The organism is Pseudomonas sp. NPDC089569 (assembly GCF_050280625.1).
Taxonomy (GTDB): domain Bacteria; phylum Pseudomonadota; class Gammaproteobacteria; order Pseudomonadales; family Pseudomonadaceae; genus Aquipseudomonas.
In genome coordinates this window covers 1-40417 of the sequence record NZ_JBNNVQ010000050.1, presented here as the reverse complement: position 1 = coordinate 40417, position 40417 = coordinate 1, and the positions used below count along the sequence as shown (strand labels likewise).

The 40417-nt window shown below is 59.9% G+C and carries 39 protein-coding genes, 1 tRNA gene and 2 pseudogenes; 24 read left to right on the top strand and 18 right to left on the bottom strand.

Going from position 1 to position 40417, the window contains the following annotated elements; all coding sequences use genetic code 11:
• Nucleotides 1-60 precede the first annotated feature (60 nt).
• The 5 genes from ACQKP2_RS19255 (at nucleotide 61) to ACQKP2_RS19235 (ending at nucleotide 3973) form a co-directional block, all read left to right on the top strand.
• Nucleotides 61-810 carry an ABC transporter substrate-binding protein gene (locus ACQKP2_RS19255; protein ID WP_427578654.1) on the top strand — a complete coding sequence of 250 codons (750 nt, stop codon included), beginning with the start codon at nucleotides 61-63 and terminating at the stop codon, nucleotides 808-810.
• 78 nt (nucleotides 811-888) lie between these two features.
• A complete protein-coding gene (locus ACQKP2_RS19250) occupies nucleotides 889-1584 on the top strand; it encodes an ABC transporter permease (RefSeq protein WP_427578652.1) in 696 nt (231 codons plus the stop codon).
• Entirely contained in the window at nucleotides 1581-2270 is a 690-nt protein-coding gene (locus ACQKP2_RS19245; RefSeq protein ID WP_427578650.1) for an ABC transporter permease, read from the top strand. Before ACQKP2_RS19250 ends, ACQKP2_RS19245 begins: the two co-directional genes overlap by 4 nt.
• On the top strand, nucleotides 2251-3480 hold the full coding sequence (locus ACQKP2_RS19240) for a methyltransferase (protein WP_427578649.1): 1230 nt from the start codon (nucleotides 2251-2253) through the stop codon (nucleotides 3478-3480). Before ACQKP2_RS19245 ends, ACQKP2_RS19240 begins: the two co-directional genes overlap by 20 nt.
• Before the next feature lie 417 nt (nucleotides 3481-3897).
• Nucleotides 3898-3973 (top strand) — tRNA-Thr (locus ACQKP2_RS19235).
• Nucleotides 3974-4038: 65 nt separating this feature from the next.
• On the opposite strand, the gene ACQKP2_RS19230 is transcribed toward ACQKP2_RS19235, so the two are convergent.
• From ACQKP2_RS19230 to ACQKP2_RS19210, 5 genes are all read right to left on the bottom strand, one after another.
• On the bottom strand, nucleotides 4039-4749 hold the full coding sequence (locus ACQKP2_RS19230) for an SDR family NAD(P)-dependent oxidoreductase (protein ID WP_427578647.1): 711 nt from the start codon (nucleotides 4747-4749) through the stop codon (nucleotides 4039-4041).
• Nucleotides 4750-4791: 42 nt separating this feature from the next.
• The gene (locus ACQKP2_RS19225) at nucleotides 4792-5448 is read right to left on the bottom strand and encodes a DsbA family oxidoreductase (protein WP_427578646.1); all 657 of its coding nucleotides are present in this window, start codon (nucleotides 5446-5448) and stop codon (nucleotides 4792-4794) included.
• The gene (locus ACQKP2_RS19220) at nucleotides 5445-5663 is read right to left on the bottom strand and encodes a tautomerase family protein (RefSeq protein ID WP_175376510.1); all 219 of its coding nucleotides are present in this window, start codon (nucleotides 5661-5663) and stop codon (nucleotides 5445-5447) included. The genes ACQKP2_RS19225 and ACQKP2_RS19220 overlap by 4 nt, the downstream gene beginning before the upstream one ends.
• A gap of 206 nt (nucleotides 5664-5869) precedes the next feature.
• Nucleotides 5870-6157 (bottom strand): helix-turn-helix domain-containing protein, encoded by a 288-nt coding sequence (locus ACQKP2_RS19215; protein WP_427578645.1) that lies wholly within the window; start codon nucleotides 6155-6157, stop codon nucleotides 5870-5872.
• Complete coding sequence (locus tag ACQKP2_RS19210; RefSeq protein WP_046040827.1) at nucleotides 6147-6464, bottom strand: hypothetical protein; 318 nt, start codon at nucleotides 6462-6464, stop codon at nucleotides 6147-6149. The genes ACQKP2_RS19215 and ACQKP2_RS19210 overlap by 11 nt, the downstream gene beginning before the upstream one ends.
• A 141-nt stretch (nucleotides 6465-6605) precedes the next feature.
• On the opposite strand from ACQKP2_RS19210, the gene ACQKP2_RS19205 reads away from it, so the two are divergent.
• Nucleotides 6606-6887: a DUF3077 domain-containing protein gene (locus tag ACQKP2_RS19205; protein WP_427578644.1), complete on the top strand. Its 282-nt coding sequence runs from the start codon at nucleotides 6606-6608 to the stop codon at nucleotides 6885-6887.
• A 149-nt stretch (nucleotides 6888-7036) separates the two neighbouring features.
• Here ACQKP2_RS19205 and ACQKP2_RS19200 read toward each other — a convergent pair whose 3' ends face one another.
• Nucleotides 7037-8323, bottom strand: coding sequence for an OprD family porin (locus ACQKP2_RS19200; protein ID WP_427578643.1), 1287 nt, complete (start codon nucleotides 8321-8323; stop codon nucleotides 7037-7039).
• 196 nt (nucleotides 8324-8519) lie between these two features.
• Between ACQKP2_RS19200 and ACQKP2_RS19195 the strand changes: the two genes are divergently transcribed.
• Together ACQKP2_RS19195 and ACQKP2_RS19190 are read left to right on the top strand one after the other, a co-directional pair.
• Complete coding sequence (locus ACQKP2_RS19195; RefSeq protein WP_427578642.1) at nucleotides 8520-8732, top strand: hypothetical protein; 213 nt, start codon at nucleotides 8520-8522, stop codon at nucleotides 8730-8732.
• A gap of 68 nt (nucleotides 8733-8800) precedes the next feature.
• Entirely contained in the window at nucleotides 8801-10894 is a 2094-nt protein-coding gene (locus ACQKP2_RS19190) for a TonB-dependent receptor (protein WP_427578641.1), read from the top strand.
• Nucleotides 10895-11209: 315 nt separating this feature from the next.
• Here ACQKP2_RS19190 and ACQKP2_RS19185 read toward each other — a convergent pair whose 3' ends face one another.
• From ACQKP2_RS19185 to ACQKP2_RS19175, 3 genes are all read right to left on the bottom strand, one after another.
• Complete coding sequence (locus ACQKP2_RS19185; protein WP_427578640.1) at nucleotides 11210-11422, bottom strand: hypothetical protein; 213 nt, start codon at nucleotides 11420-11422, stop codon at nucleotides 11210-11212.
• A gap of 246 nt (nucleotides 11423-11668) precedes the next feature.
• The gene (gene aguA, locus ACQKP2_RS19180; RefSeq protein WP_427578639.1) at nucleotides 11669-12775 is read right to left on the bottom strand and encodes an agmatine deiminase; all 1107 of its coding nucleotides are present in this window, start codon (nucleotides 12773-12775) and stop codon (nucleotides 11669-11671) included.
• Nucleotides 12776-13053: 278 nt separating this feature from the next.
• Nucleotides 13054-15966 carry an aminotransferase gene (locus ACQKP2_RS19175; RefSeq protein WP_427578638.1) on the bottom strand — a complete coding sequence of 971 codons (2913 nt, stop codon included), beginning with the start codon at nucleotides 15964-15966 and terminating at the stop codon, nucleotides 13054-13056.
• A gap of 166 nt (nucleotides 15967-16132) precedes the next feature.
• On the opposite strand from ACQKP2_RS19175, the gene rfbB reads away from it, so the two are divergent.
• Genes rfbB through ACQKP2_RS19145 form a run of 6 tightly spaced genes read left to right on the top strand, consistent with a single transcriptional unit; the run spans nucleotide 16133 to nucleotide 22685 of the window.
• Nucleotides 16133-17215: a dTDP-glucose 4,6-dehydratase gene (gene rfbB / locus ACQKP2_RS19170; protein WP_427578637.1), complete on the top strand. Its 1083-nt coding sequence runs from the start codon at nucleotides 16133-16135 to the stop codon at nucleotides 17213-17215.
• Nucleotides 17212-18087: a glucose-1-phosphate thymidylyltransferase RfbA gene (rfbA, locus tag ACQKP2_RS19165; protein WP_427578635.1), complete on the top strand. Its 876-nt coding sequence runs from the start codon at nucleotides 17212-17214 to the stop codon at nucleotides 18085-18087. The genes rfbB and rfbA overlap by 4 nt, the downstream gene beginning before the upstream one ends.
• Nucleotides 18084-18965, top strand: coding sequence for a dTDP-4-dehydrorhamnose reductase (gene rfbD / locus ACQKP2_RS19160; protein ID WP_427578634.1), 882 nt, complete (start codon nucleotides 18084-18086; stop codon nucleotides 18963-18965). The genes rfbA and rfbD overlap by 4 nt, the downstream gene beginning before the upstream one ends.
• 36 nt (nucleotides 18966-19001) lie before the next feature.
• Complete coding sequence (locus tag ACQKP2_RS19155; protein ID WP_427578632.1) at nucleotides 19002-20810, top strand: sensor histidine kinase; 1809 nt, start codon at nucleotides 19002-19004, stop codon at nucleotides 20808-20810.
• On the top strand, nucleotides 20807-22189 hold the full coding sequence (locus ACQKP2_RS19150) for a sigma-54-dependent transcriptional regulator (protein ID WP_427578630.1): 1383 nt from the start codon (nucleotides 20807-20809) through the stop codon (nucleotides 22187-22189). Before ACQKP2_RS19155 ends, ACQKP2_RS19150 begins: the two co-directional genes overlap by 4 nt.
• Nucleotides 22190-22229: 40 nt before the next feature.
• Complete coding sequence (locus ACQKP2_RS19145) at nucleotides 22230-22685, top strand: YiiD C-terminal domain-containing protein (RefSeq protein WP_427578629.1); 456 nt, start codon at nucleotides 22230-22232, stop codon at nucleotides 22683-22685.
• Between the two features lie 247 nt (nucleotides 22686-22932).
• On the opposite strand, the gene cysQ is transcribed toward ACQKP2_RS19145, so the two are convergent.
• A complete protein-coding gene (cysQ, locus tag ACQKP2_RS19140) occupies nucleotides 22933-23760 on the bottom strand; it encodes a 3'(2'),5'-bisphosphate nucleotidase CysQ (RefSeq protein ID WP_427578627.1) in 828 nt (275 codons plus the stop codon).
• Entirely contained in the window at nucleotides 23757-24323 is a 567-nt protein-coding gene (gene nudE / locus ACQKP2_RS19135; protein ID WP_427578626.1) for an ADP compounds hydrolase NudE, read from the bottom strand. The genes cysQ and nudE overlap by 4 nt, the downstream gene beginning before the upstream one ends.
• A gap of 89 nt (nucleotides 24324-24412) precedes the next feature.
• Between nudE and yrfG the strand changes: the two genes are divergently transcribed.
• Entirely contained in the window at nucleotides 24413-25075 is a 663-nt protein-coding gene (gene yrfG, locus ACQKP2_RS19130; protein ID WP_427578625.1) for a GMP/IMP nucleotidase, read from the top strand.
• Between the two features lie 127 nt (nucleotides 25076-25202).
• Here the strand turns inward: yrfG and lysM are convergent, their stop codons facing one another.
• On the bottom strand, nucleotides 25203-25643 hold the full coding sequence (gene lysM / locus ACQKP2_RS19125) for a peptidoglycan-binding protein LysM (protein ID WP_427578624.1): 441 nt from the start codon (nucleotides 25641-25643) through the stop codon (nucleotides 25203-25205).
• A gap of 135 nt (nucleotides 25644-25778) precedes the next feature.
• On the opposite strand from lysM, the gene ACQKP2_RS19120 reads away from it, so the two are divergent.
• The 4 genes from ACQKP2_RS19120 (at nucleotide 25779) to ACQKP2_RS19105 (ending at nucleotide 30788) form a co-directional block, all read left to right on the top strand.
• The gene (locus tag ACQKP2_RS19120) at nucleotides 25779-26666 is read left to right on the top strand and encodes a LysR family transcriptional regulator (protein ID WP_427578622.1); all 888 of its coding nucleotides are present in this window, start codon (nucleotides 25779-25781) and stop codon (nucleotides 26664-26666) included.
• A gap of 92 nt (nucleotides 26667-26758) precedes the next feature.
• Nucleotides 26759-27598 carry a formate dehydrogenase accessory sulfurtransferase FdhD gene (fdhD, locus tag ACQKP2_RS19115; RefSeq protein WP_427578621.1) on the top strand — a complete coding sequence of 280 codons (840 nt, stop codon included), beginning with the start codon at nucleotides 26759-26761 and terminating at the stop codon, nucleotides 27596-27598.
• Nucleotides 27595-29943 carry an FdhF/YdeP family oxidoreductase gene (locus tag ACQKP2_RS19110; RefSeq protein WP_427578620.1) on the top strand — a complete coding sequence of 783 codons (2349 nt, stop codon included), beginning with the start codon at nucleotides 27595-27597 and terminating at the stop codon, nucleotides 29941-29943. The genes fdhD and ACQKP2_RS19110 overlap by 4 nt, the downstream gene beginning before the upstream one ends.
• Nucleotides 29944-30299: 356 nt before the next feature.
• Nucleotides 30300-30788, top strand: coding sequence for a glycine zipper domain-containing protein (locus tag ACQKP2_RS19105; protein ID WP_427578619.1), 489 nt, complete (start codon nucleotides 30300-30302; stop codon nucleotides 30786-30788).
• A gap of 65 nt (nucleotides 30789-30853) precedes the next feature.
• On the opposite strand, the gene ACQKP2_RS19100 is transcribed toward ACQKP2_RS19105, so the two are convergent.
• From ACQKP2_RS19100 to ACQKP2_RS19090, 3 genes are all read right to left on the bottom strand, one after another.
• Nucleotides 30854-31279 (bottom strand): acyl-CoA thioesterase, encoded by a 426-nt coding sequence (locus tag ACQKP2_RS19100; protein WP_427578617.1) that lies wholly within the window; start codon nucleotides 31277-31279, stop codon nucleotides 30854-30856.
• Nucleotides 31280-31448: 169 nt separating this feature from the next.
• Nucleotides 31449-32675, bottom strand: a complete 1227-nt coding sequence (locus ACQKP2_RS19095; protein WP_427578616.1) for a 3-hydroxyacyl-CoA dehydrogenase NAD-binding domain-containing protein — start codon at nucleotides 32673-32675, stop codon at nucleotides 31449-31451.
• Between the two features lie 162 nt (nucleotides 32676-32837).
• Entirely contained in the window at nucleotides 32838-34772 is a 1935-nt protein-coding gene (locus tag ACQKP2_RS19090) for a RecQ family ATP-dependent DNA helicase (protein WP_427578615.1), read from the bottom strand.
• A gap of 581 nt (nucleotides 34773-35353) precedes the next feature.
• Here ACQKP2_RS19090 and ACQKP2_RS19085 point away from each other — a divergent pair.
• The 3 genes from ACQKP2_RS19085 to nadS all read left to right on the top strand — a co-directional run bounded on the left by ACQKP2_RS19085 (nucleotide 35354) and on the right by nadS (nucleotide 36341).
• On the top strand, nucleotides 35354-35653 hold the full coding sequence (locus ACQKP2_RS19085) for a hypothetical protein (RefSeq protein ID WP_427578613.1): 300 nt from the start codon (nucleotides 35354-35356) through the stop codon (nucleotides 35651-35653).
• 83 nt (nucleotides 35654-35736) lie between these two features.
• Nucleotides 35737-36051, top strand: coding sequence for a type II toxin-antitoxin system RelE/ParE family toxin (locus tag ACQKP2_RS19080; RefSeq protein ID WP_427578612.1), 315 nt, complete (start codon nucleotides 35737-35739; stop codon nucleotides 36049-36051).
• A gap of 2 nt (nucleotides 36052-36053) precedes the next feature.
• Nucleotides 36054-36341, top strand: a complete 288-nt coding sequence (gene nadS / locus ACQKP2_RS19075; protein ID WP_427578610.1) for a NadS family protein — start codon at nucleotides 36054-36056, stop codon at nucleotides 36339-36341.
• Nucleotides 36342-36423: 82 nt separating this feature from the next.
• Here the strand turns inward: nadS and ACQKP2_RS19070 are convergent, their stop codons facing one another.
• The 3 genes from ACQKP2_RS19070 to ACQKP2_RS19060 form a co-directional block, all read right to left on the bottom strand.
• Nucleotides 36424-37965: a phosphoenolpyruvate carboxykinase gene (locus ACQKP2_RS19070; RefSeq protein WP_427578609.1), complete on the bottom strand. Its 1542-nt coding sequence runs from the start codon at nucleotides 37963-37965 to the stop codon at nucleotides 36424-36426.
• A 179-nt stretch (nucleotides 37966-38144) separates the two neighbouring features.
• Nucleotides 38145-39047, bottom strand: coding sequence for an Hsp33 family molecular chaperone HslO (gene hslO / locus ACQKP2_RS19065; protein ID WP_427578608.1), 903 nt, complete (start codon nucleotides 39045-39047; stop codon nucleotides 38145-38147).
• Between the two features lie 201 nt (nucleotides 39048-39248).
• Complete coding sequence (locus ACQKP2_RS19060) at nucleotides 39249-39653, bottom strand: RNA-binding S4 domain-containing protein (protein WP_427578607.1); 405 nt, start codon at nucleotides 39651-39653, stop codon at nucleotides 39249-39251.
• A 276-nt stretch (nucleotides 39654-39929) separates the two neighbouring features.
• Here ACQKP2_RS19060 and ACQKP2_RS19055 point away from each other — a divergent pair.
• Together ACQKP2_RS19055 and ACQKP2_RS19050 are read left to right on the top strand one after the other, a co-directional pair.
• Nucleotides 39930-40256: pseudogene (locus ACQKP2_RS19055) on the top strand (ATP-dependent zinc protease family protein); the annotation flags it as partial.
• A 2-nt stretch (nucleotides 40257-40258) separates the two neighbouring features.
• Nucleotides 40259-40321 (top strand): annotated as a pseudogene (locus tag ACQKP2_RS19050) (hypothetical protein); the annotation flags it as partial.
• Between the last annotated feature and the right edge of the window lie 96 nt (nucleotides 40322-40417).

The following is a 40417-nucleotide window of genomic DNA, read 5'->3' as shown; positions in this document are numbered from 1 at the left end:
ACCCGCTTTCGGCGCGCTGCAAACAATTCATGTCCAGCAACCGCTAACGGAGCTACCCGCATGCAGAACTTCAAGAAAATCTTCCTGGCGGCTGCCGTCACCGTGGCGTTCAGCGCCGGTGCCATGGCAGAAAACCTGAAGATGGGCATCGAGGCGGCCTACCCGCCCTTCAACAACAAGGATGCCAGCGGCAACGTCGTCGGCTTCGACAAGGAAATCGGCGACGCCCTGTGCGCCAAGATGAAGGTCGAGTGCACCGTGGTCACCTCCGACTGGGACGGGATCATCCCGGCACTGAACGCCAAGAAGTTCGACTTCCTGATCTCGTCGATGTCGATCACCGACGAGCGCAAGCAAGCGGTGGACTTCACCGACCCGTACTACTCCAACAAACTGCAATTCATCGCGCCGAAGAACGTCGACTTCAAGACTGACAAGGCCGCTTTGAAAGGCAAGGTGATCGGCGCCCAGCGCGCGACCCTGGCCGGCACCTTCCTGGAAGACACTTATGGTGACGACATCACCATCAAGCTGTACGACACCCAGGAAAACGCCTACCTGGACCTGACTTCGGGTCGCCTGGACGGCATTCTGGCGGACAAGTACGTCAACTATGAGTGGCTGAAAAGCGACGCCGGCCGTTCCTACGAATTCAAGGGCGATCCGGTGGAAGAAAGCGACAAGATCGGTATCGCTGTACGTAAAAACGACCCGATCCGCGAGAAGCTGAACACCGCGCTGAAAGAAATCGTGGCCGACGGCACCTACAAGAAGATCAACGACAAGTACTTCCCGTTCAGCATCTACTGATACTGACCTGCCGGACCGGCGTCGCCTTGCGATGGCGCCGGTCCCCGGCCCTGCCTGCCGCGATTTGAAAAGAAATCCATGATTATCGACCTCTACGGATTCGGCCCGGCACTTGCCGCCGGCGCGCTGATGACTGTGAAACTCGCGCTCTCGGCCCTGTGCCTGGGGCTGGTGCTCGGTCTGCTCGGTGCCTTGGCCAAGACGTCCCCGTACAAGCCGCTGCAATGGCTTGGCGGCACCTATTCGACACTGGTTCGCGGTGTCCCGGAATTGCTCTGGGTACTGTTGATCTACTTCGGCACCGTCAACCTGATGCGTGCGCTGGGAGAGTTCTTCGGCAACCCCGAACTGGAACTCAATGCCTTCGCCGCTGGTGTGATCGCCCTGGGCCTGTGCTTCGGCGCCTATGCCACGGAAGTGTTTCGCGGTGCAATCCTCGCCATTCCCAAGGGCCATCGTGAGGCCGGCGTGGCCCTGGGCCTGTCGAAATGGCGCATCTTCACCAAACTGATCCTGCCGCAAATGTGGCGCATCGCCCTGCCAGGCCTTGGCAACCTGTTCATGATCCTGATGAAGGACACCGCACTGGTGTCGGTCATCGGCCTGGAAGAAATCATGCGCCACGCCCAGATCGGCGTGACCGTGTCCAAACAACCGTTCACCTTCTACATGGTGGCCGCCTTCATGTACCTGGGCCTGACGATTCTGGCCATGACCGGCATGCACCTGCTGGAAAAACGCGCCGCTCGCGGCTTCGCGAGGAGCACCCAATGAACTGGGAAGTCATCATCAAGTGGCTGCCGAAACTGGCCCAGGGCGCAACCCTGACCCTGGAACTGGTCGCCATCGCCGTAATCGCCGGATTGCTGCTGGCGATTCCGCTGGGCATCGCCCGCTCTTCGAAGCTGTGGTACGTGCGGGCATTGCCCTACGGCTACATCTTCTTTTTCCGTGGCACGCCGTTGCTGGTGCAGCTGTTCCTGGTCTACTACGGCCTGGCGCAGTTCGACGTCATCCGTAACAGCTCGATGTGGCCGTACCTGCGCGATCCGTTCTGGTGCGCCACAGCCACCATGACCCTGCACACGGCGGCGTACATCGCCGAGATCCTGCGTGGGGCCATTCAGGCGATTCCGCCGGGCGAAATCGAAGCGGCACGCGCGCTGGGCATGTCCAAGCCCAAGGCACTGTTCTACATCATGCTGCCACGGGCCGCGCGCATCGGCCTGCCGGCCTACAGCAACGAAGTGATCCTGATGCTCAAGGCCAGCGCCCTGGCCAGCACCGTGACCCTGCTGGAACTGACCGGCATGGCCCGCACCATCATTGCCCGGACCTACCTGCCGGTGGAGATTTTCTTCGCGGCCGGCGTGTTCTACCTGGTGATGGCCTACGTGCTGGTACGCGGCTTCAAGCTGCTGGAGCGCTGGTTGCGCGTCGATGCCTGCCAAGGGCGTTGATGCCCGCGTGCTGACGGGCGAGTCCCTGCTCGCCCGTTTCACCGCGCTGGATGCTTTTCTGACAGAGCACCAGGCCCTGTGGAAGCCACGGCCGTTCACTCATCTGCAACTTCCCTGGGAAACCACCTACCCCGAGTTGGCCGACTGGCTACGCGGTCGATCGCTGGAAGCGGCGGAAAGCGCTCACACCCAACCTGCTCTTCTGGAAGCACCGGAACCCTTCGCTTCATTGGCGGCGATGTCCCTCTCATTGAGTGCCGTGGGTGAACTCCCAACCCATGCGCTGGAAGCCGCCGGACACCGATTGAATGTCGATGTGCCCGGCCGCAAGTGGCAGCAGATCGAAGCCTTCGCCAGTCGCCTGCAATTCGCCGATGCGCCGAAGCATTGGCTGGACTGGTGTTCGGGAAAGGGTCACTTGGGTAGAAGGTTGCTGCAAACCGGCCAGCAACTGACTTGCCTGGAGTTCGATCCGGCTCTGGTTGCGAGCGGCCAGGCCCTCAGCCAGCGCCATCACTTGCACGCGTTGCACGTTGAACAGGATGTGCTCGCAGCCGACACCGCCTCATTATTGAAAGATGAGCACACGCCAGTTGCGCTGCACGCCTGTGGCGACTTGCACGTGCGCCTGATCCAGCTCGCCAGCGCCGCAGGCTGCAAGCAACTCGCCATCGCGCCGTGCTGCTACAACCGGATCAGTCTGACGCAGTACTCGCCGATCTCTTCAGCCGCCCGAGGCTCTGACCTGCAACTGTCGCTGGACGATCTGGCGTTGCCGATGAGCGAGACCGTGACCGCCGGCGCCCGCGTGCGACGCCAACGTGACACCTCCATGGCCCGGCGCTTGGCCTTCGACCTGCTGCAACGGCAACTGCGCGGGGTCGACGAATACCTGCCGACCCCGTCACTTCCCAGTGCCTGGCTGGACAAACCCTTCGCCGACTTCTGCCATCATCTGGCCGCACTCAAGGAGTTATCCACAATCGGACCGCAAGACTGGTCTGCGTGGGAGGCTGCCGGCTGGCAGCGCCTGGCACAGGTGCGCAATCTTGAGTTGCTACGCGGACTTTTCCGACGCCCGCTGGAGCTTTGGCTGATCCTGGATCGAGCACTTTTCCTGCTGGAACAGGGTTATGAAGTACGCCTTGGCACTTTTTGCGAAACACCGCTCACACCACGCAATTTCCTGCTGCTGGCCGAGCGCGCGTAAAGCTTCGCAACCTGTGGATAACTCTGTTGATGAAAATATCGTGGATCCAAGATTTACAGCTGTTTCAGGGATGAAACGGGACTGTTCAGTTTTCGTACACCCAAATAAAAACCCGAAAAACAGTGATTTGCGAGCAGATGAGAACGAATCCACAAATGCAGCACGTAACCCGTGCATTACAAATTCCGTTGTGCATAAGCCTTCGATAAAAAGGGCATAACCGCCGAAATCGAGGAAGCGCAAGCCTCGGAAATCCACATCACCGACACTCGAAGCGGCAACCGAGCCAAACCCCGCTCCCCATCACGGGGCAATCACCGCCTGCGCCAGAAATCCCCGGCAGAGCCCCGCGCAAAAATAGTCAGAATTCAGGGGTTTACAGAACCTTCCCAATCGCTATAATCGTCGCCCTGACATGCCGGTATAGCTCAGATGGTAGAGCAACTGACTTGTAATCAGTAGGTCCCGGGTTCGATTCCTGGTGCCGGCACCATACAAAACAAAGCCCCTGCAGCAATGCAGGGGCTTTGTTGTTTCTATTGCCCGGAAAACCAGCGCTTAGTGACCCGCGCTCTGACCACCGTCGACGTGCAGGATCTCACCGGTGACGAACTTGGCGCCGTCCAGGTACACCACGGCCTGCGCGATGTCCTCGATTTCACCCATGTGTCCGAGCGGGTGCAATGCACCCAGGGCAGCGTGGGTTTCTTCGCCGTGCATCGGGGTCTTGATGATGCCGGGCGATACTGCGTTTACCCGAATGCCGCGCTTGGCGTATTCGATGGCCAGGGATTTGGTGGCCGCGTTCAGGCCGCCTTTGGTCAGCGAGGCCAATACCGATGGCACGCCGTCGATGGCGTGGTCCACCAGGCTGGTGGTGATGTTGACGATGTGGCCGCTGCCGTGTTTTTCCATCTCGGCGATGGCCAGTTGAGTGATGTAGAAGAACCCGTTCAGGTTGACCGACAGCACGTTGGCGTAGTCTTCAGCGGTGTAGCCGGTGAACGGTTTGGCGATGAAGATCCCGGCATTGTTGACCAGGGTGTCGATGCGGCCGAAACGGGCAACCGCTTCACGGATGACACGCTGGGCGGTTTCCGGTTCGCCGATGTCGCCGGCCACGGTGAGGATGTCCGGATCGGTCGACGGTTTGATCGAACGCGAGGTGGCGACGATCCGGTAGCCCAGTTCACGGAATGCCTTGACCATGCCGTCGCCCAGACCTTGGGATGCGCCAGTGATCACAACAACTTTTTTCGAATTGCTCATGATGTATACCTCTGAAAATAATGGGGTTTGAAATTCGATGAATCAGGCTTCGGCGGGGGCCTTGGCCATTTGTCTCAACATTTGTTCGTAGTACTCGACCGACTGCGAACCGGACACCAGGTGACGGCCGTTCAGCACAAGGGCCGGGACCGAGTTGATGCCGTGCTGCCGGTAAAACTCCTCCAGCTCCCGCACTTCGTCGGCATACTCGCCCGACGCCAACACGTCCTGCGCGCGGGCCTCGTCCAGCCCCGCCTCTCCTGCCAAGCGCACCAGCGTCTGCTGATCACTCGGGTTCTGCCCTTCGCTGAAGTAAGCGCGAAGCAGGATCTTCTTCAGTGCCACCTGACGCCCTTCATGCAAGGCCCAGAGCAGCAAACGATGGGCATCGAAGGTGTTGTAGAAGTGCGTGCGTTTCTCCAGGTCGAACTTGAAGCCGATGGCGTTGCCGCGCTCGATCTGCATCGCCTTGCCCGAGGCCACGTCCTGGGCGGTGCGGCCGTATTTGCGCATCAAGTGCTCGACGGCTTTCTCGCCTTCGGCCGGCATGTTCGGGTTCAGCTCGAAAGGCTTGTAAGTCAGCTGGACCGAAACCTCACCTGCCACTTTCTCGATTGCCTGCTCCAGCGCCGTCGCCGCCAGTGCGCACCAGGGGCACACCACATCGGAGACGAAATCGATGGTTACCGAAGTGGTCATGACTTGCCCTCTTCCGCCAGTTGCTTGCGGTACTGGGTCGTGGTGATCCCGGCGTAACCCCAGTTATCGGTGTCGACTTCCTCGATCACGATGTGGGTCAGGTCTGGGCGTTTGTTGAGGACGCGTTCCAGTGTTTCAGTGATTTCGGCGATCACCTGGGCTTTCTGCTCAGTGGTAACGCCATCGCGGGTAATGCGGACACTTACGAAAGGCATGAGGACAACTCCAGTGACCTTCCCGTCGGGATGATGGGAGAGGCGTTGGAGGAGAATTTAGGATGTTCGCGGGAGGGGATAAAGGTGGGGACGGGAACTTCATTAATTACATTGAGTAATCAATAAAAAAGACCAGATACTCACGTCCATCGAGAAACCTGACGTCATTCTTATTGCGGGGACGTAAAGAGACTTTTACCTACTGGCTATATCGCTTCTTGAAGGTCACGCAATGCCTCAGGATGCTGACTTGCTATACGCAACAGCGTTTGCGCTGCTCCCGTCGGCTGCCGCCGCCCTTGCTCCCAGTCCTGCAGCGTACGCAAACTGACCCCAATCAACTTCGCGAATGCACTTTGAGACACACCGACTTTGGCCCGTGCTTCAGCAGCCGCTGATAGCGGCACTTCTGTCACGCGCGCTGCTTTGCCGGCTTTCATTTGCCGCACAGAGTCCAGCAAGTCCTGCTGGAATTGCTCCAGTTCATTGGCCATTGCTGATTTCCTCCTTCAGTTGTTTGAGGAAGGCTGCGGGTAAATTGTCGAATTTCGCCTTGGTGTAGGCGATCAACAACCAGATAGAGCCTTCGGAAAGCGTGTTGTAGTAAATGACACGTGTACCACCTCGTTTGCCCATCCCGCTTCGGGACCAACGAACCTTGCGTAAACCGCCGCTACCGGGAACCACATCGCCGGCCAGTGGATTAGCTGCCAGCCAGGTAATGAATTCATGACGTTCGCCATCGTCCCAGATAGATTCAGCGTAGCGCTTGAAAATTTCGGTTTCGATAATCGTGAACATAAGCACGACTATACGGCCCTGCCGTATACATGGGCAATGCACGCCTGTCTGCTTGAAGCCGCCAGTGAGGAAAAATTGTAGCAATCACTCCAATACGGAATCAGCCAAAGCCACCACCTAGCGAATAGGAGGTGAAGCTAAATGACTAATCCCCAAGACCTCAAAACCATCGGCCTCACTCACTTCTCCTTCCACGCCAACGAACCGCTATTTCGCATCAACGCTGGTGTCCTGGTCATCCAGGCTCTCTACCATGCTTGCGATCTACTTCACGTCGCCAAACTGCTCGCATCAGACGCAGCCATGGTTCGCGATACCGATCGACATGCCTGGGCGTCGCACTTTTTGCAGGATATGAGCAAGGCGATCATCGATGATGTGGTGAAGGTGCTGGACTCACCGATGAACAATCGCAAAACATAAGGCCATCGCGTCAATTTGAAACACTAAGACATGTCGCCGAAATCGCATTTTGGCGACATGACAATTTCAAAGGTACAAAAAAGCCCCGAACCAGTCGGGGCTTCTTCATTTCTCAGCCTTGAATCAGGCCGCGATATCTCAACCCATCATCAGAAGATGTTGATCGGGTAATCCACGAACACACGCACTTCGTTGCCGCCGACGTTGTACTCGCTCGACTTCTGCGACACGCGCAGGATGGAGCTGCGCAGTTTCACGCTCAGGTCTTTGGCCGGGCCGCTTTGCACGACGTACTTGAACTGGTTGAAGATCTCGCGCTCGGTGCCGTCGGTGCTGGTGGAGGTGGTGATGTTGTCACCCTTGACGTAGGCGAAGTTGTAGCTCAGGCCCGGCACGCCGAAGGTGCTGAAGTCCAGGCCGTAGCCCAGCTGCCAGCTGCGTTCGTCTTCAGCGTTGAAGTCGGACCAGTAGGAGTTGGCCAGGTAGATGGTGTTGCCGCCGTCGCCGACGCGGCCCTGATCCTTCTGATAGCCGCCGTAGGGATAGCCCAGGTTGCTGTCGCCGGTGCTGCGCTGGTGCGCCAGGGTGAACGAGTGCGGGCCGGTGATGAAGGTGGCCGCCAGGCTCCAGATCTTGTTGTCGTCGCCGGTGGCGCCGGTTTCGCGAACGTAGGAGTCGTCCAGTTTGGTGCGGTAGCCGTTGAAGTCCAGGGTCAGGGACTGGTCCTTGTCGATCGGGAACACGTAGTTGGCGTTCACGTATTGCTTCTTCAGCACGTCTTCGACGTCGGACGCGTACAGCGCGGCCTTGAACTGCTCGGTGAACTGGTAGCTGCCGCCCAACACGTTGATCGACTTCAGGCCACCACTGTCACGACCCTCGGCGCTTTTACGCGATTCGGCGGTGAAGCGGCCGGCGTTCAGTTCCAGACCTTTGATTTCCTTGGAGGTGATCAAGGTGCCGGTGTAGCTTTCCGGCAGCAGGCGGCCGTTGTCATAGCTCAACACCGGCAGGGCCGGCATTTGATCGCCATAGGTCAGCGTGGTGTTGGACAGGCGGAATTTGACCGCTGCGCCGCCCTTGGACAGGTCATCGGCGGGTTGGCCGCTGTCGCCCTTCTTGAAGAAGTCGATGCCTTGGGCACCGCTACGGCTTTCGCTGCGCTCCAGGTTCAGGGCGTACAGACCGAACGCGTCCACACCCACACCGACGGTGCCTTGGGTGAAGCCGGACGAGAACGTACCGATGACGCCTTGGCCCCACTCGGACTTGTCGGCATTGCCGTCTTTGAAATCGCGGTTGATGTAGGCGTTGCGCAGCAGCACTTTGAGGCTGCTGTCTTCAACGAAACCCTTGGATTCGGCCTGGTCGTTAGCCATGGCCTGTGTAGCGCTCAAGATCCCCAGAGCGATCAGGCTGATTCGCTTGTTCAACATGTTGTTTTCCTTATTACGGGTTGAAACGCGCTGTGTCGAACGGCTGAAACGGCACTATTGCGCTCTTTTTTCATTCCGAAAACAAAAAGCCCGCCCACGATTACTCGCGGCGGGCCTTTTATTATATTTGGGTCATGGCGGTCTGCCACAGGCGTTGGCCGAATCGTAACTGCGTGCTTCAAGATGTGTCAATTTCATGAAACGTCGCAGAAAAGACGAAAACCATTCAGGAAGACGCTTTACTTGGCAGGATTATTCAATCGAAGGCCACATTGCGCCTGCAGCCATTGGCGATTCCGACAAGGTTCTTGCAGAAATCGACAGCCTGCACCCGCTCGAAAGCGGCTTTTGTAACAGTTTTGACACAATTAGAAATAATCTCGCAGGCCCAGCATTCAATAATAATTAACCGAAGCAAATGCAAAGCATTACCATTCGCGACCTTTGAAATCCCCACCCTTCCGGATGCGTCTGTTAATGCCTGCCCCCTCGCGCTTCATACCCGCCACACTCGGTTTTTCTGCACTGTTATCCGCCGGTTTTACCTGCGCCGCACCGACCACGTTACCTGCCACGTCCATCAGCGCCGAATCGGAAGCCGATGACCCGCGCGTGATGGAGACCAGCACCGCCACACGCACCAACACGCCGGTGCGCTACGTTCCACAAGCCATTGATTCGATCAAGACCGCGAACGTGGTCGATTACGGCACCAATGATCTGGGCACTGCGCTCAGCGGCATTCCCAACGTCAGCAGCGGCGCCGATACCCGCTTCGACAGCCTGCGCATTCGTGGCTTCGATGCCAGCAACGACTTTTATCTGGACGGCATCCGCGACGACAGCCAGTACGTGCGCGATTTGCACAACATCGAGCGAATCGACGTGCTGAAAGGTCCGGCCGCCGTGCTGTATGGCCGTGGCAGCCAGGGCGGGATCGTCAACCGTGTCAGCAAGTTGCCGGAATTCGGCCGCCGCTCCACCGTCGAAGCACAGGGCGGCAGCGACGACCTGCGCAGCCTCTATGCCGACCTCAGCACCGACCCTGCCGAAAACATCAGCCTGCGCCTGAACATGGGCAACATGGACCAGGACAGTTTCCGCGATGGCGTGAGCGGCAATCGCCAATTGTTCGCGCCTTCGATGAGTTGGCAACTGACGCCCGACCTGAACTGGCTGGTGCAGTACGAATACAGCCGCTACAACCGTACGCCGGACCGTGGCATTCCCGGCGTGAACGGTCGACCGGCGGATGTGGGGCGCGATACGACCTACGGCAGCGAACACGATTTCATCGACGACAAGTCGCAATCCCTGCGCTCGAAACTCACTTATGAACTCAGCGACAACTGGCAGCTGCGCCAGACATTGGGCGTGTTCAAGCTCGACAGCGATTTCGACAACACCTACCTGACCGGCTACACCCCGGCGACCAATCGGGTCACGCGCCAACACTGGCAACAGGATCTGAATACCCGAAACGTCTACAACAACGTCGAACTGGAGGGCGGTTTCGATACCTTCGGCCTGGAGCACCGCCTGTTGACCGGGATCGAGATCGGCAGCCAGCGACGCAATCCAACCCTGTACAACGCCGCCACCTCCGGGCCCGGCAGTTCGGCGGTCCCGTCATTGGACCTCGACAACCCCAACCGCGACTTGCGCCACACCGGACGCATGCAGGTATCGAGCAGTACGCACACCGAAGTCGAAAGCCGTGCGGTGTATGTGCAGGATCAACTGCGACTGAACGATCAATGGCAATTGCTCGCCGGCTTGCGCTACGACACCTTCGACATCGAGTCGACCAACAAGCTGCGGGATATCTCTGAAGACCGTGACAGTCACAGCACCAGCCCACGTGTAGGACTGGTCTGGACGCCGCTGCAGAATCATTCCTTCTATGCCTCCTGGTCGAAAACCTTCTCCCCCGTTGGCGGTGGCTTGATCGGCATCACACCGGGCGCGGCCGGCAACACCAATGACCTGAGCCCCGAGCTGACCAAACAGAAAGAAATCGGCGTGAAGAGTGACTGGCTGGATGATCGCCTGAGCACCACGCTGGCGATCTATGAACTGGAGCTGTACAACCGTCGCACCAGCGATCCGAACAACCCGACCATCACCCTGCTGACGGGCGAACAGCGTTCCCGCGGGATCGAGCTGACCGCCGCTGGCAGAATCACCGGCAACTGGTACGTGCGCGGCGGCGTGGGTGTGCAGGACGCAACGGTGGAAAAGGACAACAACGGCTTTGAAGGCAAGCGCATCAGCAACGTGGCCAAGCACAACGGCAGCCTGTTCGTGACCTGGAAACCGGAAATGGGCTGGTATGCCGAGACCGGCCTCACGCTGGTCGGTGACCGCTACGCCGACAACCTCAATACCACCGTGCTGCCTGGTTATGGCCGCTGGGATGCGCTGGCCGGTTTCCGTCAGAAGGATTGGGATTTGCGCGCGGCGTTGAACAACATTACCGACAAGACGTATTACTCCTCGGCCACCAGCGCGGCGCAGATCCAGCCGGGGGAGCCGCGGAGTGTGGTGGTCACAGGAACGTATAGCTTCTAAACACCTCACAAATAACTGTGGGCTTGCTCAGGCAGAGGCCTGCACATCCAGCATCTTCTTTGACCGACACGCCGTCATCGCGGGCGAGCCCGCTCCCACAGGTTTAGCGTCCTGCCTGAACTATGTGTTCGCTGAGGATCCTTGTGGGAGCTGACTTGCCAGCGAAGGCGGTGCCACTGACATGCTGAAGAACAGTTGCTTCCACAGAGTCTGGTGGTGATATCAGTCCATATCCCAAGCCCTGAACCATCGCGCATAAAAAAAGCGCTGCCATCCCGGCAGCGCTTTTTCTTGTTCAATCCGTTGTTTTTCTTCTTATCCTTCCATCACATCCCACAACGCATCCAGTTCCGCTTCGCTGAACAAGCCAGCGGGGTAGCGCTCGATCATTGTCCGGCGCGGATCAGTTTCACTGATCTGACGCGTTCCATTGGACTTGAACCAGTGCGCCAGGATCTGGAGCGATTCACCATTTACAGTCAGGGGATGCAGTGCCCGCTCGCCCACCATGTTCACTTCGGCGTTCATTTAAGCGCTCTCTCCCGGATTGTGAGCGGCTAAGTTATCCAAGGTTTATGACAGAACAACGAAGTTCTTTCCCCTCCCCGTTTTGCACGCTGATCAATACAAGAGCTATGCCAATGTGTCGGATCTGTCGACCGGCGGATACGAAAAAGCCCGCAGTCCTGTAGGACTGCGGGCTCTGCGCAAGGCGGCGGGTGCAAATGCTTGCTGAACTGATTTTGCAATCAACTCAAGCTGTTACAACTGCACTCACTCTTTGTGCGGCGCTGGTTGCTGTTGGGTAAGGCAGTGAATGTTACCGCCACCCAGTAACAGTTCACGCCCCGGCACCATCACCACTTCGTGCTGTGGGAACAGGCTCTGCAGAATCTCCTTGGCCGGGCCGTCCATTGGATCGTCGAAGCTCGGTGCAATGATGCCGCCGTTGACGATCAGGAAGTTCACGTAGGAACCAGCCAGACGAACCGACGGGTTACGCTCCTGGGTGCCCTCTACCGCGTCGACACCCGCGCACTCTTCCTCGGTCGCGAAAAGCGGCCCGGGAATCGGCATTTTGTGCACCGTGAACGGGCGCCCCTTGGCGTCGGTGCTGTTTTGCAGCACCTTCATCGCCGCCTGGCAGCGCGGGAAGTTCGGGTCCTGCGGGTCATCGGTCCATGCCAGCAATACTTCGCCGGGACGCACGTAGCAGCAGAAGTTATCCACATGGCCATCGGTTTCGTCGTTGAACAGACCGTCCGGCAGCCAGATGATTTTATCCACAGCCAGGTTCGCGCTCAGTACCGCTTCGATTTCGGCGCGGTTCATGTGCGGGTTGCGATTGCGGTTGAGCAGGCACTCTTCGGTGGTGATCAGCGTGCCTTCGCCATCGACGTGGATCGAGCCGCCTTCGAGCACGAAGCCCTCGGTGCGATAGCGCGGGCTGCGTTCGATCTCCAGGATCTTGCCGCCCACCTGCGAGTCACGGTTCCACGGCGAATACAGGCCACCGTCAAAACCGCCCCAGGCATTGAAATCCCAGTTCACGCCGCGCACTTCGCCGCTGTTGTTGATGACGAACGTCGGGCCAGTATCGCGGACCCAGGCGTCGTCGCTGGACATTTCCACCACGCGGATGTTCGGTACGTCCAGACGGGCGCGGGCGTTTTCATATTGGCCGGCGGAAACCGCCACGGTGACCGGCTCGAAGCGGGCAATGGCCTTGGCCACCGCTACATGCGCCGCTTGCGCCGGTTTGCCACCCAGGCGCCAGTTGTCCGGGCGCTCGGGCCAGACCATCCAGGTCTGGGTTTGGGGGGCCCACTCGGCCGGCATGTAAAAGCCATCTTCGCGAGGGGTGCTATTCAAAGTGGTCATGGCTCAGGACTCCGGAGTGGCTTTGATGCCTGACAGAAAAGAAAGCGTATTGGTACACGCCGTGGACAGTGGTGACTTTATATCCGATAAATATCGACTTTTAAAGCACCACCAATCCACTGAAACCTAAAAGCACAATAAAAAACCGATATCAATCGAACTAATGCCACCATTCCAAGTGGGAGCGAGCCTGCTCGCGATGAGGTCATATCAGTCACAGCATCACTGACTGACAGATCGCTATCGCGAGCAGGCTCGCTCCCACAGGGGTTAGGCCTTTACAGATCTTCCGAGAGCACCTTCGAAAGCATATCCACAAAGAAATCCACGCTCTGGCGCGACGTGACCATCGGCGGCTTGATCTTGAGCACGTTCAGATAGTCGCCGGTGGGCTGCATGAAGATCCCCAGGTCGCGCAGGCGATTGCACAGCGCAGTGGTTTCTTCGGTCGCCGGTTCCAGCGTTTCGCGGTTGCGGACCAATTCAACCCCCAGGTAGAAGCCGGAACCATGTACCGCCCCTACCAGCGGATGAATATCGATCAGCGCCTCCAGGCGCTCCTTGAAGTAGCCGCCGACGACCTGGGCGTTCTCCCAGAGCTTTTCTTCTTCCATCACATCCAGCACCGCCATGCCGATCTGGCAACTGACCGGACTGCCGCCGGCCGAGGAGAAGAAATAGCCCTCGGCCTCCAATGCCTCGGCGATTTCCCGGCGGGTGATGACCGCGCCCAGTGGCTGGCCGTTACCCATGCCCTTGGCCATGGTGATGATGTCCGGCACCACACCCTGATCCTCGAAGCCCCAGAAGAAATGGCCCATGCGTCCATAGCCCACCTGAACTTCGTCGGCGATGCACACCCCACCCTGTGCCCGTACCATGGCATAGACTTGTTTCAAGTAACCCGCCGGCAGCGAGATACCGCCGGCGTTGCCATAGACCGGCTCGCAGATGAAACCGGCCAGCTGACGCTTTTGTTCGGCGATTTTCGCCAGGTTGTGTTCCACGCTGCGCACGTAGTCCGGTGCGCTGTCCGGGCCACGGAACTCACCGCGGTAGGTGTTCGGTGCAACGACCGGATGCACCCAGTCCGGGCGACTGCTCAGGGCCTTGGGGTTATCGGCAATCGAAGTCGAGACCGCATCGGCCCCCACCGTCCAGCCGTGATAGGCCTCCAGCACACTGATCATGTCGCGGCCACCGCTGTAGGCCCATGCCAGACGAATGGCCAGGTCATTGGCCTCGCTGCCACTGTTGACCAGGAACACACGGTCCATGGAGTCCGGCGCCAGCTTGAGCAAGCGCTCGGAGAACTCGGCGACGGCGGCGTAGTTGAAGCGTGAGTTGGTGTTGAGCAACGACCACTGACGACCGGCCACTGCCGCCATGCGTGGATGACCGTGACCGAGCACCGCGACGTTGTTGAGCATGTCGAGGTAGGAACGGCCCTGCATGTCGATCAGGTGATTGCGCCAGCCACGTTCGATGCGCGGCGGGTCGACGTAATAGTGTTTTTGGGTGCGGGCGAAACTGGCATCGCGGCGGGCCAGCAACGTCTGGGCGTCGAGCTCTTCCTGCGCATCACAGGCCAGCCCCAGCAACGCCGCCGGTGACGGGCACAGTGCCTGCCACGCCGCTGCGCGTGAAGGCGTACAGAACAACGGTGCGCTGAGCGAAGCACCGCGGCACAACTGCACAACCAGCGGGCCGCTGACCTCGCCCAGTACCTGGCCCTTGACCAGCGCGGCCCCCGAATACAGCGATGGCGTCACACCCCAAAGCCGCAGGCTCAATTGCGGACCATCGAGCTGCAACACGCCCGCCGCAGACTGGTGCACCACCCCGGCAAACGGTGCTTCGACCGTCGTACCCTGTGGTGCGCGCAATTCGACGTGCAACGGGAAGGTGTCCGGTTCGGTGGCGCTGTCGGGCCGGGTACGGGACAAACGGTATTGCCCGTAACGGCTGGCCGCCAGCCCGTGAACGGACGAGGCTTCATCGAGCAGACGCTGATCGATGCCTTCCTGCTCCCAGTTGCCGGCGTCGAAGTGTGGGCTGAGCACGCCCAGATCGATCAAGGCAAATTCACGACCGACCAGGTTCGGCAACAGAGGGGCAAAACCCTCACTGCCAATGCCCGGCAGCGCCTGCCCGACCGCGCTCAAAATCGCAGCCTCCATCAGCGCCAGCGGGACGGAGGTCGCAACGCGGAAAATCTCCCACTCGTGGGTCAGATTGTCGCGACTGTACTGGTTGCCCGGATCGATGCTGACCTGCTGCTCGCCGCTGAGCACCAGCACTGCCGCACGAGCGACGATCAACGGCCACAGCGCCAGCAGTTCTTCTCGCTGCAACGGGTTGACGGCGTGGAACGCCTGCACCGCCGGCAAAATGCAGAAAGGATCGCCATCGGCATGATGCAGCAATGCCGCGCACGTCACCGACAGATCAGTGATGCGCCAGGTGCGGACCAGGTCGCCGAAATCGATGACGCCCTGCAACTGCCATTGACGATCCGAATCGCGCTGCCACACCACGTTATCGTCGGTGATATCCATATGGATAGCCTGCACCGGCAGCTTGTCCAGCAACGGCTGCAAATGGCGCTCGGCCTGCGCCGCCGCATCGGCGATCAATTGGCGCTGGGTGTCGTCCTGGATCACCGGCAGCAAATGCGCGATCAATGCCTGGGCATGACGCGCGTCCCACTGCAGGGTGCGCACCAGGCCCGGATGATCGAATTGCGCCAGCGCCAGGTCCATCTCGCCGCACAAACGGCCGAAACCTGCCACTACGGTGGGGTTGAAATGGTCGAGGTGCGTCAGCGACTGGCCTTCGATGTAATCGAGCAGGCGCACATGCACCGCTTGTCCGCCGACCTCCAGTGACAGCAGGTCTGCGCCGTTCTTCGCCGTGATCACCCGCGGCACGTGCACATCAGGGTGCTGCGCCAGGTGCTTGAGCCCCGCATGCTGGGCTTGCAGCTCCAGCGCTGCATAGTCGCCCCGGCAGATTTTCAGCACGAAGCGGCCCTGATCGCTGTCGACGCGGTAGTTCAGGTCCTGCTGGCTGCCAAGGGCTTTCAGCTTGCCGCTCAGTCCGTAATGTTCCTGCAACAGCTCCAGCGCTTGCTCGGCAGAGACTTGCGGGCTGGGCAAACTGGCGCGATGAATCAACGTGGCGAGCGGCATACAACGACCCCTTTAAATTTATTAAACGCCTATATCGCCATTGCTTTGGACGATACGCAACCCCCAATGAGCTCCTCTCTGACCGACTGCGTGAGGGCAAAGCGGCATCAACGCGTGCAAACCGCTACACTCACCCACTCTTCGACCGCGAGAGGCTCATTCTCACATGCGCATCCTCATCACCGGCGGTGCCGGCTTCATTGGTTCGGCCCTGATTCGTCATCTGATACAGCACACTGATCACGAAGTACTCAACCTGGACAAGCTGACCTATGCCGGCAATCTCGAATCGCTGGCCAGCATCGCCAGCGATACACGCTACGAATTCGTGAAAGCCGACATCGTCGACCAGGCAACCGTCAGCGCGGTACTGAACCGTTTCCAGCCTCACGCGATCATGCACCTGGCGGCCGAATCCCACGTCGACCGTTCCATCGACGGCCCGTCGGACTTCATACAGACCAATATCGTCGGCACCTACAGCCTGCTGGAAGCCGCGCGTGGCTACTGGCAAACACTGCCTGCCGCTGAAAAGGACACCTTCCGTTTTCATCACATCTCCACCGACGAGGTCTACGGTGACCTCCACGGTGTAGACGACCTGTTCACGGAAACCACGGCCTACGCCCCCAGCTCGCCCTATTCCGCCAGCAAAGCCGCATCGGATCACCTGGTCCGGGCCTGGCATCGCACCTATGGCCTGCCCGTGGTGCTGACCAACTGCTCGAACAACTACGGGCCTTTTCATTTCCCTGAAAAGCTGATCCCGCTGGTGATTCTCAACGCACTCAAGGGCAAGCCTCTGCCTGTGTATGGCAATGGCCTGCAAGTGCGAGACTGGCTGTATGTCGAAGACCATGCCCGTGCGCTGCTCAACGTGGTGACTGAAGGCAAGGTCGGCGAGACCTACAACATCGGCGGTCACAACGAGCAAAAGAACATTGATGTCGTACGTGGCATCTGTGCATTGCTCGAAGAGCTGGCACCGCGCAAGCCTGAAGGCGTCGCGCACTACAGCGACCTGATTACCTTCGTCACCGATCGCCCCGGCCATGACCTGCGCTACGCTATCGATGCAAGCAAAATAGAACGCGAACTGGGCTGGGTGCCCAAAGAGACGTTCGAAAGCGGCTTGCGCAAGACCGTTCAGTGGTATCTGGATAACCTGGAGTGGTGTCGCCATGTCCAGGATGGCAGCTACCAAGGGGAACGACTGGGTTTCACCTCCATTAAGGACCTCATAGCATGATGAAAGGAATCGTATTGGCGGGCGGCTCCGGCACACGCCTGCATCCGATCACACTCGGCGTATCCAAGCAGCTGCTGCCGGTCTATGACAAACCGATGATTTACTACCCGATCTCGGTGCTGATGCTGGCCGGCATCAAAGACGTTCTGTTGATCTCCACGCCTCAGGATCTGCCGCGGTATCAGGGTCTGCTGGGCAACGGCGGCCAGTTCGGAATGAACATCAGCTACGCCGAACAGCCGTCGCCTGACGGTTTGGCCCAGGCGTTCCTGATTGGCGAGGAGTTCATTGGCAACGACCCCGTGTGCCTGATCCTGGGCGACAACATTTTCCATGGCCCGCATTTGGGCGTGCAGTTGCAAAACGCAGTAAACCGCAGTTCCGGGGCCACGGTTTTCGGTTATTGGGTCAAGGACCCTCAGCGTTTTGGCGTCATTGATTTCGACAGCGAAGGCCGAGCACTGTCGATCGAAGAAAAACCAGCCAAGCCGAAATCCAGTTACGCGGTCACCGGCCTGTATTTCTATGACAACGATGTCATCTCGATCGCCAAGTCGCTCAAACCCTCGCCTCGCGGAGAGCTGGAGATCACCGACATCAACAATGCGTACCTGCAGCGTGGCGATTTGCACATCGAACGTTTCGGTCGCGGTTTCGCCTGGCTGGATACCGGCACCCACGAAAGCTTGCTCGAAGCATCGCAGTACGTGCAGACCATCGAGAACCGCCAGGGGTTGAAGGTCGCTTGCCTGGAAGAAATTGCCTATAACAACGGCTGGATCAGCCGCGAGCAGCTACTGAATCAGGCGCGCTATTTCGGCAAGACCGGCTACGGCCAGTACCTCTTTACCGTGGCCGGCGAGACACCATGAGTGTATCGCCGAAAATACTCATCTGCGGCCGGCAGGGTCAGGTCGCGCAGGCCTTGCAACAGCGCCTGGGCGGGTTGGGCGAGCTGATCGTCTGTGGTCGCGATCAACTCGACCTGACGCAACCGGCGTCTATTCGTCAGCAGTTACAACGACTGCGCCCCGACCTGATCATCAATGCCGCCGCCTATACGGCGGTCGATCAGGCGGAGCACGAACAGGAGCAAGCCTTCGCAATCAACGCCATTGCTCCCGGCATCCTGGCCGAACAAGCCCTTGAGCTTGAGGTGCCGCTGATTCACTACTCCACCGACTACGTGTTCGATGGCAGCAAAACCAGCCCTTACCTCGAGGCCGATACGACCAATCCGTTGAATGTCTACGGTGCCAGCAAACTCGCGGGTGAACAGGCAATCATCGACGTCGGCTGCCAGCATCTGATACTGCGCACCAGTTGGGTTTACTCGACCCTTGGCCGCAATTTCCTACTGACCATGCAGCGGCTGCTCACCGAAAAACCGGAGCTGCGCGTGGTCAGCGATCAGACAGGCGCCCCCACTTGGGCAGGCACCATCGCCGACAGCACCTGCGCCCTGATCCAGCGTTGGCGGGCAGGCCAGGCCGGCGCGTGGGGCACCTATCACCTGACCGCCCAGGGCGAAACTTCCTGGTTCGGTTTTGCCCAGGCCATCGGCCAAGCCTTGCGGGCCCAGGGCAAGCCTTGCGCAACGCTGGTACCGATCGCCTCCAGTGAATACCCAACACCTGCAACGCGCCCATTGAACTCGCGCCTCGATTGCAGTGCCCTGCAACGGGAGTGGGGGGTCAGCCAGTCGCACTGGCAAACCGCGCTACGCGAGTGTCTTGACGAACAAGCCTAGGCATAATGCGCCTGTACCCTCAGGCGCTTGATGCTTATGACTGCGACCCTCCCACCCAGACCCCGCTGGCGCAGCCTGGCCCTGCTTGCGCTATGCCTGGCGCCGCTGTTGTGGCCGCTGCAGCATCTGGCCGAGCGTTACTACCGCAGCGAACTGACCGGACAGAATCGCCAGACCCTCGATCTCTACGTCGCCAACTTGCTGGGCACCCTGCATCGTTATGAAGTGTTGCCGCAAATCCTCGGCGATCTGCCTGCACTGCGCGCGGTGCTTGGCGCGCCGGATGATGGTGTCACCCAGGGCAATGCCAATCGACTGTTAAAAAATATCAGCAGCCAGACCGGCGCCGAAGTCATGTACCTGATGGACACCACGGGCAAGACCCTGGCGGCCTCCAACTGGGACAAACACGACAGTTTCGTCGGGCGCAATTTTGCGTTCAGGCCGTACTTCAGCGAAGCCATGGCCGGGCGGCTCGGGCGTTTTTTCGGCCTCGGCACCACGTCCGCCAAACGCGGTTACTTCTTCGCCGCCGCCGTGCGCGATGGCGAGAAAATCACCGGCGTGCTGGTGGTCAAGGTTGACCTGGACCACACTGAAAGCCTCTGGGGCAAAACCCCGGAACAACTGCTGCTGACCGATCAGAACGGCGTGGTCATCCTCACCTCGCGGCCGGATTGGCGCTTTCGCCTGACCCGCCCCTTGAGCGAAGAGGAACGCAAGTCCATCAGCGCCATCCAGCCTTACCCCACTCGCGAACCGCTGCCACTGAAGCTCAATCCCAACGCGTGGCTGACACAGACCCAGGCCATTGCGGAAACCGGCTGGAACGTCAGCATCCTCGCCCCGCGCACCTTGATCGACCGCCCGGTACGCACGGTGGTGGCCATCGGTGGCGCGACGCTTTTGGTGGTGATGCTGTTGCTGGGCCTGATGATGCAGCGCCGCCGTCATTATCTGGAGCGCATCGCCTTCGAAGCCAAGGCCCGTCGCGAACTGGAAGGCCGGGTCGCCGAACGCACCAGCGACCTGGAAGGCCTCAACCGCCGACTCAAGCAGGAAGTGCTGGAGCGCGAGCAGGCCCAGCAGGAACTGGTGCGCGCCCAGGATGACCTGGTGCAGGCCGGCAAGTTGTCGGCGCTCGGGACGATGTCGGCAAGCATCAGCCATGAACTCAATCAACCGCTGGCTGCCATCCGCAGCTACGCGGAGAACGCCGAAATACTGCTCGACCACCAACGCACCGACGATGCCCGCGGCAATCTCAAGCTGATCAGCGAACTGACGGGGCGCATGGCCTCGATCATTGCCCATTTGCGCGCTTTTGCCCGACGCGACCGCCACGCTCCGGAAAGTGTCGCCCTGCAACCGGCACTGGACGATGCCCTGGCCCTGTTGGCCAAGCGCCGGCGCAGTATGGACGTGGAGCTGATCCGTGACTTGCCCGCCGCAACCTTGTGGGTCGAGGCCGGAGAGACCCGCCTGCGCCAGGTGCTGGGCAACCTGCTGGCCAACGCCCTGGACGCCCTGACGGAAAAAGGCCCGCCGCGCAAACTCTGGTTGAGTGCCCAAACCAGCGCCGATGGCGTCAACCTGTACATTCGCGACAACGGCCCCGGTTTTTGCCTGGAGGCCCTGGGTCGCGCCAGCGAGCCTTTCTATACCACCAAGACCCGTACTCAGGGGCTTGGCCTGGGACTGGCGATTTGCGAGACCCTAATGCGCGCCTTCGGCGGTGAACTGTCATTCGCCAACCACAAGGAAGGTGGCGCCCTGATTACCCTGAAATTGCGTGCAGGCGCGCCGGGTGTGAGCCTGCAACCGTCCGAGGACCGAAGTGCATGACCATCGACAATCGCATCCAGGTCGTGTTGATCGACGACGATCCCCATTTGCGCCAGGCCCTGAGCCAGACCCTCGATCTGGCGGGCCTGAAGGTTCTGTCGCTGGCCGAAGCCAAAGGCCTGGCCGGGCAACTGGAACGCGACTGGCCGGGAGTGGTGGTCAGCGACATTCGCATGCCCGGCATGGACGGTCTTGAACTGCTGAACGAACTTCACGCCCAGGACCCGGAACTGCCGGTGCTCTTGATCACCGGGCACGGCGACGTGCCACTGGCGGTGCAGGCCATGCGCGCCGGGGCCTATGATTTTCTGGAAAAGCCCTTCTCCAGCGACGCCCTGCTCGACAGCGTGCGCCGCGCCCTGGCCCTGCGCCGACTGGTGCTGGATAACCGCAGCCTGCGCCTGGCCCTTAGCGATCGTACTGAACTGAGCACGCGCCTGGTGGGGCAATCGCCGTCGATGCAACGCCTGCGCGAGCAAATCGGCGCCCTGGCAGCCACAAAAGCCGACGTGTTGATCCTCGGCGAAACCGGCGCCGGTAAAGAAGTGGTGGCCCGTGCGCTGCACGATCTGTCGAACCGCAGAAACGGCCCTTTCGTGGCCATCAACGCCGGCGCGCTGGCCGAATCGGTGGTCGAAAGCGAATTGTTCGGCCACGAACCGGGCGCCTTCACCGGGGCGCAGAAACGTCGAATCGGCAAATTCGAATTCGCCAACGGCGGCACATTGTTCCTCGATGAAATCGAAAGCATGAGCCTGGATGTACAGGTCAAATTGCTGCGCTTGCTGCAAGAGCGGGTGGTCGAGCGCCTGGGTGGCAATCAGTTGATCCCGCTGGATATCCGCATCATTGCCGCCACCAAGGAAGATTTGCGTCAGGCCGCAGACCAGGGCCGTTTCCGCGCCGACCTGTATTACCGCCTGAACGTCGCGCCACTGCGTATTCCGCCACTGCGTGAACGCGGCGAAGATGCGCTGGTGCTGTTTCAGCATTTTGCCGACGAGGCCAGCACCCGCCACGGCCTGCCGCCCCATGAACTGCAACCGGGCCAGCGCGCCCTGCTGCTGCGCCACCCCTGGCCCGGCAACGTGCGCGAACTGCAGAATGCGGCGGAACGCTTCGCCCTCGGCCTGGAACTGGCACTCGATGACAACGAGGCGCAGGACGCTCCCGGCATCCTGGCGCACAGGGTCAGCGGCGGGCTGAGCGAACAGGTGGAAAACTTCGAAAAATCCCTGATTGCCGCCGAACTGGCGCGCTCGCACAGTTCAGTGCGCAGTGTCGCCGAAGCACTTGGCATACCGCGCAAGACCTTGCACGACAAATTGCGCAAACACGGCCTGAGCTTCGCCGACAGCCAGACCGACGAATCCGATTGAGCCGGTGGCCAATCAACCACTTCAAACAAGAGGCCGCTCAATGAGCCGCGAAAGCCGTCAACTGGAATCGGTCCTGCACCACGATATACCCCTCACCCGGGACATGGGCCTCAAAGTACTGGACTGGCACGACCTGCAACTGCGCCTGCACTTGCCGCTGGATGCCAACGTCAACCACAAGAGCACCATGTTCGGTGGCAGCCTGTATTGCGGTGCCGTACTGGCAGGTTGGGGATGGCTGCATTTGCGTCTCAAGGAAGAAGGCATCACCGATGGGCACATCGTGATTCAGGAAGGACAGATCAACTACCCGCTACCGGTCACCGGTGACGCCCATGCCATTTGCCAGGCGCCGAACGCGCAAGTGTGGAAGAAGTTTCTGGCCATGTACCAACGCTATGGCCGTGCACGCCTGAGCCTGCAAACGCGCGTGGTGAATGCAGGCAGCGATGAAGATGCGGTGACGTTTACCGGGCAATACGTGTTGCACCGTTGAAGGGCAATGAGTGCCGATGAAGGCGCCTGCGATGATCTCGCATGGCGCCAGCTCGCTTTCGCCTCGTAGGAGCCAGGCTTGCCGGCGAAGGCATTTTCAAAGGCACCGCCAGACGTAAGGCCGCCTTCGCGGGCAAGCCTCGCTCCTACAGGCGAAGGCATTTTCAAAGGCACCGCCAGACGCAAGGCCACCTTCGCGGGCAAGCCTCGCTCCTACAGGCGAAAGCGTTTTCAACGGCACCGCCGATCTACAACGTGGCCAGTGCCAGCAATTTGTCCCGCCACGCCGCCTTCGCGGGCAGTGCCAGGAAGAACGCGTTGAGCAGCGATTCCCGCGCTGGATAACAGAACGGCGCACCGCTCAAATCCAGTACCTCGCCCCCGGCCCCTTCGAGCACACCCTGAGCTGCCGCCGTGTCCCACTGTGAGGTCGGCGCCAGGCGCGGGTAACAATCGGCCGAGCCTTCCGCCAACAGGCAGAACTTCAGCGAGCTGCCGATGTTGGCCAGCTCCAGCTCGCCAAGGCCCGCACTCAGCCCGGCCAGCAAGCGTTCCTGTTCAGGGCTGGAATGGCGACGACTGGCAACCACGGTGAACGCGCTGCCCGCCGGCGGTGCGTTGCGAACCTGAATCGGCTGCGGCTCGGTACCTTCGCCGCCGCGCCACGCGCCCAGTCCGGTACCGCCCACATAAAAACGCCCGTTGGTCGGCATCGAAACGACACCGAACACCACGCGCCCCTGCTCGATCAGGGCGATGTTGACGGTGAACTCTTCACTGCCGGAGATAAATTCCTTGGTGCCGTCCAGCGGATCCACCAGCCACCAGCGCTGCCACCCGGCACGCACGCTTTGCGCAATGCCGGCGTCCTCTTCGGACAACACCGGGATACTCGGGTCCAGCGCCGTCAACCCGGCAAGAATCACATGGTGGGCGGCAAGGTCAGCAGCGGTGACGGGCGAATCGTCAGCCTTGGCCGTCACCTCGGTACCGGTTCGCCAGAACGGCAGGATGGCCTCGCCGGCTTTCAACGCCAGCGCCACCACTGGAGCCATCAACGGATGAGAAAACGTCATGGCAGAAACACCCCACGCTGGGTCAACAGATCACGGGTCAGATACAGTGCCGCCAAGGCACGCCCTTCAGTGAACTGAGGGTTTTGCGCCAGGGCCGACAACTCCCGAAGGTTGACTTTGCCCAGGCCCATCGGCTCCGGCTCGTCGCCTGGAAGGCGCTCTTCATACAGATTGGTGGCCAGTACCACCTGGATTTTCTGGCTCATGTAGCCGGGCGACAATGACAACTCGGTCAGGTGTTCCAATTGCCGCGCGCCAAACCCGGCCTCCTCCTTGAGCTCGCGCTCGGCCGCCGCCAGCACATCTTCGCCCGGTTCGATCAGGCCTTTGGGCAGCGACAACTCGTACTGATCGGTGCCGCCGCAGTACTCCTCGACCAAAACCGCGTGCTCGGCATCGAGCATCGCCACGACCATTACCGCGCCATACCCGGCGCCCTTGCCGACCAATCGCTCGTAGGTGCGCTCCACGCCGTTGGAAAAGCGCAACTTCAGCTCTTCGACGCAGAATAATCGGCTGGTGGCGACGACCTCGCGGGCGAGGATGGTGGGTTTCTGGCGCATGCAAAGCTCCTTGGCGTGAACGCGCTACTATAACGCGGGTTCCACCGATTATTTACGCCAGATATCTTTCTATCGTTCGAGACATTGCCATGCCTTCACTTCCCTGGTCCGACATCGATACCGTTCTGCTGGACATGGACGGCACACTGCTGGACCTGCATTTCGACAATCACTTCTGGCTGGAGCACCTGCCGCAGCGCTATGCCGACCTGCACGGAGTGAGCCGGGCCATGGCCGAGCTTGAGTTGCAGCCGCTGTTCGAACGCAATGCCGGTCAACTGCAGTGGTATTGCCTGGATTTCTGGAGCGCCGAACTCAAGCTGCCGGTGCGCGAACTGAAACTGGAAACCGCGCACCTGATCGCCTTGCGCCCGGATGCCGATACCTTTCTGGCAGCGATCAAGCAGGCCGGCAAACGCGTGGTGCTGATCACCAATGCTCATCGCGACTCCCTGTCCTTGAAACTGGAAAGAATCGAACTGGCGCCCTACTTCGAACGATTGATCAGCTCCCACGATTACGGTTACCCCAAGGAAAACCCCCAGTTCTGGGAAGCGTTGCAGGCAGACATCAACTTCGACCCGGCGCGCAGCCTTTTTATCGACGACACGCTGCCGATCCTGCGCAGCGCGCGGAGTTTCGGCGTGGCGCATCTATTGGCCGTGAAAGAGCCGGACAGCCGCAAGGGGCCCAAAGACACCGCCGAGTTTGCGGCGGTCGGGAATTATCGGGATTTGATTGCAGGGCTTTGAGATCGAGGCGCCTGCATCGCGGGCAAGCCCGCTCCCACAGGATTTATGTCGTTCACAAATGATGCGCACGACACGATACCTGTAGGAGCGAGGCTTGCCCGCGAAGGCCATTACGCGGTACTGAACGTTACTCGGGAATCCGCAACGACTGTCCGGGGTAGATCTTGTCCGGATGCGACAGCATCGGTTTGTTGGCTTCAAAGATCTTGTTGTACTGGTTGGCATTACCGTACACGCGCAGGGAAATCGCACTGAGGGTGTCACCTTTCACGACGGTGACAAATACGGCGGCCTTGGCCACAGGCCCGGTCACGGTGATCTGATCATCCACGCTACCGACACCGGCAATGTTGCCCACGGCCAGCAGGATTTTTTCCTTCTCTTCCTGACTGGCCACTTCGCCGGTCACCGTGACCTTGTCGCCATCGACCGTCGCCTGCACATTCGGGTTACCCAGGCCGACCTTGCTGATGTGTTCCTTCAACTGCTCACTGGCATTGGCGTTGCCTGGCGTCAGCAGATCCAGCAGCTTCTCGCCCGCCTCTTTCACAAAGCTCAAAAGACTCATGGTGCACGCTCCTTGGGTTTCGGGATCCAGACGCAAAAGCCTAGACCACCACCGTGGCCCGCGAATTCCTCCCGACCAATGACGCCGCTGCCCCCCGACGATAGAATCCCCGCCTTCCCGCGCCCAGGAGCGAAGATGGACATCAAGCAGCTGAAATTCCTCGTCGCCCTCGACGAAACCCGGCACTTCGGCCAGGCTGCCGCGCGATGCCACATCACCCAGCCAACCCTGTCCATGCGCCTGCGCAGCCTTGAAGAAGAACTCGACCTGGCGCTGGTCAATCGCGGGCAACGCTTCGAAGGCTTCACCGCGCCGGGCGAACGGGTGCTGGCCTGGGCACGCACAGTGTTGGCGGCCTACGACGGCCTGTACGCCGAAGCGGCTGCCTGTCGCGGCAATCTGGTCGGCACCTTGCGCCTGGGTGTGGTGCCGTTGTCGAGCTTCGACCCTCTGCCGCTGTTGCAGCGCCTGCATGCCGAACACCCCCATCTGCGCTTTGAACTCTCGGCATTGAGCTCGGAGCAGATCCTCGAACAGTTGTCGAATAACCGCCTGGATCTGGGCGTGTCGTATCTGGAGCGCCTGGACGCCGAGCACTTCGAATCGCTGGCTTTCAGCGAAACCAGCATGGGCCTGCTGTACGATCAACGCTTCTTCAGCTTCGGCGAGGCGCCGCTGAGCTGGGAATCGCTGATCGAACTGCCGCTGGGTATGCTCACCAGCGGCATGCATTTTCGCCAGTCCATCGACCACAACTTCCACAGCCGAGGCCTCACCCCGCAACCCTTGCTGCAGACCGATGCCGTGCATCAACTGCTGCAAGCCGTGCACGGCGGCCTGTGCTGCGCCGTGATGCCGTTGGAAGGCAGCCTCGCAGGCCTGACCGAGCATCTGCGCCTGCAGCCCATCGAAAATGCGCGAACCCTTGGCCGTCTGGGGATGATCATGCGACGCAGCGCACCACGTTCGGCCCTGGCAGAGGCGTGCTTCGCGATTTATCAACAATCGTTGGCCCGCGCTTGATCGACGGCATCTATCGGTAGATCAGTATTAGCGATTAGACGCGACAAGTTGACGCGCCTAGGCTTAAAGCTGATCAATCCGTCGGTGATGCCATGAACGACAAGCGCCCTGCCTGCGTGGCGCCTGCCCCCGCAACGCCCGCACCTGCTGCCAGCCAGACCTACAGCTACAGCGACCTTGAATGCTGCGAATCGGCCAGTGCTGCATTGGCCGAGGAAGTGGCGCTGGCGATCTCCTATAACGGCATCAGCCAGGCCGTGATGCTGGTCACGCCGACGGACCTCGAAGATTTCATCGTTGGCTTCAGCCTCGGCAGCGGCATCATCCAGGACGCCACTGACATCTATGACCTGCAACTCAGTGGTTCAGGCTCGGCGCAATACGCGCAAGTGACCATCGCCAACCGCGCATTCTGGAACCTCAAGCAGCAGCGTCGGCAGCTGGCGGGCACCAGCGGTTGCGGGCTCTGCGGCGTGGAAGCGGTCGAGCAGGCGCTGCCGGAACTCAAGGTATTGCCCGGCGCCCCATTGCCTCCCCTCGAATGGCTCGACGGCCTGCGCCAACGCATCGGCCAATTCCAGCCACTGGGCCAGCACTGCGGTGCCGTGCATGCGGCGGTGTTCATGAACGACCAGGGCGAACTGTTGCTGGGCCGTGAAGATATCGGTCGGCACAACGCCCTCGACAAGCTGATCGGCGGACTGATCCGTCGCAATATCCCGATCACCGGCGGCCTGGCGATTGTCACCAGCCGCTGCAGCCTCGAACTGATTCAGAAAGTGTTGCGCGCCGGCATTCAGACGCTGGTCAGCCTGTCCTCGCCCACAGGCCTGGCCGTGCAATGGGCTCGTCGCCACAACCTCAACCTCATCCATTTGCCACAGAAGAGCGCGCCTCGGGTCTACAGCCCGGCGCTGGAGAAACAAGCGTGAGTCAACACCGCCAAGCCGACCAGACCCCCGTTCCTCGCTACAAGCCCTATAAAGGCCCGGCCGGTGGCTGGGGCGCGCTGATCAGCGTCGCCCAGGCCTGGTTGACCAGCGACAACGCGCTGAAGAACCTGCGCATGATGCTCAAGACCAACAAGAACGGCGGCTTCGACTGCCCCGGTTGTGCCTGGGGCGACTCGCTGGAGGGCGGCATGGTGGCGTTCTGCGAGAACGGCGCCAAAGCGGTGAACTGGGAAGCGACCAAGCGCCGTGTCGATGGCAAATTCTTCGCCAGGCACAGCGTCACCTCGTTGCTGGAGCAGAGCGACTACTGGCTCGAGTATCAGGGCCGCCTGACCGAGCCCTTGAGCTACGACGCGCAAACCGATCGCTACCAGCCGATCAGTTGGGACGATGCGTTCGCCCTGATCGCCAAACACTTGAACGGCTTGTCGAGCCCGGATCAAGCCGAGTTCTACACCTCGGGACGCGCCAGCAACGAAGCGGCCTTTCTCTACCAGCTGTTCGTGCGCGCCTATGGCACCAACAACTTTCCGGATTGCTCGAACATGTGCCACGAGGCCAGCGGTGTGGCGTTGTCGCAAAGTGTTGGCGTCGGCAAGGGCACGGTGACCTTCGATGACTTCGAGCACGCCGATGCGATTTTCGTCTGGGGCCAGAACCCCGGCACCAACCACCCACGCATGCTCGAACCGCTGCGTGAAGCGGTCAAACGCGGCGCGCAGGTGGTGTGCATCAACCCGCTGAAGGAACGTGGCCTGGAACGCTTCCAGCACCCGCAGCACCCGATCGAAATGCTGACCAACGGCGACAGGCCGACCAACACCGCCTACTTCCGCCCGGCACTGGGCGGTGACATGGCGATCATGCGCGGCATGGCCAAATTCCTGCTGCAATGGGAGCGCGAGGCGCAGAAGGCAGGCGCCCCGGCCGTGTTCGATCACGAATTCCTCAACGAGCACAGCGTCAACGTGCTGGAGTACCTGGCCGTCATCGACGACACCTCCTGGGAGCAGATCGTCGAGCAGTCGGGCCTGAGCCTGGTCGAGATCGAGCAAGCCGCACGCATGTACCTCAAGGGCAAGAACGTCATCATGTGCTGGGCGATGGGGATCACCCAGCATCGCCATTCGGTGGCGACGATCCAGGAAATCGCCAACCTGATGCTGCTGCGCGGCAATATCGGCCGCCCTGGCGCAGGCCTGTGCCCCGTGCGTGGCCACAGTAACGTGCAGGGCGACCGGACCATGGGCATCAACGAACGCCCGCCAGCGGCGTTCCTGGATGCGCTGGAACGTCGCTTCCAGTTCAAGGTGCCCCGCGAAAACGGCCACAACGTGGTCGAGGCGATCCATGCCATGGCCGAAGGCCGGGCAAAAGTGTTCGTCGCCCTTGGCGGCAACTTCGCCCAGGCCACCCCTGACAGCCCACGGACCTTCCAGGCCCTGAGCAATTGCGACCTGACCGTGCAGATCAGCACCAAGCTCAACCGCAGCCATCTGGTTCACGGCAAGGAAGCGCTGATTCTGCCGTGCCTGGGCCGGACCGACATCGACCTGCAGGCCGAAGGCCCCCAGGCGATAACCGTCGAAGACTCGTTCAGCATGGTCCATGCCTCCAACGGTCAATTGCAGCCGCTGTCGAATCAGATGCGTTCCGAGCCTGCAATCCTCGCCGGCATCGCCGCAGCAACACTGGGCAACCACCCGGTGAACTGGAACTGGCTGGTGGCCGACTACAGGCGCATCCGCGACCTGATCGCCGAGACCATTCCCAACTTCCAGGACTTCAACGAGAAGCTCAAGAACCCGGGAGGTTTCTACCTCGGCAATGCCGCTGGCGCGCGCAAGTGGAACACCGCTTCAGGCCGGGCCAACTTCAAACCCAACAGCCTGCCCAAGGATCTGATTCACGACCGCACCCGCGCCACGGGCGTTTTGCCGGATCTGATCCTGCAATCGATGCGCTCCCACGATCAGTACAACACCACCATCTATGGCCTCAATGACCGCTATCGCGGCGTGAAGGGGCAACGCGACGTGTTGTTCGTCAACGAGGCCGACATCATTCGCCTGGGCTTCAAGCCGGGGCAAAAGGCCGATATCGTTTCGCTGTGGGATGATGGCGTCGAGCGTCGGGTCAAAGGGTTCACCCTGCTCGCCTTCGACATCCCTGCCGGCCAAGCGGCCGCGTACTACCCGGAAGTGAACCCGCTGGTGCCGCTGGAAAGCACGGGCGATGGCAGCCACACGCCGACGTCGAAGTTCGTGGCGATCCGCCTGGAAGCGGCGAGCGAGTCCGGTTTGATTCTGGCGAAGTCGGCATAACGCGGCGACGGGGTCTGGCCTCTTCGCGGGCAAGCCTCGCTCCTACGGTTGTATGTCGTTCACGAAATAGGTGCACGACACACAACCGTAGGAGCGAGGCTTGCCCGCGAAAGCGATTTAATATCAATCCCGATACTTCGCGTTGATCCAACCCTTTCAAGCGCCCACAAAAAAGGCCGTTTTTTGATAAAAACGGCCTTTGCGAAGTAGCTAAAGACCGGCGAAAAAACGTTAAGTTCCGCCCATAAAACAGCAACTTATAGAAATGTGCGCAAGTCGTGTTACTCGTCGGATTTCGATTGTCACACCTCTGACACAGCCTCAGGATCGCGCCGTCATCCCCCTGAGGTTCCCCCATGAAGTTCTCCTCGATTCTCTTGTTGTCCCTTGGCCTGGTCAGTGGCATTGCGTCTGCTGGCGGCACCACTGAAGCAGGTGTAGGTGGCGCATTGGGCGGGGTTTTGGGCTCGGTCGTCGGTCAGTCGATCGGCGGCAGTACAGGATCCACCATCGGTGCGGCCATTGGCGGCGCAGGTGGTAGCGCAGTCGGCGCAAACAAACACAGCCGTGGCGAAGCGGCCATTGGCGGTGCGCTGGGCGCGGCAGGCGGTAACGTGGTCGGCCGCAGCATGGGCGGCACCACGGGCAGCCTTATCGGTGCTGCCGCAGGTGGTGGCGTCGGTGGCGCGCTGGGTAACCACATGGGCAAGGAGTACGATGATGAAGACGGCGACCGTCGCTCCTACCGTGACCATGATGATCGTCGCTACTGGCACGATCGCCATCCGGGCCGCGGCCATGCCTATGGCCATCGCAAGCACCACCACAGGTACTACCGCGACTAAGGCCTCGAGCGCCTCGCCGGTGAGTACAGCAAAAATCGCAGCCCAAGGGCTGCGATTTTTTTGCTTTATCCAACCACCAGACGCTCCAGCGCTCCACGCAACCCGGCAGGAATCGCCACCGGTTGATTCGACGCGCGATCGACAAACACATGCACGAAGCGCCCTGCCGCGCAGGCTTCCTCTTCCCCCTGCTTGAACACTGCCAGCTCATACTGCACTGAACTGTTGCCCAGCTTGCCCACCCGCAGGCCGATCTCGATCCGGTCCGGGAACGCGATGGAAGCAAAGTAATCGCACGCCGAACTCACCACGAAGCCGACCAACTCGCCATCATGGATATCCAGGCCACCGACCTCGATCAGGTAGGTGTTCACCGCCGTGTCGAAAAAGCTGTAGTAGGTGACATTGTTGACGTGGCCATAGGCGTCGTTGTCATGCCAGCGCGTGGTGATGGGCTGGAAGTGTGGATAGTCGGTGCGTTGAGTCGTCATCTTCGATTCCTGAGTGGGTTCACCTGTCCAAGGTGAAAGCGGAGTGTACCCATCGCGAGCAGGCTCGCTCCCACATTGGAACTCGGCCAGGCTCAAAAATCTGCCATCACCGCAGGCCCTTGTGGGAGCGAGCCTGCTCGCGATAGCGCCCTCACAGGCGCAACATCAATCACTGGTCAGCAAACCCCTTCCCTGCCGCCGCCAACTCACCCACCAGCCGTGCCGGGCTCCAGTGATCCCCCTGGCGGGTCTCCAGCGCCATCAGACGCTGATGGATGTCGGTCAGCCCTTGCTGGTCGGCCCAGGCCATGGGCCCGCCCTTATCCGCCGGAAAACCGTAGCCGTTGAGGTACACCAGATCGATGTCATGGGCCGACCCGGCGATGCCTTCCTGAAGAATCTTTGCGCCTTCGTTGACCAGTGCCAGCAAGCAGCGCTCCAGAATCTCTTCCGGGCCTATTTCACGACGGTGGAAACCCAGGCCCTCGCTGACCTGCAGCACCAGCGCATCGACCTGCGGATCATGTTCGGCCTGACGGCTGCCCGGCTCATAGTGGTAATAACCATTGCCGCTCTTCTGGCCAAAACGCCCCAATTCGCACAGGCGGTTATCCACCTGGACTTGCGGTGCATCCTGGCCTTTCCCGGACAGCTGGCGCGCCCGCCATTGCAGGTCGACACCCACCACGTCGAACATGCGAAACGGCCCCATGGCAAAACCGAAGCCTTGCAGCGCTGCATCCACTTGGTAAGGGTAGGCGCCCTCCAGCAGCATTTTGCGCGCCTCCAGTACGTAGGTATTGAGCATGCGATTGCCGATGAAACCGTCGCAGTTACCCGCCACGACACTGACCTTGCCCATACGCTTGCCCAGCACCAGCGCAGCTTCGATCACCGCCGACGAGGTCTGCGCGCCGCGAACGATTTCCAGCAATTTCATGATGTGCGCCGGGCTGAAGAAATGCAGGCCCAGCACCTGCTGCGGACGGCGCGTGACCGCCGCGATGGCGTCGATGTCCAGCGCCGAGGTATTGCTGGCCAGAATGGCTTCGGGTTTGAGCAGCCCATCCAGGTCGCGAAAGATGCTCTGCTTGAGCTCCAGGTTTTCGTAAACGGCTTCTATCACCAGGTCGACATCGCGGATGGCTGCATAATCGGCCGCCGCCGAAACACGGGCGATGCGAGCGTCCGCTTCAGCCTGATCAATGCGTTCTTGCCGCACGCTGTGGGCGTAGGTGTCGGCCACGGCTGCCAATGCTTGCTCCAGCATCTGCGGGTTGTTATCCACCCACTGAACCGCCACGCCGGCGTTGGCCAGGCACATGACAATGCCGCGCCCCATGGTTCCCGCGCCGATCACGGCTGCGCGCTGAATGTTGAACGGTGCCTGGCTCATGTTGTTTTCCTTGTTGGCGATCCGAAGACAACCCCCACCATAGTCAGCCGCTGCACTTTTTTGAAATTTATTCCTGTGATGAGCAGCATTCAGCAGATGGATGTGCGTCCCAACCCGCGGGGATTTCCGTGGGAGCGAGCCGGCTCCAACAAGGGACAACTTTCATTCAGTCAAATGCGCTTCTACCCACTCCAGCACCTCGGCATAGGGATAACCTTCCAGCGCCGCAAACCCGGAAATTGATCGTGCCTTGAGTTTGGTGAACAACGGCACGCTGATCCCGCTTAGAAACCGCGTCACCCGCTCAGCCGACGGGATGTTGTCCGTGTGCTGCTCGTGCCTGTGGATAAAATCACCGCACAAGGCTTCGAATTTTTTATCCACAAGTGCCGGTAATGCCGGTGGCTCGGGCAGCCGCGCCACTTGCCCATGACACACCGAGCAGTGCCCGCACTGACGGGGTGCATTGTCGTCGCCGAAATACTCGGCCAGGCGATAGCCCAGGCATCGGTCGGTGGCGAACAGGTCGAGCATGGCGTGGATTCGCGCGATCTCGGTTTGCTCATGCCGAACGAAATACGCATGCAATTGCTCGCTCAGTGACCGGGAATCGAAGTCTGTTTGCAGCAGACTGTAGACCTCGGTCATCTGCTTGCTTTCAAGCTCGATCCAACCCTTTTCCTGAAAATAGTCCAGCGCCTTGACCACCCGGTTGCGCTCAGCCTGATGCTGCTCATACAGCGCCTCGAAACTCACCGTGACCCAGGTTCGCGCGCGGCTGGAGGTCTGGATGATCGCAGCGACGAAATCCCTGCGCTCGCCTTCGAAGCGGGCCAGTAGCGCCTCGGGTTCCAGCACGTATTTGAAGCGGTATTCGGCGTAGTAGGCGTAGCGCGGGGCGATGATTGAACGAAGCTCCAGTTGCACCAGCAACGTCTTGAGAGGGAGCTGGCGAATATTGCTCTGGTCCGCCAGCGGCCCCAACAAGAACTCCCACTGCCCTTCAGGCGCGCAGGCTTGCAGTTCGTCCAGTACGCGGCGGATACCCTCAAGTTCAGGCGTGTCGCCGTAGACGAAGTTCTCCAGCACGTTGAGGCTGTCGCGGTTGGCCAGCACCAGGCAATCGGACGCTTGCCCGTCGCGGCCGGCGCGACCGATTTCCTGGCTGTAGTTCTCAATGGATTTGGGCAGGTCGAAATGCACCACGTTGCGGATGTCGCTCTTGTCGATCCCCATGCCGAACGCGATAGTGGCGACGATGCAACCGGACTGCCCATCCATGAAACGCTTCTGGATACCGTCGCGCTGATCGTGGGGCAAACCGGCGTGATAGGCCTCGGCCTGAATACCGTTGCGGTTCAGGTGTTCGGCAATCTGCTCGGCGGTTTTCTGCAAGGTGACATAGACGATGCTCGGCTGCCCCGGACGCTGGCTCATCCATTCAACCAGACGCCGGCGCTTGTCCTGCCCGCGCACCGGCTCAACCCACAGATTGAGGTTGGGTCGATAGAAACCGGTGGTCACCACATCCTCGGCGGCAATGGCGAATCGGGCCTGCATGTCGGCGATCACCTTGGGCGTGGCGGTGGCCGTCAGCAGCAGGGCTTGAGGGATGTTGAATTGCCGTTGGTAATCCGGAAGCTTGAGGTAATCGGGGCGGAAATTATGCCCCCACTCGGAAATACAGTGCGCTTCGTCCACCACCAGTAAAGAAATCGGCACCTGCTGCAGGAAATGGCGGAAGCGCTCGTTCTTCAGACGCTCCACCGAGATCATCAAAATCTTCAATTCGCCAGACTTGGCGCGGGCCATTACATCGCTGGCGTCATCGCGGCTCTGGGCCGAATCAATACTGCCAGCCGCGATGCCATGGCGTTGCAGGAACGCCAATTGGTCCTGCATCAAGGCGAGCAAAGGCGAGACCACCAGCGTCAGGTGCGGCAGCAGGACCGCCGGCAACTGATAGCACAGGGACTTGCCGGAACCGGTCGGGAAAATCGCCGCCGCCGAACGCCCGGCCAATACCGCGCTGACCGCCGCTTCCTGCCCGGGACGAAACTGCGGATAACCGAAAACCTGTTCCAGGGTGTTGTGCATACGCTGTCACTCCATTGACCGCTGCGGTGAGCAAAGCCTAGCCGGCGATTGCAGCGAGTCGAGAAAAGGTCGGGGCAAAAAGGATACGGGATGATACAGCGGATGCCGCAGGGGCTTGAGGAATCAGGTGACTGACAGATTGCTTTCGCGAGCAGGCTCGCTCCCACACGGGACTTGTGAACGCCGCAGATTCATTGTGGGAGCGAGCCTGCTCGCGATGAACGATAACGCGGTGCACTGTGGATAAATCCGTCAGCAACGCCCTATCAAAGCTTCGGCACGGTCCTACAAAAGAAGACACCTTGTCGCCTATCGCCAATCAGTGACTCAAACCTATAGTCCGGACTGTCGCTGCCAAATCAGCGACTCGGGCTTGGTCACCTGAAAATGAGAGAAAACTTACGCAGGCGCTTGTATGCTGCCGACATCTTTTTGTCGGCACGCTTTATGGCGGCTGTGTTTGGGACGCTTCGGCGTGCCTGGGTTATCTCTCCCTGGTTTGACCAACCTGAACACAGTCCGCCTCCAATCGCTTGGTCACGATGGTGGCGGTTAATCGACAATTAAAAGAGAAAATACCAATGAACAAATGGACTCCGCTCTCCAGCGAGCGCTACCTCCCGCTCCATACCAACCTCACCGACTCGCCGCCCCTGATCATCGACACACAAGCCAACCCGCAAGACATCCTCGAAGCCGCCCTCCAGCGCATCCGAGCCTCCAGCGAATTGCTCAGAACCCTGCACTGCCAAAGCTTCCAGGACGGCGACGTCGAAGACATCCCGCATATCACCCACGCGCTTTACTTGCTGACTCAGGACGGCTGTGACTTGCTCAAAGTCGCGCAGCAGCGCTTGCTCAACTGGAAAGCGCCGGTCTGATATCGACGCTATTTCGTTGCTTCTGCGAAGGGCGATTCGTCAAGCCAACATTCCTAAAAGTAAGTCAATGACGTACATTTGCTATGATTTTTATTGAAACCTCAGCCTTTACCCGCAGGGCCAAAGATCTGATAGATGACGAAGCCTATACATCTTTACAGAATGTACTGGTACGGAATCCATCAGCAGGCGATGTGATCGAAGATACTGGCGGGATTCGCAAAATTAGGATCGCGGCAAAAGGTCACGGCAAACGAGGCGGAGCACGAGTGATCTATTACCACTTCGTCTCAATGTCTCAGATAGTTTTATTGATGATTTACCCCAAGAATGGCCAGCAAGACCTGACTGTCGATGAGCGTAAGGCGTTGAAAGCTGCGATTGAGCACTGGAGATAGACATGAGCAAATTTTTTGACGAGTTGATGGAGAGTGTTCAAGAGATGAACGAAATTCTGCGAGGTGAGCGCCAGCCCTCTCGCGAATTCACTGTCCACGCACTGCAAGTCAAAGAAATCCGCAAGGCTACTGGTCTCACTCAAGCCAAGTTCGCAGCGTTGATTGATGTCCAGCTTGGCACTTTACGCAATTGGGAACAGGGCCGCCGTCAACCTACAGGGCCTGCCAAAGCCTTGCTAAAAGCAATTCATAATGACCCTGTCCATGTACTGAACGCGTTAGCTGAGTGAGCGATGCAGTTCTATTTCAGGACGTGACGCCAACAAAAAAGCCGCCCCGAAGGGCGGCTTTTTCATTGCATCAAACCAACACTTACAGCTTTGGACCCGCAGCCTTGATGGCGTCGCTCACGTCGAACTTCTTGAAGTTCTCGATGAACAGGCCGGCCAGTGCCTTGGCGGCTTCGTCGTAGGCGGCTTTGTCGGCCCAGGTGTTGCGTGGGTTCAGCAGGCCAGTCTCAACGCCCGGAACGGCCAGTGGCACGTCGAGGTTGATGGTGTCCAGGTGCTCGGTCTCGGCACCGATCAGAGCGCCGCTCTGAATCGCTGCGATCACGCCACGGGTGGTCGGGATGTTGAATCGCTTGCCAACACCGTAGCCGCCGCCGGTCCAGCCGGTGTTGACCAGGTAGACCTTGGAGCCGAAGCCGTTGATGCGCTTGATCAGCAGCTCAGCGTATTCGCCGGCCGGACGCGGGAAGAACGGCGCGCCGAAGCAGGTGGAGAAGGTCGACTTGATGCCGCCGCCCGAGCCCATTTCGGTCGAACCGACCAGTGCGGTGTAGCCGGACAGGAAGTGATAGGCCGCCTGTTCGTTGTTCAGGATCGAGACTGGCGGCAGTACGCCGGTCAGGTCGCAGGTCAGGAAGATCACAGCATTAGGCTCGCCGCCCAGGTTCGCTTCGGAACGCTTGGCAACGTGCTCCAGCGGGTAGGCCGCGCGGCTGTTCTGGGTCAGGCTGACATCGGCGTAGTCGGCGTGCTTGGCGTCGTCGATGACAACGTTTTCCAGTACCGCGCCGTGCTTGATGGCTTTCCAGATGACCGGCTCGTTCTTCTCGGACAGGTCGATGCACTTGGCGTAGCAGCCGCCTTCCATGTTGAAGACAACGCCTTCGCCCCAACCGTGCTCGTCGTCACCGATCAGGTAACGGCTTTCGTCGGCCGACAGGGTGGTCTTGCCAGTACCGGACAGACCGAAGAACAGGGTCACGTCGCCTGCTTCACCGATGTTGGCGGCGCAGTGCATTGGCAGCACGTCGGCGGCCGGCAGCAGGAAGTTCTGCACCGAGAACATGGCTTTCTTCATTTCACCGGCGTAGCGCATGCCGGCGATCAGCACCTTCTTCTGGGCGAAGTTGAGGATCACGCAGCCATCGGAGTTGGTGCCATCACGCTCTGGAACGCACTCGAAGTTGGCGACGTTGAGAATCTGCCACTCTTCACGGCCAGCAGGGTTGTACTGCTCAGGGGTGATGAACAGGCAGCGGCCGAACAGGTTCTGCCAGGCGGTCTGGGTGGTCATCTTCACGGCCAGGTAGTGATCGGCGGCCGCACCTACATGAACGTGGGAAACGAAATGCTCTTGCGCATTGTTGAAGGCTTCAACGCGAGCCCACAGGGCATCGAACTTGTCGGCCGGGAACTTGCGGTTGATCGGGCCCCAGGCAATGGCGGCCGAGGTGGTCGGCTCATCAACGATGAAACGATCGACTGGCGAGCGGCCGGTGCGATGACCGGTGCGAACGACCAGTGCGCCGGTATCGGCAAGCTCGCCTTCACCGCGGTTGAGGGCTTCTTTAACCAGATCATCAACACTCAGATCGGTGTACACGGCGTTATTGGCTTGCGTCATGAGGTTCCCCGTCGGCCAGTGGCCGAGTGCTCCAAACGTTTTGTAGTAGAAAGTCGTGCACTACTACCGCGAAAAAAGTGCGCCGGATTATGCCAGAAAAGCCCAAAAAGAGTAGGGCCCTCCCGTCGTAACGGCGTTATTCCGGCACTAACCAGTGAATTTACCTGCGCTGAACCGTTTTAGTGACGGGTATCTGACGGCGTGTCGACACCCGCACCGGCGAACAGTTGAGCAACGTCGGCAGCATCAAACAGGTATTGCTGATTGCAGAACTGACAGTCGATCTCGATGTTGCCACCGTGTTCAATCACCAATTGCTGCGCGTCTTCCATCCCCAGACTGACCAATGCATTGGCCGAACGCTCGCGAGAGCAGCTGCAGCGGAAACGCAGTTTCTGCACGTCGAACAAACGGATCTGCTCTTCGTGATAGAGACGATGGAGCACGGTCTCGTTGTCCAGGCTCAAAAGTTCATCGCTGGTCAGCGTGCTGCCCAGCGCAGTGAGGTGCTGCCAGCTGGCTGCGCGTTCTTCTTCATCCTTGAGGCGGTCGGCGGGCAATTGCTGCAGCAGCATGCCACGAGCGCGACGGCCATCGGCACAGAGTTTGATTCGAGTACCGATCTGCTGGGACATGACGAAGTAGTTGGTGAAGCAGTCGGACAAGTTTTCGCCGTCAAGATCGACGACACCTTGATAGCGCTGACCCCGGACAGGATCGATCGTCAATGTCAGCGAGCCGTCGGGCATCAGGTCGGCAAGCGTGGCGTCGGGAGCAATCCGGTCGGCCTCATAGCGGGCCAGACCACGAATGTCGCGCTCGCTGGAGCACTCGATCATCAGCAACGGAATCGGGCCTTCGGAGCGAGCCTGAAGGATCAGCAGCCCATCGAACTTCAATGTGCCAACCAACAGCGCCGCAGCCGCCATCAGTTCACCGAGCAGTTGCGCGACAGGCTCCGGATAGGCGTGCTTGGCCAGGACTTCAGCGTAACTGAGCTCCAGCGAGACCATCTCGCCTCGGGTGTCGCTGTCATCGAAGATGAAGCGTTGGGTGAAGTCGCTATCCGCTAGATCGGTCATAAGTCTGGGTATCTGAAATGAAAATTGGGAGTTCAACGCCTCTGACGCCGTAGGCCCTCTTTATGGCCCATGGGGTCGGATGCTGTAGGGATTTTCGACGAGCGGCTATTTATCAGCGCGCGGTGCCGTCGGGGAATCCCCCGATATGGTCATTCATTCGACCAATTGCAAGTCTTGCACAGGCAAAGGCCTGAATTGGGGCTACTCGTTACTGCTGCCGCGAAACTTGAACAGATCCCGCCGTTGCTTTTTGCTCGGTTTGCCATCGGTGCTGACACCCAACGCGCCAGCCTTGCGCTGGGCCGCAGCGTTTTCACGCTTGGCGATACTGTCTTCAGTCTCGGCGTACAGTGTCTGCGCTTCCGGCGCGCCACGGCGCACGATCGACAGCGCCTGAACCACAACCGTACGTTCATCGAAGCCAGTGCGGATCACAAACTCATCGCCCAGGCGTGGCTCCTTGCCTGGCTTGCAGCGCTCACCCCGGCAATGCACCTTGCCACTTTCAATCGCTGCCTTGGCCAAGGCACGCGTTTTGTAGAACCGTGCAGCCCACAACCACTTATCGAGACGGACTTTATCGTCCTCGTCGCTTTTTTGTGCCACGGGATTTCCTCGTTCTGAAATATTGGTGAACTGTACTACCGTTTCACTCGTGCCAAGAATTCCACCAACGCGCATTACAATGCCGACATTCCACAAGGTCCCGCCGGGGGTGGAAAACCGGGCCGTAGATATCTGTCGCCTTTTAATCATTATTCTGCGTGAATACCGCGAATTCGGTCACCTGAGACCATCGCGGTTTCCACCGGTTGAGCAATTTTGAAGACATTTGACCACTTGACCGTCATCGGTCTGCGCGAATGGGTGGCGCTCCCGGATCTGGGAGTCGCGGGCCTTCGGGCAAAAATCGACACCGGCGCCAGCACCTCCAGCCTGCATGCCACTGACATCGAGCTATTCGACCGGGACGGCGAACAGTGGGTGCGTTTTACCGCGCACCTGGGCACGGTGATACAACTGCGTCACCGTCGCTGCGAGGCACCGCTGGTGACGATGAAAACCATCAAAAGCTCAAACGGTCACGCACAGGTGCGATATGTGATCAGCACCACGCTGGCCCTGGGTGATCGGGTCTGGCGGGTCGAGTTCACCCTCGCGTGCCGCAAGTCCATGCGCTATCGCCTGCTACTCGGTTCCAAAGCCCTTTCTATATCGCCCAGCCGCCGCTGTACAAGGTCAAGAAAGGCAAGCAAGAGCAATACATCAAAGACATCCGGACGTTGCCGTCGAAAAAGGACTCAGGCTAACAAAATTGCATTGGTATGACGGCCAAGACCAGAGTGAGCCTTGGCTGGGGTTGAACTGCT

Coding starts and splice junctions, on each gene's coding strand:
- ACQKP2_RS19250 (WP_427578652.1), top strand. CDS start 889: ATGATTATCGACCTCTACGGATTCGGCCCGGCACTTGCCGCCGGCGCG.
- ACQKP2_RS19145 (WP_427578629.1), top strand. CDS start 22,230: ATGAGCCGCGAAAGCCGTCAACTGGAATCGGTCCTGCACCACGATATA.
- ACQKP2_RS19085 (WP_427578613.1), top strand. CDS start 35,354: ATGAACAAATGGACTCCGCTCTCCAGCGAGCGCTACCTCCCGCTCCAT.
- ACQKP2_RS19195 (WP_427578642.1), top strand. CDS start 8,520: ATGAAACGTCGCAGAAAAGACGAAAACCATTCAGGAAGACGCTTTACT.
- rfbD (WP_427578634.1), top strand. CDS start 18,084: ATGAGTGTATCGCCGAAAATACTCATCTGCGGCCGGCAGGGTCAGGTC.
- ACQKP2_RS19240 (WP_427578649.1), top strand. CDS start 2,251: ATGCCTGCCAAGGGCGTTGATGCCCGCGTGCTGACGGGCGAGTCCCTG.
- ACQKP2_RS19230 (WP_427578647.1), bottom strand. CDS start 4,749: ATGAGCAATTCGAAAAAAGTTGTTGTGATCACTGGCGCATCCCAAGGT.
- ACQKP2_RS19185 (WP_427578640.1), bottom strand. CDS start 11,422: ATGAACGCCGAAGTGAACATGGTGGGCGAGCGGGCACTGCATCCCCTG.
- nudE (WP_427578626.1), bottom strand. CDS start 24,323: ATGCGCCAGAAACCCACCATCCTCGCCCGCGAGGTCGTCGCCACCAGC.
- ACQKP2_RS19100 (WP_427578617.1), bottom strand. CDS start 31,279: ATGACGACTCAACGCACCGACTATCCACACTTCCAGCCCATCACCACG.
- ACQKP2_RS19215 (WP_427578645.1), bottom strand. CDS start 6,157: ATGGCCAATGAACTGGAGCAATTCCAGCAGGACTTGCTGGACTCTGTG.
- ACQKP2_RS19205 (WP_427578644.1), top strand. CDS start 6,606: ATGACTAATCCCCAAGACCTCAAAACCATCGGCCTCACTCACTTCTCC.
- ACQKP2_RS19255 (WP_427578654.1), top strand. CDS start 61: ATGCAGAACTTCAAGAAAATCTTCCTGGCGGCTGCCGTCACCGTGGCG.
- ACQKP2_RS19150 (WP_427578630.1), top strand. CDS start 20,807: ATGACCATCGACAATCGCATCCAGGTCGTGTTGATCGACGACGATCCC.
- fdhD (WP_427578621.1), top strand. CDS start 26,759: ATGAACGACAAGCGCCCTGCCTGCGTGGCGCCTGCCCCCGCAACGCCC.
- ACQKP2_RS19225 (WP_427578646.1), bottom strand. CDS start 5,448: ATGACCACTTCGGTAACCATCGATTTCGTCTCCGATGTGGTGTGCCCC.
- yrfG (WP_427578625.1), top strand. CDS start 24,413: ATGCCTTCACTTCCCTGGTCCGACATCGATACCGTTCTGCTGGACATG.
- cysQ (WP_427578627.1), bottom strand. CDS start 23,760: ATGACGTTTTCTCATCCGTTGATGGCTCCAGTGGTGGCGCTGGCGTTG.
- ACQKP2_RS19090 (WP_427578615.1), bottom strand. CDS start 34,772: ATGCACAACACCCTGGAACAGGTTTTCGGTTATCCGCAGTTTCGTCCC.
- aguA (WP_427578639.1), bottom strand. CDS start 12,775: ATGACCACTTTGAATAGCACCCCTCGCGAAGATGGCTTTTACATGCCG.
- rfbA (WP_427578635.1), top strand. CDS start 17,212: ATGATGAAAGGAATCGTATTGGCGGGCGGCTCCGGCACACGCCTGCAT.
- ACQKP2_RS19095 (WP_427578616.1), bottom strand. CDS start 32,675: ATGAGCCAGGCACCGTTCAACATTCAGCGCGCAGCCGTGATCGGCGCG.
- ACQKP2_RS19070 (WP_427578609.1), bottom strand. CDS start 37,965: ATGACGCAAGCCAATAACGCCGTGTACACCGATCTGAGTGTTGATGAT.
- lysM (WP_427578624.1), bottom strand. CDS start 25,643: ATGAGTCTTTTGAGCTTTGTGAAAGAGGCGGGCGAGAAGCTGCTGGAT.
- ACQKP2_RS19245 (WP_427578650.1), top strand. CDS start 1,581: ATGAACTGGGAAGTCATCATCAAGTGGCTGCCGAAACTGGCCCAGGGC.
- ACQKP2_RS19210 (WP_046040827.1), bottom strand. CDS start 6,464: ATGTTCACGATTATCGAAACCGAAATTTTCAAGCGCTACGCTGAATCT.
- ACQKP2_RS19080 (WP_427578612.1), top strand. CDS start 35,737: ATGATTTTTATTGAAACCTCAGCCTTTACCCGCAGGGCCAAAGATCTG.
- ACQKP2_RS19120 (WP_427578622.1), top strand. CDS start 25,779: ATGGACATCAAGCAGCTGAAATTCCTCGTCGCCCTCGACGAAACCCGG.
- nadS (WP_427578610.1), top strand. CDS start 36,054: ATGAGCAAATTTTTTGACGAGTTGATGGAGAGTGTTCAAGAGATGAAC.
- ACQKP2_RS19220 (WP_175376510.1), bottom strand. CDS start 5,663: ATGCCTTTCGTAAGTGTCCGCATTACCCGCGATGGCGTTACCACTGAG.
- hslO (WP_427578608.1), bottom strand. CDS start 39,047: ATGACCGATCTAGCGGATAGCGACTTCACCCAACGCTTCATCTTCGAT.
- ACQKP2_RS19155 (WP_427578632.1), top strand. CDS start 19,002: ATGACTGCGACCCTCCCACCCAGACCCCGCTGGCGCAGCCTGGCCCTG.
- ACQKP2_RS19175 (WP_427578638.1), bottom strand. CDS start 15,966: ATGCCGCTCGCCACGTTGATTCATCGCGCCAGTTTGCCCAGCCCGCAA.
- ACQKP2_RS19200 (WP_427578643.1), bottom strand. CDS start 8,323: ATGTTGAACAAGCGAATCAGCCTGATCGCTCTGGGGATCTTGAGCGCT.
- ACQKP2_RS19105 (WP_427578619.1), top strand. CDS start 30,300: ATGAAGTTCTCCTCGATTCTCTTGTTGTCCCTTGGCCTGGTCAGTGGC.
- ACQKP2_RS19190 (WP_427578641.1), top strand. CDS start 8,801: ATGCCTGCCCCCTCGCGCTTCATACCCGCCACACTCGGTTTTTCTGCA.
- rfbB (WP_427578637.1), top strand. CDS start 16,133: ATGCGCATCCTCATCACCGGCGGTGCCGGCTTCATTGGTTCGGCCCTG.